The 56115-nt window shown below is 67.4% G+C and carries 52 protein-coding genes; 26 read left to right on the top strand and 26 right to left on the bottom strand.

Translation table 11 applies throughout. The annotated features are described in order from the left end of the window. Nucleotides 1-43: 43 nt before the first annotated feature. A complete protein-coding gene (locus B3E91_RS00405; RefSeq protein WP_287027881.1) occupies nt 44-1048 on the top strand; it encodes a phosphotransferase enzyme family protein in 1005 nt (334 codons plus the stop codon). Beyond that, nucleotides 1045-2379, top strand: a complete 1335-nt coding sequence (locus B3E91_RS00400; protein ID WP_287027880.1) for an aspartate aminotransferase family protein — start codon at nt 1045-1047, stop codon at nt 2377-2379. Before B3E91_RS00405 ends, B3E91_RS00400 begins: the two co-directional genes overlap by 4 nt. Nucleotides 2380-2847: 468 nt before the next feature. Here B3E91_RS00400 and fabG read toward each other — a convergent pair whose 3' ends face one another. After that, the gene (gene fabG, locus B3E91_RS00395) at nt 2848-3612 is read right to left on the bottom strand and encodes a 3-oxoacyl-ACP reductase FabG (protein WP_282338831.1); all 765 of its coding nucleotides are present in this window, start codon (nt 3610-3612) and stop codon (nt 2848-2850) included. A gap of 230 nt (nt 3613-3842) precedes the next feature. On the opposite strand from fabG, the gene B3E91_RS00390 reads away from it, so the two are divergent. From B3E91_RS00390 to B3E91_RS00355, 8 genes are all read left to right on the top strand, one after another. After that, nucleotides 3843-4997, top strand: coding sequence for an ABC transporter substrate-binding protein (locus tag B3E91_RS00390; protein WP_090231580.1), 1155 nt, complete (start codon nt 3843-3845; stop codon nt 4995-4997). Between the two features lie 139 nt (nt 4998-5136). Further along, nucleotides 5137-6231, top strand: coding sequence for an ABC transporter ATP-binding protein (locus B3E91_RS00385; RefSeq protein ID WP_287027879.1), 1095 nt, complete (start codon nt 5137-5139; stop codon nt 6229-6231). A 1-nt stretch (nt 6232) separates the two neighbouring features. Beyond that, entirely contained in the window at nt 6233-7102 is an 870-nt protein-coding gene (locus tag B3E91_RS00380; protein ID WP_273229667.1) for an ABC transporter permease, read from the top strand. A 2-nt stretch (nt 7103-7104) separates the two neighbouring features. Further along, a complete protein-coding gene (locus B3E91_RS00375) occupies nt 7105-7908 on the top strand; it encodes an ABC transporter permease (RefSeq protein ID WP_090231583.1) in 804 nt (267 codons plus the stop codon). Between the two features lie 127 nt (nt 7909-8035). Further along, a complete protein-coding gene (locus B3E91_RS00370; RefSeq protein ID WP_287027878.1) occupies nt 8036-9163 on the top strand; it encodes an ABC transporter permease in 1128 nt (375 codons plus the stop codon). Then, nucleotides 9157-9945 (top strand): ABC transporter ATP-binding protein, encoded by a 789-nt coding sequence (locus tag B3E91_RS00365; RefSeq protein ID WP_287027908.1) that lies wholly within the window; start codon nt 9157-9159, stop codon nt 9943-9945. Before B3E91_RS00370 ends, B3E91_RS00365 begins: the two co-directional genes overlap by 7 nt. Continuing rightward, nucleotides 9945-10880 (top strand): MlaD family protein, encoded by a 936-nt coding sequence (locus B3E91_RS00360; RefSeq protein WP_287027877.1) that lies wholly within the window; start codon nt 9945-9947, stop codon nt 10878-10880. The genes B3E91_RS00365 and B3E91_RS00360 overlap by 1 nt, the downstream gene beginning before the upstream one ends. Beyond that, nucleotides 10877-11488 carry an ABC-type transport auxiliary lipoprotein family protein gene (locus tag B3E91_RS00355; protein ID WP_287027876.1) on the top strand — a complete coding sequence of 204 codons (612 nt, stop codon included), beginning with the start codon at nt 10877-10879 and terminating at the stop codon, nt 11486-11488. Before B3E91_RS00360 ends, B3E91_RS00355 begins: the two co-directional genes overlap by 4 nt. Before the next feature lie 102 nt (nt 11489-11590). Here B3E91_RS00355 and B3E91_RS00350 read toward each other — a convergent pair whose 3' ends face one another. Further along, nucleotides 11591-12850, bottom strand: coding sequence for a 3-phosphoshikimate 1-carboxyvinyltransferase (locus B3E91_RS00350; RefSeq protein ID WP_287027875.1), 1260 nt, complete (start codon nt 12848-12850; stop codon nt 11591-11593). A 126-nt stretch (nt 12851-12976) separates the two neighbouring features. Beyond that, nucleotides 12977-13906 (bottom strand): AEC family transporter, encoded by a 930-nt coding sequence (locus B3E91_RS00345; protein WP_287027874.1) that lies wholly within the window; start codon nt 13904-13906, stop codon nt 12977-12979. 197 nt (nt 13907-14103) lie between these two features. On the opposite strand from B3E91_RS00345, the gene B3E91_RS00340 reads away from it, so the two are divergent. Next, nucleotides 14104-14919, top strand: a complete 816-nt coding sequence (locus tag B3E91_RS00340) for a nuclear transport factor 2 family protein (protein ID WP_287027873.1) — start codon at nt 14104-14106, stop codon at nt 14917-14919. A gap of 33 nt (nt 14920-14952) precedes the next feature. Then, nucleotides 14953-16362: an NAD(P)/FAD-dependent oxidoreductase gene (locus tag B3E91_RS00335; RefSeq protein ID WP_287027872.1), complete on the top strand. Its 1410-nt coding sequence runs from the start codon at nt 14953-14955 to the stop codon at nt 16360-16362. Nucleotides 16363-16770: 408 nt separating this feature from the next. Here B3E91_RS00335 and B3E91_RS00330 read toward each other — a convergent pair whose 3' ends face one another. The 8 genes from B3E91_RS00330 to B3E91_RS00295 form a co-directional block, all read right to left on the bottom strand. Then, nucleotides 16771-17844, bottom strand: a complete 1074-nt coding sequence (locus tag B3E91_RS00330; RefSeq protein ID WP_287027871.1) for an ABC transporter ATP-binding protein — start codon at nt 17842-17844, stop codon at nt 16771-16773. Beyond that, the gene (locus tag B3E91_RS00325; RefSeq protein ID WP_287027870.1) at nt 17841-18629 is read right to left on the bottom strand and encodes an ABC transporter permease; all 789 of its coding nucleotides are present in this window, start codon (nt 18627-18629) and stop codon (nt 17841-17843) included. Before B3E91_RS00325 ends, B3E91_RS00330 begins: the two co-directional genes overlap by 4 nt. Beyond that, a complete protein-coding gene (locus B3E91_RS00320) occupies nt 18626-19519 on the bottom strand; it encodes an ABC transporter permease (protein WP_287027869.1) in 894 nt (297 codons plus the stop codon). Before B3E91_RS00320 ends, B3E91_RS00325 begins: the two co-directional genes overlap by 4 nt. Before the next feature lie 64 nt (nt 19520-19583). Continuing rightward, the gene (locus B3E91_RS00315) at nt 19584-20702 is read right to left on the bottom strand and encodes an ABC transporter substrate-binding protein (RefSeq protein ID WP_287027868.1); all 1119 of its coding nucleotides are present in this window, start codon (nt 20700-20702) and stop codon (nt 19584-19586) included. An 81-nt stretch (nt 20703-20783) separates the two neighbouring features. Continuing rightward, nucleotides 20784-22580: a hydantoinase B/oxoprolinase family protein gene (locus B3E91_RS00310; protein ID WP_287027867.1), complete on the bottom strand. Its 1797-nt coding sequence runs from the start codon at nt 22578-22580 to the stop codon at nt 20784-20786. 11 nt (nt 22581-22591) lie between these two features. Next, on the bottom strand, nt 22592-24667 hold the full coding sequence (locus B3E91_RS00305) for a hydantoinase/oxoprolinase family protein (protein WP_287027866.1): 2076 nt from the start codon (nt 24665-24667) through the stop codon (nt 22592-22594). A gap of 138 nt (nt 24668-24805) precedes the next feature. Then, complete coding sequence (locus B3E91_RS00300) at nt 24806-25177, bottom strand: nuclear transport factor 2 family protein (RefSeq protein ID WP_175534407.1); 372 nt, start codon at nt 25175-25177, stop codon at nt 24806-24808. Beyond that, the gene (locus B3E91_RS00295) at nt 25174-26496 is read right to left on the bottom strand and encodes an aminotransferase class III-fold pyridoxal phosphate-dependent enzyme (RefSeq protein ID WP_287027865.1); all 1323 of its coding nucleotides are present in this window, start codon (nt 26494-26496) and stop codon (nt 25174-25176) included. The genes B3E91_RS00300 and B3E91_RS00295 overlap by 4 nt, the downstream gene beginning before the upstream one ends. 278 nt (nt 26497-26774) lie before the next feature. Between B3E91_RS00295 and B3E91_RS00290 the strand changes: the two genes are divergently transcribed. The 7 genes from B3E91_RS00290 (at nt 26775) to B3E91_RS00260 (ending at nt 31175) form a co-directional block, all read left to right on the top strand. Next, nucleotides 26775-27452, top strand: coding sequence for a GntR family transcriptional regulator (locus B3E91_RS00290; protein ID WP_287027864.1), 678 nt, complete (start codon nt 26775-26777; stop codon nt 27450-27452). 62 nt (nt 27453-27514) lie between these two features. After that, the gene (locus tag B3E91_RS00285; RefSeq protein ID WP_287027863.1) at nt 27515-28195 is read left to right on the top strand and encodes a spermidine synthase; all 681 of its coding nucleotides are present in this window, start codon (nt 27515-27517) and stop codon (nt 28193-28195) included. Between the two features lie 195 nt (nt 28196-28390). After that, the gene (locus B3E91_RS00280; protein ID WP_273229706.1) at nt 28391-29125 is read left to right on the top strand and encodes an FKBP-type peptidyl-prolyl cis-trans isomerase; all 735 of its coding nucleotides are present in this window, start codon (nt 28391-28393) and stop codon (nt 29123-29125) included. 358 nt (nt 29126-29483) lie between these two features. Then, the gene (locus B3E91_RS00275; RefSeq protein WP_286784809.1) at nt 29484-29924 is read left to right on the top strand and encodes a YkvA family protein; all 441 of its coding nucleotides are present in this window, start codon (nt 29484-29486) and stop codon (nt 29922-29924) included. 98 nt (nt 29925-30022) lie between these two features. Continuing rightward, the gene (locus tag B3E91_RS00270; RefSeq protein WP_287027862.1) at nt 30023-30346 is read left to right on the top strand and encodes a helix-turn-helix domain-containing protein; all 324 of its coding nucleotides are present in this window, start codon (nt 30023-30025) and stop codon (nt 30344-30346) included. Further along, a complete protein-coding gene (locus tag B3E91_RS00265; protein WP_287027861.1) occupies nt 30343-30708 on the top strand; it encodes a hypothetical protein in 366 nt (121 codons plus the stop codon). Before B3E91_RS00270 ends, B3E91_RS00265 begins: the two co-directional genes overlap by 4 nt. After that, nucleotides 30708-31175 (top strand): sel1 repeat family protein, encoded by a 468-nt coding sequence (locus B3E91_RS00260; RefSeq protein WP_273229714.1) that lies wholly within the window; start codon nt 30708-30710, stop codon nt 31173-31175. The genes B3E91_RS00265 and B3E91_RS00260 overlap by 1 nt, the downstream gene beginning before the upstream one ends. A 112-nt stretch (nt 31176-31287) precedes the next feature. Here the strand turns inward: B3E91_RS00260 and B3E91_RS00255 are convergent, their stop codons facing one another. Then, nucleotides 31288-33042 carry a bifunctional diguanylate cyclase/phosphodiesterase gene (locus B3E91_RS00255; protein WP_287027860.1) on the bottom strand — a complete coding sequence of 585 codons (1755 nt, stop codon included), beginning with the start codon at nt 33040-33042 and terminating at the stop codon, nt 31288-31290. A gap of 89 nt (nt 33043-33131) precedes the next feature. Then, nucleotides 33132-35216 (bottom strand): carboxy terminal-processing peptidase, encoded by a 2085-nt coding sequence (locus B3E91_RS00250; protein ID WP_287027859.1) that lies wholly within the window; start codon nt 35214-35216, stop codon nt 33132-33134. 124 nt (nt 35217-35340) lie between these two features. Between B3E91_RS00250 and B3E91_RS00245 the strand changes: the two genes are divergently transcribed. Then, nucleotides 35341-36303, top strand: a complete 963-nt coding sequence (locus tag B3E91_RS00245; protein WP_273229720.1) for an NAD(P)H-quinone oxidoreductase — start codon at nt 35341-35343, stop codon at nt 36301-36303. A 54-nt stretch (nt 36304-36357) separates the two neighbouring features. Here the strand turns inward: B3E91_RS00245 and lpcA are convergent, their stop codons facing one another. The 6 genes from lpcA to minC all read right to left on the bottom strand — a co-directional run bounded on the left by lpcA (nt 36358) and on the right by minC (nt 41003). Next, complete coding sequence (gene lpcA, locus B3E91_RS00240; RefSeq protein ID WP_287027858.1) at nt 36358-36942, bottom strand: D-sedoheptulose 7-phosphate isomerase; 585 nt, start codon at nt 36940-36942, stop codon at nt 36358-36360. Nucleotides 36943-36950: 8 nt separating this feature from the next. Beyond that, nucleotides 36951-38240: a M18 family aminopeptidase gene (locus tag B3E91_RS00235; RefSeq protein ID WP_287027857.1), complete on the bottom strand. Its 1290-nt coding sequence runs from the start codon at nt 38238-38240 to the stop codon at nt 36951-36953. Nucleotides 38241-38321: 81 nt separating this feature from the next. Beyond that, the gene (locus tag B3E91_RS00230) at nt 38322-38957 is read right to left on the bottom strand and encodes an RluA family pseudouridine synthase (protein ID WP_287027856.1); all 636 of its coding nucleotides are present in this window, start codon (nt 38955-38957) and stop codon (nt 38322-38324) included. A 70-nt stretch (nt 38958-39027) separates the two neighbouring features. Then, complete coding sequence (gene minE / locus B3E91_RS00225; protein WP_090231612.1) at nt 39028-39282, bottom strand: cell division topological specificity factor MinE; 255 nt, start codon at nt 39280-39282, stop codon at nt 39028-39030. Beyond that, a complete protein-coding gene (minD, locus tag B3E91_RS00220) occupies nt 39279-40094 on the bottom strand; it encodes a septum site-determining protein MinD (RefSeq protein ID WP_090231613.1) in 816 nt (271 codons plus the stop codon). Before minD ends, minE begins: the two co-directional genes overlap by 4 nt. Before the next feature lie 168 nt (nt 40095-40262). Beyond that, nucleotides 40263-41003: a septum site-determining protein MinC gene (minC, locus tag B3E91_RS00215; protein WP_090231614.1), complete on the bottom strand. Its 741-nt coding sequence runs from the start codon at nt 41001-41003 to the stop codon at nt 40263-40265. 161 nt (nt 41004-41164) lie between these two features. Here minC and B3E91_RS00210 point away from each other — a divergent pair, with 161 nt between their 5' ends. Both B3E91_RS00210 and B3E91_RS00205 read left to right on the top strand, forming a co-directional pair. Continuing rightward, complete coding sequence (locus B3E91_RS00210; RefSeq protein ID WP_273229730.1) at nt 41165-42088, top strand: lipid A biosynthesis lauroyl acyltransferase; 924 nt, start codon at nt 41165-41167, stop codon at nt 42086-42088. A 17-nt stretch (nt 42089-42105) separates the two neighbouring features. Beyond that, nucleotides 42106-43332, top strand: coding sequence for a patatin-like phospholipase family protein (locus B3E91_RS00205; protein WP_287027855.1), 1227 nt, complete (start codon nt 42106-42108; stop codon nt 43330-43332). Between the two features lie 7 nt (nt 43333-43339). Here the strand turns inward: B3E91_RS00205 and B3E91_RS00200 are convergent, their stop codons facing one another. The 3 genes from B3E91_RS00200 to B3E91_RS00190 form a co-directional block, all read right to left on the bottom strand. Continuing rightward, nucleotides 43340-44194: a pirin family protein gene (locus B3E91_RS00200; protein ID WP_287027854.1), complete on the bottom strand. Its 855-nt coding sequence runs from the start codon at nt 44192-44194 to the stop codon at nt 43340-43342. Nucleotides 44195-44328: 134 nt separating this feature from the next. Continuing rightward, on the bottom strand, nt 44329-45120 hold the full coding sequence (locus B3E91_RS00195; protein ID WP_414708174.1) for an MlaA family lipoprotein: 792 nt from the start codon (nt 45118-45120) through the stop codon (nt 44329-44331). 49 nt (nt 45121-45169) lie between these two features. Beyond that, entirely contained in the window at nt 45170-46465 is a 1296-nt protein-coding gene (locus B3E91_RS00190; protein WP_273229737.1) for an alpha/beta fold hydrolase, read from the bottom strand. A gap of 322 nt (nt 46466-46787) precedes the next feature. Here B3E91_RS00190 and B3E91_RS00185 point away from each other — a divergent pair, with 322 nt between their 5' ends. Further along, the gene (locus tag B3E91_RS00185) at nt 46788-47162 is read left to right on the top strand and encodes a hypothetical protein (protein ID WP_287027853.1); all 375 of its coding nucleotides are present in this window, start codon (nt 46788-46790) and stop codon (nt 47160-47162) included. Nucleotides 47163-47172: 10 nt separating this feature from the next. Here the strand turns inward: B3E91_RS00185 and B3E91_RS00180 are convergent, their stop codons facing one another. The 3 genes from B3E91_RS00180 to B3E91_RS00170 form a co-directional block, all read right to left on the bottom strand. Further along, on the bottom strand, nt 47173-48726 hold the full coding sequence (locus B3E91_RS00180; protein WP_287027852.1) for a glycosyl hydrolase family 17 protein: 1554 nt from the start codon (nt 48724-48726) through the stop codon (nt 47173-47175). A gap of 291 nt (nt 48727-49017) precedes the next feature. Next, nucleotides 49018-50055 carry an AraC family transcriptional regulator gene (locus tag B3E91_RS00175; protein ID WP_273229745.1) on the bottom strand — a complete coding sequence of 346 codons (1038 nt, stop codon included), beginning with the start codon at nt 50053-50055 and terminating at the stop codon, nt 49018-49020. Next, complete coding sequence (locus B3E91_RS00170; RefSeq protein ID WP_287027851.1) at nt 50052-50990, bottom strand: hydrolase; 939 nt, start codon at nt 50988-50990, stop codon at nt 50052-50054. The genes B3E91_RS00175 and B3E91_RS00170 overlap by 4 nt, the downstream gene beginning before the upstream one ends. A gap of 194 nt (nt 50991-51184) precedes the next feature. On the opposite strand from B3E91_RS00170, the gene B3E91_RS00165 reads away from it, so the two are divergent. The 3 genes from B3E91_RS00165 to B3E91_RS00155 all read left to right on the top strand — a co-directional run bounded on the left by B3E91_RS00165 (nt 51185) and on the right by B3E91_RS00155 (nt 55743). After that, nucleotides 51185-53218 carry an NADPH-dependent 2,4-dienoyl-CoA reductase gene (locus B3E91_RS00165; protein ID WP_287027850.1) on the top strand — a complete coding sequence of 678 codons (2034 nt, stop codon included), beginning with the start codon at nt 51185-51187 and terminating at the stop codon, nt 53216-53218. A 252-nt stretch (nt 53219-53470) separates the two neighbouring features. Continuing rightward, a complete protein-coding gene (locus B3E91_RS00160; RefSeq protein ID WP_287027849.1) occupies nt 53471-54820 on the top strand; it encodes a chromosome partitioning protein ParA in 1350 nt (449 codons plus the stop codon). Further along, nucleotides 54817-55743, top strand: a complete 927-nt coding sequence (locus B3E91_RS00155) for a 1-aminocyclopropane-1-carboxylate deaminase/D-cysteine desulfhydrase (protein ID WP_287027848.1) — start codon at nt 54817-54819, stop codon at nt 55741-55743. The genes B3E91_RS00160 and B3E91_RS00155 overlap by 4 nt, the downstream gene beginning before the upstream one ends. A gap of 3 nt (nt 55744-55746) precedes the next feature. Here the strand turns inward: B3E91_RS00155 and B3E91_RS00150 are convergent. Further along, nucleotides 55747-56115, bottom strand: a 369-nt coding sequence (locus B3E91_RS00150; protein WP_287027847.1) for a DUF1853 family protein, incomplete at its 5' end; no start/stop codon positions are given.

Genomic DNA, 56115 nt, shown 5'->3' with positions numbered 1-56115 from the left:
TCAAATGTTGTACTTCTAGCGCACCAAGGTTGTGGGGATTGTCATGTTGTACGAGAGCGAATTTCTTCAGCGGCTCGAAGCCGGGCTGCGCGGGGCGCTGCCGAACTGGGGTCTGCCGGAAGATGCGGCGGTCAGATTGCTGGCGATCTCGGAGAACGCCACCTATCTGGTTGAGGACACTGCCACAAAACGCCGGCAGGTGATTCGCGTGCAGCGCCCCGACTATCACAGCGTCGCCGAGATCGAGTCCGAGCTGAGCTGGATTCTCGCGTTGCGCGAGTCCGGCCTGGTCAGCGCTCCGGCGCCGATTCCCACCGTCGACGGGCGCTTGCTGTGCTCCTTCGCCGATGGCGACACGGTGCGCCACGTCGCCGCCTTCGAGTGGATGCCGGGCAGCGAACCGGACGCCGCCGGCGACCTCGCCGAGTGGTATCGCGTGCTCGGCCAGATCAACGCGCGCCTGCACCAGCACAGCCGCAGCTGGGTCAAGCCAGAGGGCTTCGTGCGCAAGGTGTGGGACTTCGACACCATCATCGGCCCGCGGGCGCACTGGGGCGACTGGCGCCAGGCGCTGGGCCTCGACGCGCACGGGCGCGACGTGCTGGAACGTACCCAGGCGCTGCTGCGCGCGCAGACCGCGGCCTACGGCACCGATGCGCAGCGTTTCGGTCTGGTGCACTGCGACATGCGCCCGGCCAACCTGCTGGTGCATGGCGACCGCCTCAGCGTGATCGACTTCGACGACTGCGGGTTGAGCTGGTACGCCTACGACTTCGCCGCCTGCGTCAGCTTCCTCGAGGAAGACCCGCGGATACCGGACTTCCTCGCCGCCTGGCTGGACGGCTATCGCAGCGTCGCCGAGTTGCCCCGGGAGGACGAGGACGCCATCCCCATGCTGCTGATGCTGCGCCGCATGCAACTTACCGCCTGGATCGCCAGCCACGCCGAAACGCCCACCGCGCAGTCGATGGGCGAGGACTACACCCGCGGCACCGTTGCCCTGGCCGAGCGCTACCTGAGCGCCTATGCAGAGAAGGACCCGAGATGACCGAGTCGAAGCAAATCCTCCAGTTGAACCGCTTCGACATGGCCAGCGCCGAGCGCCTCGACGCGCGCCTGGCGACGCTGGTCGAGCGGCGCCGCGCCTCGTTCGGCGCCTCCTCGGTGCTGTTCTACCAGAAGCCGCTGGAGATTGTTCGCGCCGAGGGCGTGACCATGTTCGATGCGGCCGGCAAGGCCTACCTGGACGTCTACAACAACGTGCCCACCGTCGGCCACTGCCACCCGCAAGTGGTCGAGGCGATCAGCCGCCAGGCCGCGCTGCTCGCCACCAACAGCCGCTACCTGTACGAGAACCTGCATACCTACGCGGAAACCCTGCTGGCGACCTTTCCGGCGTCGCTGTCGAACCTGGTGCTGACCTGTACCGGCAGCGAAAGCAACGACATCGCCCTGCGCATGGCGCAGACCCACACCGGCGGCAACGGCTTCGTGGTGACCGAGACGGCCTACCACGGCAACACCACGGCGGTGATGGAAATCTCGCCGTCGTCGTACCGCAAGGGCAGCCCGTTGCCGCCGCACATCCGCACCATCCCGGCGCCGGACAGCTATCACCTGGAGCCGGGGCAGAAGGTCGGCACGGTGTTCGCCGCGCACCTGCGCGCGGCCATCGCCGACCTGCAGAACAACGGCATCACCTTCGCCGGGCTGGTGGTGGACACGGTGTTCTCCAGCGACGGCGTGTTCGCCGATCCCGCCGGATTTCTTGCCGAGGCGCTGGCCGTGGTGCACGAGGCGGGCGGGCTGTTCATCGCCGACGAGGTGCAGCCGGGCTTCGGCCGCACCGGCAAGGGCCACTGGTGCTTCGCCCGGCACGGCATCGAGCCGGACATCGTCACCCTGGGCAAACCCATGGGCAACGGCTACCCCATGGCCGGTGTCGTCACCCGCCCGGAACTGCTCGAGGCGTTCTGCGCCGAAACCGGCTACTTCAACACCTTCGGCGCCAACCCGGTGGCCGCCGCGGCCGGTCTCGCGGTGTTGCAGGTGATCGAGCAGGAAGGGCTGATCGCCAACGCCGACCGGATCGGCACGCTGCTGCGCGACGGCCTGCGCGACCTCGGTCGTCGCGACGAACGGATCGGCGACGTGCGTGGCGCCGGCCTGTTCATCGGCCTGGAGTTCAGTCGTGGCCAGCGCGAGCCGGATGCCAACCTGGCGGCCTACGTGATCAACGCGATGAAGGAGGAGGGCATCCTGATCGGCGCGGCCGGCGCCTACGGCAACGTCCTGAAGATCCGTCCGGCGCTGTGCTTCGGCGAGGACAACGCCGGCTTCTTCGTCGACACGCTGGAGAAGGTGTTGCGCGGGGTTTGAGTGGCAGTGATATGAAGAAAGGCGGGCCTGAAGCCCGCCTTTTTTTTGGGGGGCGGATCGCGAGCGAGCTCGCTCCTACACAGGCGAGCCAGCTTGCGCTGCTGCTTGGCGGCGAACCGCCGTAGGGTGGGCTTCAGCCCACGCGATACGCCGATGCTTGGGGTGGCGGTGGGCTGAAGCCCACCCTACCGCTCTGTGGTGATTCCAAACATTATTTGCGGATGAACGCGAAAACGTAGGGTGGGCTTCAGCCCACGCGATACACCGATGCTTGGGGGCGGCGGTGGGCTGAAGCCCACCCTACCGCTCTGTGGTGAATCCAAACATTTTTTGCGGATGAACGCGAAGCCGTAGGGTGGGCTTCAGCCCACGCGATACGCCGATGCCTGGGGCGGCGGTGCGCCGGTGCCGCTTGGCGAGCAGCGGATCGTGAGCGAGCGGCTCCTGCATGGGCGCTCGGGGTGCGTCTCAACCCAGCGCGGCGCTGGATTCGGGGAGGACCTGGCCGCCGTCGATCACCAGCGTCTGGCCGGTGATGAAGCCGGCTTCGCGGGTGGAGAAGAACAGCACCGCGTTGGCGATGTCGTCCACCGAGCCGAGGCGGCGCAGCGGGATCGAGGCGGCCATTTCCGCCTGGTAGTCGGCGCCCATGCCGTCCAGGCCTTCGGTGAGGATGTTGCCGGGCATCACCGCGTTGATGGTGATCCCGGCGCTGGCCAGTTCGATGGCGGCGGTGCGCATGAAGCCCAGCTGCCCGGCCTTGCTCGCGGCGTAGTGCGACCAGCCCGGATAGCCGGTGATCGGGCCGGTGATGGAGGAGGTGAGGACGATGCGGCCGAAGCCGTTCTTCTTCATCACCGGCAGGACCGCCTTGGTGCTGAGGAAGCTGCTGCGCAGGTTGGTGGCGATCACGTGGTCGAAGTCCGCCGTGGTCATGTCCTCGATGCGCGCCGAGGGAAAGATCCCGGCGTTGGCGGCGAGCACGTCCACCGAGCCGTAGCGTTCCACGGCGGCGTTCACCATCGCCTGGCAGGCCGATTCCTCGCTCACGTCGGCGGCGAACGCCGAGGCGTTGGCGCCGATGCCCTCGGCCACCGCCTGCGCGTCGGCGAGCGAGCGCGACACCACCAGCACGTTCAGCCCGGCCTGGCCGAAGCGTTTGGCGATGCCCAGGCCGATCCCGCGGCTGGCGCCCGTCACGATGACGGTTTTGTTTTGTAGTGACTCAAACATTTGGTGGTCCTCTCTGAATAGTGACAGATCCCTGGCAAAATACAGACCACCAATGAAATCGATAAAAATCAATTAGTTATTAATTTTATGCTCGAATCGAACGGATTTCGTGCTGCTTTTTAGTGCGTGAAGGTCCACATCTGGTGCGAAAAAAAATGTTGAACCTGCCTCATTCGTGAGTTCTACTCGACGCATCGCTGAACCACGCCCCCGTCCGGGTAGGAGAGAAGATGAACGATCTGTCGAGAAGGAAATTGCTGAAGATGATGGGGGCTGGCGCCGGTGCGATGGCGCTGGGCGGTGGCACGCTGCTGGGCGGCTCGTCGGCCTTCGCGGCGGCGCGCAGCAAGGAGCTGAACATCCTCTGCTGGGAAGGCTACAACTCGGCGCAGGTGCTCGACCCGTTCCGCTCGATGACCGGGGCGACGGTGAAGGCCGAGAGCCTCACCAACGACCCCACCATGATCAACCGTCTGCGCGGTGGCGAGACCAACGTCTGGGACCTGATCAACGTGAACAACCCGTGGGCGCGCAAGGTCATGGCCCCCGCGGGACTGATCAAGTCGCTGCCACGCGCCGAGTTCGAGCCCTATTTCGACGCCATGCTGCCGGAGTTCAAGGCCCCCTATAAGTGGGCGATGAGCGAGGACGGCAAGGACCTGCTGGGCATGGCGCAGCGCTTCGGGCCGTTCAACTACGTGGTGAACACCAAGAAGATCAGCCGTGCCAGCGCCGAGGACACCGGCTGGGACCTGTTCAACGACAAGGCCCTGGCCGGCAAGTACGGCATCCAGGAGTCGGACGACTGGAACGTCTTCGATATCTTCCTGATCGCCGGCATCAACCCCTTCGTCAAGCACACGCCGGCGGAGATGGAGGCGTTCCAGCAGACCGCGGTGAAGGTCTTCAAGGGCGCGAAGATGGTCGGCGACGTCGCCAGCCTGAACCAGGCGATGATCTCCGGCGAGATCGACCTGTACCTCACCGGCGGCACCTACACCGCCTCGCCGGCGCGCGCCGACGGCTACCCGGAAATACGCGGCATCACGCCGCTGCGCGGGCCGATCGACGGCAAGGGCGGGGTTTCCTGGATCGAGATCACCTCGGTGGTGAACAACCCCAACGTCTCGCCGCTGGCCACCGAATTCCTCAAGTACGTGCAGAAGCCCGACGTCGCCCACCAGGTGGCGTTCGCCGAGGGCACCTTCAACCCGGTCAGCCAGATGGGCAACCCGGAGTGCTTCAAGCTGTTCACCCAGGAAGAGCTGGACATCATCCAGTGGGACAGCCTGGCCGAGGAAATGAGCCGCTGCGTCGAGTACGACATCGTTCCCGAGTACGCCGAGGCACTGGACATGATCACCGCCGCCAAGCGCATGCGCTGATCGCGACACCCGTGGGCCGGGCGCCATCGGATGACGCGCGCCCGCGCCGCCAACTGGCCCCATCGCCCGCTCACGCGCCTGCTGCTGGCCGGCGCGTGGGCGGGACCCTGCACGTCCCGTAATCGAACAAGGCACGACTATGAGCAGCGCATTGAATGACGTCGCCAAGGCACCGCTACCGATTCTGCAACTGGTGGATGTCTACAAGCGTTTCAACGAGTTCACCGCGGTCAGCGGCATTTCACTGAACATCCTCGACGGCGAGTTCCTCACCGTGGTCGGCCCGTCCGGCTCCGGCAAGACCACGCTGCTGCGCATGCTGGCCGGCATGGAGGCGCCGAGCGACGGCAACATCACCCTGCGCGGCGAGCTGATCAACAACGTCCCGGCTAAACAGCGGCCGACCTGCCTGGTGTTCCAGTCGCTGGCGCTGTTCCCGCACAAGACCGTCGGCGAGAACATCGAATTCCCGCTCAAGGTGAAGAACGTCCCGCCGGCGCAGCGCAAGGAGCGCGCGCTGGAGCTGCTGCGCATGCTGCGCCTGCCGGAGAGCTACTACGGCAAGAACGTGATGAAGTGTTCCGGCGGCGAGAAGCAGCGCGTCGCGCTGGCCCGCGCCTTCGCCTACGACCCCGATGTGCTGCTGTTTGACGAGCCGCTGTCGGCGCTCGACTACAAGCTGAAGAAGGTGCTGGAGAAGGAGCTCAAGGACCTGCACCGCGAGAGCGGCAAGACCTTCGTCTACATCACCCACTCGCTGGAGGAGGCGATGGTGATGTCCGACCGCATCGCGGTGATGAGTGCCGGCAAGATCGTCCAGATCGGTACGCCGGAGAGCATCTACGCGCGGCCGGAAACCGAATTCGTCGCCGAGTTCTTCGGCGAGGTGAACAAGTTTCCGCTGGTGCGCGAAGCCGACCGCTGGTTCAGCGCCGACACCGACAGCGCCGTGACCCTGACCCTGCCCGAATCGCTGCAGGGCGCCCAGGCGGCCACGCTGATCGTGCGCCCCGAGTACATGCGCTTCGCCAGCGCGCCGGACGAGTTCGACAACGTCATCCGCGGCAGCGTATTCAACGAGTATTCGCTGGGTTCGCGCATCCAGTACCAGGTGCGTTGCGGCGAAAAGAGCGTGCTCATCGAGATCCCGCGCACCCTGGCGCGCGATGCGGCCCTCGACCAGCAGGTGATGATCGGCTGGAACGCCGCCGATGCCTTCGTGGCGGAGGCCTGAGATGCACGATTCCGACGCGCCACCCGTGGTTTCCACCGGCCTGCGCTACGCCAGCCCGGTGCTGCTCTTCCTGCTGCTGGGCTTCCTCGCGCCGCTGGTCACCGTGGTCGCCTACGCCTTCGCCTCGCCGAAGAGCTTCGAGGTGTTCACCTCGTTCACCCTGGCCAACTTCTCCGCGGTGCTGGATTCCTCCAACACCGTGTGGACCTCGTTCGTCTGGTCGCTGGGGCTGGCCGCGGCCTGCACGATCATCCTGGCGCTGATCGCCTATCCGATCGCCTACGGCCTCAACCACGCGTTCGGGCGTTTCTCCTCGCTGGTCAGCGTGCTCTTCGTGTTCCCGCTGTTCATCTCGGAAAACGTCCGCCTCTATGGCTGGGTGCAGTTCTTCATCAAGAACGGCGTGGTCGACGGCCTGCTCAACGCCGTTGGCATGGGGCCGGGCCCCGAGGTGCTCTACACGCCGGGGATCACGCTGTTCGGCATGGTCTACGTGTACCTGCCGTTCATGCTGTTCCCGATGACCCTGGGCCTGTCGATGGTGCCGCGCGACCTGATCGACGCGGCCGCCGACCTCGGCGCCGGGCGCTTCATGGTCTGGCGCGAGGTCGAGCTGCCGCTGGCGATGCCCGGCATCCTCATCGGCATGCTGCTGACCTTCGTCCTCGCCGTCGGCGCGGTGGCCGAGGCGAAGATTCTCGGCGGGCAATCGGTGATCACCGTGGTGCACGACATCGAGATCGCCTTCACCTACGCCCAGGACTGGCCGCTCGGTGCCGCGCTGGCCGTGCTGCTGGTGCTGATCATCGGCGGGCTGACCCTGGCGGTGCTTTCCAGGCTGGACCTCGACCGCGTGCTGGGGAGACGCTGAGCATGAGAACCCAAGCGAAGATCCGTTCCGAATTCTTCATCCGCAGCTGGGCCGCCTTCGTGCTCATCGCGATCTACCTGCCGATCGTCTGCAGCGCGCTGGCCGGGCTGTCGAAGAGCCGCTACTTCCTGTTCCCGGTGCGCCAGTTCTCGCTGGACTGGTGGCAGCGCACGCTGGCCTCGCTGGAGGTGCAGACGCTGGTGCAGAACTCGATCACCGTCGCCCTGCTGGTGACGCTGATCTCGGTGCTGCTGGCGTTCTTCGGCGCGCTGGCGTTCGCCCGCTACGAGTGGAAGGGACGCAAGCTGTACCAGAAGCTGCTGCTGTTGCCGATCTTCTTCCCGCAGGCCGTGCTTGGCCTGGCGCTGCTGCTGTGGATGAACGCCCTGGGTATCACGCCGAGCTGGCGCACCGCGGTGGTCGCGCACCTGGTGTGGATCGTGCCGGTGGTGACGCTGGTGATCGCGATCCAGGTCTACAGCTACGACGCGACCCTGGAAGAGGCCGCCATCGACCTGGGCGCCGGCCGCCTGTTCATCTTCAAGGAGATCACCCTGCCGCTGCTGTGGCCGGGCATCTGGTCCGGCGCGCTGTTCGCCTTCCTGCTGTCCTGGGGCAACTTCCCGCTGTCGCTGTACACCGCCGGCGCCGACTCCACGGTGCCCAAGTGGCTGTACTCGAAGATGGTCGCCGGCTACACGCCGATGGTTCCGGCGCTGGGCACCATGAGCACGCTCAGCGCGGCGAGCCTGCTGCTGCTCGGCGGCGCGGTGATCGCGGTGATCCGCCGGCGCCGGCAGAAGTAACGCGTGCCTGGCGTGCGCCGGGCGCGTCGGCGGCGACGATTGCACCTGCAAAAAGCTAGAGCGAAGGCTCTGTTCTCGGCATCATGGCAGGCTCAGGGAGTTTCCCGCCGCCTGACCCGGACAGTCGATGAGCCTTACAACGCCTGGTAGCCTGACGCGCCTCGATGCCGGCGATGCCCCGACCCTGCGCATCGCCGGCGACTGGGTGCTGGCCGACTACATGCGGCTGGAGCGCGAAGTCGTCTCGGCCCAGGGCGCCGAACCCCCACGGCATTTCGATCTCAGCCACCTCGGCCAGCTCGATACCGCCGGCGCCGCGCTGCTGGTGCGGCTGCTGGGCGTCGAACGCGCGGCCACCCAGGAGTGCCTGCCGGCCAAGCAGCAGGCCTTGCTGACGCTGGTGGCGCGCTCGCAGGCGGACCAGGCGCCGCTGTCACCGCCCGCGCCGCGCGCCGCCTACCTGGAACTGCTCGAGCGCATCGGTGCGTCGATGGTCGAGCACTGGTGCAACCTGGTGGAGATGCTGGGCTTCATCGGGCTGATCCTGCAATCGCTGCTCGGCTACCTGCTGCGCCCGCAGCGCTGGCGGCTGACCTCGATGGTCGCGCACCTGGAACAGACCGGGCTGAACGCGGTGCCCATCGTCGCGCTGCTGACCTTCATGGTCGGCGCGGTGGTGTCGTTCCTCGGCGCCACCGTGCTGCAGAGCTTCGGCGCGACCCTGTTCACCGTGAACCTGGTGGCCTATTCGTTCCTCCGCGAATTCGGCGTGCTGCTCGCCGCGATCCTCATCGCCGGGCGCACCGCCAGCGCCTTCACCGCGCAGATCGGCTCGATGCGCGCCAACGAGGAGATCGACGCGATCCGCACCCTCGGCCTCGATCCGGTCGAGCTGCTGGTGCTGCCGCGCCTGCTGGCGCTGCTGGTCGCACTGCCGATCCTCACCTTCGTCGGCATGCTCAGCGGCATCCTCGGCGGGCTGGCGGTGTGCGCCATCGCGCTGGACATCTCGCCCGGCATGTTCCTCAACATCGTGCACAGCGACATCGGCGTCAGCCACCTGGTGGTCGGTCTGGCGAAGGCGCCGCTGTTCGCCTTCCTGATCGCCGTGATCGGCTGCCTGGAAGGCTTCAAGGTCAGCGGCAGTGCGCAGTCGGTGGGCGAGCACACCACCATCAGCGTGGTGAAATCGATCTTCGTGGTGATCCTGCTGGATGCGCTGGTGGCCCTGTTCTGCATGGAGATGGACTGGTGAGCGAGGCGATCGTCGAAGTCCGCGACCTGAGCAACCGTTTCGGCCCGCAGGTGGTGCACGAGCACCTCGACCTGGACATCCGCCGTGGCGAAATCCTCGCCGTGGTCGGCGGTTCGGGCAGCGGCAAGTCGGTGCTGCTGCGCACCCTGATCGGCCTCAACCGGCCCAGCGCCGGCAGCGTGCGGGTGTTCGGCGAGGACCTGCTGACCCTGCCCGAGCAGCGCCGTTCGCGTGTCGAACGGCGCTTCGGCGTGCTCTTCCAGCAGGGCGCGCTGTTTTCCTCGCTGACGGTGATCGAGAACATCGCCTTGCCGCTGATCGAGCACGCCGGCCTCTCGCGCGCCTCGGCCGAGCGCCTGGCCGCCGTCAAGCTGGCGCTGGCCGGGTTGCCGGCGAACGCCGGCGACAAGTACCCGGCCTCGCTGTCCGGCGGCATGATCAAGCGCGCCGCGCTGGCCCGCGCGCTGGCACTGGACCCGGACATCCTGTTCCTCGACGAGCCCACCGCCGGGCTCGACCCGATCGGCGCGGCGGCGTTCGACCAGCTCATCCTCACCCTGCGCGAGGCGCTGGGGTTGTCGGTGTTCCTCGTCACCCACGACCTCGACACCCTCTACGCGATCAGCGACCGCATCGCCGTGCTGTCGCAGAAGCGCGTGCTGGTGGCCGATCGCCTCGAGGTGGTGGCGGCGTACGACGACGCCTGGATTCGCGACTACTTTCACGGCCCGCGCGCGCGTGCCGCCGAACACACCCATGCATTCCTGCGGGAGACGGATTGATGGAAACCCGAGCCCATCACGTATTGATCGGACTGTTCACGGTGATCGCCATCGCCGCTGCCATGCTCTTCGCCTTCTGGCTGGGGCGCTCCGGGGAGGGCGAGTTCAACCGCTACCGGGTGGTCTTCAAGGAGGCGGTCAGCGGCCTTTCGCAGGGCAGCACCGTGCAGTACAGCGGCATTCGCGTCGGCGAGGTGGAGGAGCTTCACCTCGACCCGAACGACCCGCGTCGTGTGGTGGCGCAGATCCGCATCGTCGCGACCACGCCGATCAAGCTGGACACCCGCGCCAAGCTGTCGATGAACGGCATCACCGGCACCTCGCAGATCCAGCTCAGCGGCGGCACGCCGGAAAGCCAGCCGCTGGTGGCGCAGAACGGCGAGCCGCCGATCATCGTCGCCGATCCGTCACCGATCGCCCGCCTGCTGGCCAACGGCGAGGACCTGATGACCGGCGTCACCCAGGCGCTGACGGGGATCAACCGCATGCTCTCCGAGGGCAACGCCGAACGCATCAGCCGCACGCTGGACAACCTGCAGCAGGCCACCGCGATGATCGCCGACCAGCGCGACGACGTGCGCGAAATGGTCCACCAGCTGGCGCTGGCCAGCCAGCAGGCCAGCGCGACGCTGGAACAGACCACGCTGCTGATGCGCAATGCCAACGTTCTGGTCAACGACAAGGGCCGCGTTGTATTGGATCAGGCCGAGCAGACGCTGGCCTCGCTGGAGGGCAGCAGCACGCGGCTGGACGGCATCCTCGCCGCCAACAGCGATTCGCTGGCCATCGGCCTGCAGCGCCTTGGCGAACTCGGCCCGGCGATTCGCGAATTGCGCGAAACCCTGGCCTCGCTGCGCCAGGTCAGCCACGGCCTCAACGAAAACCCGGTGGGCTATCTGCTCGGGCGGGAACATGCACAGGAGTTCGAGCCATGATCCGCGTTTTTCCGGGGCGCTCCCTCGCCCTGCTGGCCGGCGCGCTGCTGCTGAGCGGCTGCTCGGCGCTGTCGCAGCCGGAGACGGTGGACACCTACCTGCTTCCCGGCGGCCACTTCGCCAGTGCGGCCGCGCCGGCCGGCGCCGACGGCTCGCTGCGCGTCACCCGGCCGAAAGCCGCCGGCGGGCTGGAAGGCACGCGCATCGCCGTGCTGCCGCAGCCGGATCGGTTGAGTTTCTACAAGGGCGCGCGCTGGAGCGACGCCGCGCCGGTGCTGCTGCGCGACCGCCTGATCGAGGCGCTGCGCGCCGGCGGTGGCATCGCCCGGCTGAGCAGCGACGACGACAACCTGCGCGCCGACCGCGAACTGGGCGGCAACCTTCGCGCGTTCCAGAGCGAATATCAGGCTGGCCAGCCGCAGGTGCTGATCCGCTTCGACGCGCAACTGATCGATACCCGCAGCCGCGCGATCCTCGCCAGCCGGCGTTTCGAGGTGAGCCAGCCGGTGCAGGGCCGCGCGGTGCCCGAAGTCGTCGACGCCTTCGGCCGGGCCAGCGACGAGCTCGCCCTGCAGGTCGGCGGCTGGGTGTTGCAGGCGGGCGAGTAACGGGCGCGAGCAGCACCCGATCAGCCGGGCGACGCGCGATATCCGTCCGGATCGAACGAAAAACGGCCCCTCAGGGCCGTTTTTTTGTCCGCGTCCGTTCGGCTAGCTGCGCTCGAAACTCACGCCCAGCGAGCCCAGGGCCTTCCAGTAGCCGGGATAGGTCTTGCCGACGCATTCCGGGTCGAGGATGCGCACGCCGTGGATCTTCAGCCCGGCGAGGGCGAAGCACATGGCGATACGGTGGTCGGCGTGGGTCTCGATCAGCGCGTCGCAGGTGCTGCCGGTCAGCGCCGGGTCGGCGGCCACCAGCAGGTCGTCGCCTTCCACCGTGGCGAGGCCGTGGCGAATCGCGTTGAGGCCATCATGCAGCGCGGCCACGCGGTCGCATTCCTTGACCCGCAGGTTGGCCAGCCCGACGAAGCGCACCGGGGTCTCGTTGAAGGCGGCGAGCACCGCCAGGGTCGGGATGGCGTCCTGCATCTGCGAGCCGTCGATCAGCGCCGGCATCCGCGGGAACTGGCGGATGAAGTCGTTGGCGCGGGCGTCCGGCTGGGTGAAGTCGGCATCCGCGACGCCGAGGTCGATGTCGCCCTGGCTGAGCACCTGCGCGGCCCACAGATAGGTGGCGGCGGAGGCGTCGGGTTCGATGAAGTAGTCGCGCGCGACATAACCGCCCGGCATCACGCGCCAGGTCATCTCGTCCTGCTGCTCGACCTGCGCGCCGAAGGCCCGCATCGCCGCCAGGGTCAGGTCGACGTAGCCGCGGGCGCCGATGTCCTTGCCGCGCAGGGCGATTTCCACCGGGCCTTCGGCGCAGGCGGCGGCCATCAGCAGGGCGGAGACGTACTGGCTGGAGAGGCCGGCGTCGACCTCGATGCGCCCGGCGGGAAAGCCTCCCTTGGCGTGCACCGTCAGCGGCGGGCAGCCGGTGGCGCAGTCGACGCCGACGCCGACGCTGCGCAGCGCGTCGAGCAGTGGGCCGATCGGGCGTTTGCGCATGTATTCGTCGCCGTCCAGGGTGACGGCGCCGTCGACACTGGTGACCGCGGCGGCGAGGAAGCGCACGGCGGTGCCGGCGTTACCGAGGAACAGCGGCCCGGTCGGCGTGCGCAACTGGCCGTCGCTGCTGACGACGAAGGTGGTGTCGTCCGGTTCGAGCACTTCGACGCCCATCTGCCGCAGCGCCTCGGACATGTGCCGGGTGTCGTCGCTCTTCAGCGCGCCGCTGAGGCGGCTGGTGCCCCTGGCCAGCGCCGCCAGCAGCAGCGCGCGGTTGGTGATCGACTTCGAGCCGGGCGGCGCGACCTGGCCACGCAGCGGCGAGGTGGGTGGAATCACGGTGAGGATGGGCCGGGCGGCCATGGGCGAACTCTCCTGGGAACCTGTGCAAAGTCTGCTGCGCGTCCTGGGGCGAGCAGGCGCGGCGGGCTGCAATGATGCCAGCGACGCCGCGCGGTGTCTGCGCCGCAGCTGCCTTTGTCACGCGGATTAAAGCCCGAGCAGGTAGAGCAGCAGCGAGGTGGTCAGCAGCGAGCCGAGGGTCGAGACCAGGATCACCCGCGATACCAGCGCGGCCTCGCGGTTGTAGAACTCGGCGAGCATGTACGGCCCCGTGCCGGTGGGCAGGGCGGCAAGCAGCAGCGCCGAGTTGGCCCACAGTGGCGGCAGGTGCAGCAGCGGGAAGGCGATCACCCAGGTGATCAGCGGCTGCACGATGAGCTTGATCAGCACGATCGGCATCGCGCCCTCGCTGGAGCCTTTCTGCGCCTGGGCGAGGAACAGCCCGAGCGACACCAGTGCGCAGGGCGTGGTGGCGTTCGCCAGCAGGGTGAGCAACTGGTGCAGCGGGCCGGGCAGGGGCTGCCCGCCCATCGCCCAGAACGCGCCGAGGATCGGCGAGACGATCAGCGGATTCTTCGCCAGCGCCTTGAGCACCTTGAGCACGGCGTGGTGCAGGCTCTTCTCGGCCTGCAGGCCGATCTCGATGCACACCACCGCCAGGGAAAACAGCACGCAGACCACCAGGATCGAGGCGATCATCGCCGGCTCCAGGCCATCCTGGCCGAACACCAGCGCGCACAGCGGAATGCCGATGAACCCGGTGTTGGCGTAGGAGGCGCTGAGGCTGTCGATGCTGGCGTCGACCAGGCGCCGCTCGCCGCGCAGGCGGTAGGCCAGGGTCAGCAGGTATACCGCCAGGCAGCCGACGGTGACGGCGACGACGAAGCCCGGCTGCCAGACCTTCTCCCAGCTCGAGCCGGCGGTGACCTGGAACAGCAGCGAGGGCAGGCCCAGCCAGACCACGAATTTGTTGATCTCGGCGGCGGCGGTCGGTCCCAGGCGGCCGGTGCGGCGGCAGACGTAGCCCACCAGGATCAGGGCGAAGATCGGAATGACGACGTTGATGACGGAGTACATGGGCGCCCGCGAGTACGAAGGGAAACGCAGCTTAGATTTGCCGGTCGATGCGGTCCAATGCTATCGCGGCGCCGTCGAATCCAGGTCGCCGCCGAGGGGCCGTTGCTGTTCCGTGCAGCCGAGGAATTCGCCGGCGGGGCGTTGCAAAGCGGTGGGCAATCCTTACTCTGCGCTGGCAGAGGATTCGGAGAAGCAGCGTGGACGAGGAAACCCGGCGAACCCGCGAGGTGGTCGAGCGCTATCACCAGTGCTGGATGGCACTCGACGTGGACGGCGTGATGGCGCTCTATCACCCCGATATCGAGTATTACGACTTCTTCAACAACCTGCGCATCCCCTTCGACGCGCTGCGCGACTACGTGCGCACCGCCATGCCGCACAGCCCGCAGCAACACATCGAACACACCGACCGCATCCGCGTCGACGGCGACACCGCGTTCATCCAGTACTGCTCGCGGCTGACCCTGCGGCGCAGCGGCCGGCTGGCCTCGTTCCGCGCCAGCGAGGCGATCACCGTGCGCGACGGGCTGATCTGGCGGGTCCATGAATACGCCACCGCGGTGCGCGAGGAAAACGTCGGCGCCGGAGCCGAGGCGCCGACGGCGAAGATCCAGCGGCTCGGCCTGTCGTCGGTGCAGGTCCGCCTGATGCTGCTCGACCTGGAACAGTACTTCGCCAGCGAAAAACCCTACCTGGCCAGCGACCTCGACCTGAGCAAGGTCGCCGCCGACACCGGCTACAGCCGCAACCAGGTGTCCTACCTGCTCAACCAGATGCTCGGGGTCAGCTTCTACCAGTACGTCAACCGCGCCCGCGTCGACCACCTGCTGGAGCGCCTCGGCGAGGAGGACGCCGGACGCATCGACGAGCTGGCCTTCGCCGTCGGCTTCAACTCGCTGTCGGTGTTCTACCGCTGTTTCCGCGAACGCACCGGCCTGCCGCCGCGCGGCTACCTCAGGCAGCTGAATTCCGCACGGACCCGCGCGAACGACCCGCACGCCGACGCGCCCTAGACTGCCGGCACACCTCGCCCTGGAGCCCTCGCAATGCAGAACTGGGAAAACATCAGCCTGTGGATGGATCAGCTCGACACGCCGCTGCGGGCGCGCCCGAGCCTGGAACAGGACCTGGACGTCGACGTCGCGATCGTCGGCGCCGGCTACAGCGGGCTGTGGGCCGCCTACTACCTGAAGCGCCAGGCGCCGCAGCTGCGCATCGTCATCCTCGAAGCGCAGACCGCCGGCTACGGGGCCTCCGCGCGCAACGGCGGCTGGCTGATGGGGCGCATGCTCGGCGAGGACCGCTACCTGGCGCCGCTGCCGAAGGAGGAGCGGATGCGCGCCTACGCGGTGCTCAAGTCGATTCCCGACGAGGTCGCCGGGGTCATCCAGGCGGAAGGCATCGACTGCGGTTATCTCAAGGGCGGCGTGCTGACCTGCGCGGCGCGCTACCCGGAGCAGCGCAGCCGCCTGCGCCACGAACTCGACGCGCTGTACCGCGAAGGCCACGACGAGAGCGACTACGTCTGGCTGGACCGTCACGCGCTCGACGCCCAGTTGCGCATCGCCGATGCCTACGGCGCGATCTATTCGCCGCATTGCGCCACCATCCAGCCGGCGCGCCTGGTACGCGGCCTGGCGCAAGCGGTGGAGCGCCTCGGCGTGACGATCTACGAACGCAGCCCGGTGAGCGACTGGCAACCGCGCGAACTGCGCACCGCGCGCGCTCGCGTGCGCGCCGACTGGATCGTCCCGGCGGTCGAGGGCTACGCCGGCGGCTTCGGCCTGCTGCAGCCCTATCAGGTCGCGGTGCAGAGCCTGATCGTCGCCACCGAACCGCTGCCCGCATCGACCTGGGACGAGATCGGCCTGCGTGACGGCCAGGCGTTCGCCGAGAACAGCCGGCAGATCACCTACGGCCACCGCACCCGCGACGACCGCCTGGTGTTCGGCGCGCGCGGTGGCTACCGCTTCGGCGGGCGCGTGCGCGAGGACTTCCAGCTCAGCGAGGCGGAGATCGGCTTGCGCCGCTACCTGTTCGAGTCGCTCTTCCCCCGCCTGCGCGGAGTGAAGCTGACCCACGCCTGGGGCGGCAACATGGGCATGGCGCGGCGTTTCCGCCCGCACATGCTGCGCGACGAGAAGAACGGCCTGGCGCTGGCCGGCGGTTTCGGCGGTGAGGGCGTCGGCGCGAGCAACCTCGGCGGGCGCACCGTCGCCGACCTGATCCTGCACAACGACAGCGCGTTGACCCGGCTGCCCTGGGTGACCCGCGACCAGCCGCTGGACAAGAGCCTGCGCCGCTGGGAACCCGAGCCATGCCGCTGGCTCGGCTATCAGCTGATCATGCGTTCCTTCGCCCACGAAGACCGCGTACTCGCCAATCCGGCGACACCGCCCTGGCGCCGGCGCCTGGCGAGAAGCGTCGCCGCCTACCTCGACACCTTCATGCATTGACCGCGTTGTGTCCGGCGAGGCGGCTACCGCCCCGGACCGGGTAGGGTGGGCTTCAACCCATCGGGCACGGCTGCCCTTGCGTCTGGCGAACCGCCGCTTGGTGGGTTACGCCGCTATGGGTTTTCGTGGAGCTGCGGGCGATCCGTGCGGCGCGGCTAACCCACCCTACGGCCTGACGAAGCTCCGCACGGTGGGTTACGCCGCGACGGGCTTTCTCGGAGGTACGGACGATCCGTGCAGCGCGGCTAACCCACCCTACGGTTCCGGATCAAGTAGGGTGGGCTTTAGCCCACCGGGCGAGACGGGCTTTCGTGGAGCTGCGGGCGATCCGTGCGGCGCGGCTAACCCACCCTACGATCCCCGGCCGGGTAGGGTGGGCTTCAGCCCACCAACCCAGCCCCGCTCACGTCAGCCGATCACCACCGGCCCGTCACGCTCCAGCGTGCAGTCCACCTGCTCGCCAGGGGCGAAGCGCGGCAGGCCGAGGGCGACGGATTCCAGCGGGGTGCCGGCGATGTCCAGCCGGTAACGGGTGACCTCGCCGCTGTTCAGCACCTCGGCAATGCGTGCGCCGCGCCATACCGGCGCCGTCAGCTCACCGGGGCGGGCAATCTGGAGCTGTTCCGGGCGGATCAGTACGCGCACCGGGCCGGGCGCGATGGAAAGGCGGCTGCGCGTGCGGAAGCGGCCGCCGAGCGCTTCGCACTCCAGCACGGCGGCATCGCTGGCCAGGCAGCGGGCATCGAGCAGGCTGCCGGCGCCGAGGAAGGTGGCGACGAATTCGGTGCGCGGCCAGCGGTACAGCTCGCCCGGCGCATCGATCTGTTCCAGCCTGCCGGCCTGCATGATCGCCACCCGGTCGGCCATGGCGAAGGCTTCTTCCTGGTCGTGGGTGACCAGCAGCGCAGTCATCTTCAGCTCGCGCAGCAGCCCGGCGAGTTCGCGCTGCAGACGCTGGCGAATCTGCCTATCGAGCGCGCCGAGAGGTTCATCGAGCAGCAGCACGGCGGGTTGCACGGCCAGCGCGCGGGCGGTGGCGACGCGCTGCTTCTGGCCGCCGGAAAGCTGCGTCACCGCGCGCTCGGCGAAGTCGGCAAGGCCCACCAGTTCGAGCATCCGCAGCGCCGCGGCGCGGGTCTCGGCCTTGCCCAGGCCCTTCATGCGCAGGCCGAAGCCGATGTTTTCCAGCACGTTCAGGTGCGGGAACAGCGCGTAGTCCTGAAACACCGTGGCGGCGTCAATGCGGTCCGGTGGCAACCCGGCGATGGAGCGCCCGGCGATGCGTATGTCGCCGCCGTCGAGGCCGAGCCGGCCGCTGACCATGCCCAGCAGGGTGGTCTTGCCGGAACCGGACGGGCCAAGGATGGCGACGATTTCGCCGTGGCCGACGTTCAGACTGACGCGGTCCACCGCCAGGGTGGCGCCGTAGGTCTTGCTCACCGCATCGATGACCAGGTCGCGGGGGGAGTCGGGCGGGGTCATGCGCGTCCTCGGATGAGTTTGAGAGCGAAGGGCAGGATCATCCCGGCGACCAGCAGCACGCAGCCGACGGCCAGCGCGGAGTAAGCCAGCACGCTGGGCGGCAGGCCGTTGCGCGCCATCGAGTAGATCAGCATCGGCAGGGTGTTGAAGCCGCGCCCGGTGAAGAAGGCGATCGCCCATTCGTTGAACGACAGCAGGAAGGCCAGCAGCAGCCCGGAGCGGATGCTCGGCCAGAGGATCGGCAGGGTCACGTGGCGCAGCATCTGCCGCTGGCTGGCACCGAGGTCGCGGGCGGCTTCGTCGAGACGCTCGTCGTAGCGCAGCAGCTGCGCCATCACCATCAGCGCGACGAAGGGCGAGGTGTAGAGCGTGTGGCCGATGATCACCGTGGGGTAGCCGAGCGGCAGGCCGAGTTCGACGAAGGCCACCTGCAGGCCGGCGGCGAGCACCAGCACCGGCACCACCAGCGGCAGGAAACCGAAGGCCAACCAGAGGCGCTTGAAGCGCGCCTGGGCGCGCACCACGAAGAACGCGAACAGCGTGCCGAGCAGCGTCGCCAGCAGCGCCACCAGCGTGGCGATGCCCAGCGAGGCGAGCAGCGAGGCGCCGATGCGGGGGTCGGCGACCAGCGCGGCGTACCATTTGCCGGTGAAGCCGGTGATCGGGAAGGCGTAGAACGGCAGCGGATTGAAGCTGAAGGCGATCACCGTGACGATCGGCACCAGCGCGTAGATCAGCATCGCCAGGGTGCACAGCAGCAGGAACGGGTGGCGCGGGCGCTTCATCGTCCGCCACCCGCGCCTAGGCTCAGGCCGATGCGTCCGCAGGCGCGGGCGAAGAGTGCCAGCAGCGCCGCCAGCAGGCCGACGGCAAGCCCGCCGGCGACGATCAGCAGCACCGTGAGCGCGCTGCCCAGCGGCCAGTTCAACGCGTGGAAGAACTGGTCGCGGATTTCCGTGGTGGTCAGCCGGCCGGAGGTGCCGCCGAGCATTTCCGGTTCCAGCACGGTGCTCAGGGTCGGTACGAACACCAGCACCGCGCCGACGCACAGGCCGGGCGCCGCCAGCGGCATGACGATGCGCCAGAAGGTGGCGCTGGCCGAGGCGCCGAGGTCGCGCGCCGCCACCAGGTAGCGGTCGTCGATGGTCCTCATCGCCAGGAACAGGGTGAACAGCATGAACGGGAAGCTGTTGTAGGTCATCGCGGCGATCACCGCCGGCCGCCCGTAGAGCAGCGCCATGATCGGCGCGTCGAGCAGGCCGCTGCTGGTCAGCGCCGTGTTGATCAGGCCCTTCACGCCGAGGATGCCGCGCCAGGACACGGTGCGGATCAGCGGCCCGACCAGGAAGGTTACGGTCACCAGCATCAGCACCAGCGCCTGCAACCGCGTCGAGCGCACGCCCTTGGCGAGGTAGTAGGCCACCGGCAGCGCGATCAGCGTGGCCAGCAGCACCACACCGAGTGCCACGCCGAGGGTGCGCGCCAGCACCTGCGGGCGGCCGGACGCCAGGTCGAGAATCCCGCGGTAGTTGTCCAGGGTCGGGAACGCCGCCGCCGAACCGTTGCCCGGCGACAGCGAAAGCAGCAGCAGGCCGGCGATGGGCAGCACGAAGAACGTCAGCAGCAGGAGCAGCCAGGGGCCGCCGGTGATCAGCGGATAACGGGAAAAGCGCACGCGGCCTCCGAAGGTACGTCCACCCACGCCCCGCCGTCCGGGAGAACGGCGGGGCGTATCGGTGTCAGGCGTTGAGTACCTTGTCCCACACCGCCTGATAGCCGGCGGGGTTGGTCGGCGAGGTCCACCAGACGGCGTTCTTCAGGAAGGCGTCCGGCTTGGCCAGGTCGAGGGAGTCGACCAGTTTGCTATCCATCGTGGCGATCGCTGCGGTGGAGGTGGTGCGGTAGCCGATGTCCTTGCCGATCATCGCGCCGTACTGCTCGCCGAGCAGGTAGTCGATGAAGGCCAGGCAGGCGGCCTCGCTCTCGGCGTTGGCGTCCCTGGTCAGGAAGGCCGCGTCGTACCAGGCCAGCTCGCCCTGCTTCGGGTGAGTCCAGCGCACGTCGACGTCGTACTTGCGGATTTCCAGCAGCGGTTGCCAGCCCCAGCACACCGCGACTTCGCCGGTGGCCATGAGGTTCTTCAGGTCGCCGATGTCGTTCCAGTAGGAGCGCACCAGCGGTTTCTGCTTGATCAGCACCTCGGCGACGGCGTCGAGCTGGTCCTTGTCCATGGCGAACGGGGTCTTGATGCCAAGGTAGAGGGCGGCCACCACCACGCTCTCGAACAGGCCGTTGGGCATGGCGATGCGCCCGGCGAATTCCTTGTCGAAGAGGATTGCCAGGTCGTCGACGTCCTGGCCGACGATGCCGTGGTTGTAGACCATCGAGTCGGTGCCCCAGGCGTAGGGCACGCCGTAGGTCTTGCCGTCGTAGATCATCCCCGCGGCCTTGTCGAAGCCGGGAATCAGCTTCGACCAGTTCTTCAGCCTGGCGGTGTCGATCGGCTTGAGCACGCCGGCGTCATAGGTGATCTGCGCGTGGTAGGAACCGTCGGTGAGCAGTTCGACGCCGGCGCCGCCGGATTGCAGCTTGGTGATGATTTCCGAAGGGTCGGCGAACAGGCTGGTCTGCACCTCGATGCCGCTGGCCTTGAGGAAGGGCGCGAGGAACTCGGGCCGCGCGTAATCGGCGTTGGTGCCCCAGGTGAAGTGTTTTGCGGCCGCCTCTGCGCGGCCGGAGAGCAACGGGCCGCCGAGCAGGCCGGCGGCGCCGGCGATGCCCAGCAGTTTGAGCATGTCGCGCCGCGAACGGGCGCCGTTGAAGAGGTCGTGGGTCAAGCGATCTGATGCATCCGTCATCTTCTTTCCTCTGCGTTGCTCGATTTACCCGCCTGTCCGCGCGGGATGCCTGCTGATGACACCACGGACACGGCCTGGTGCTCAACCGTTGCCGCGTTGCGCGCGCAGGGCTTGCCGCCGGACGGTGGTGGCCGCCGCGTCGACGGCGAGGTCGAGGCCCTCCAGCGAGCCGCTGAACACCACGCCGTAGAGCTCGAAGGCGCGCGACGGGGTTTCCCAGCGTTCCAGCACGTCGTGCAGCACGCGGCGCGGTTCGCGCTCCAGCGGGTCGCCATAGCCGCCGCCGGAGCAGTCGATGCCGCGGATCAGTTCGCCCTTTTGCAGCGTCAGTGCGACTACGTTGGGCAGCTTGCTCTGGCTGCCGTCGGCGCGGATGTGCCAGGCCGCGGCGGCGATCGCATCGCCGCCGCCGCGCACGCCCCGCGGCGGGCTGAGCTGGCCGTCGCAGGGGAACATCACCGTCAGCGGCGCCTCGGTGGGTCCGTAGGCCATGTCGCCGCCCGGCGCGCCGCGGAACTTGCCGGCGCCGCCGGAGCCGGGGATCAGGCGGATGTGGCTGAATTCGATGGGGTGCTTGAGCTCGTCGATCTCCACCGAGTCGCGGTACATCAGCCCGCAGTCCACCGGCAGGCCCCAGGTCAGCCAGCCGTCGGCGTGGGCGCTGGCGGGGCCGCCGTTGATGGCGATGATCAACTGGTTGACGTAGGCCTCGTTGCCCTGGCGCGGATCGTCGCCGGAGACCACCGCCAGGCCCACGCCCATGCCCAGGCCGCCCTCGGCGACGCCGTAGCCGTCGCCGAGCTGGGCGAAGGCCGCGCCGGCGCAGTTCACCAGCCGGTCGGCGACGTTGGTGGTGGCCACCGAACAGCTGTGCGGGAACGCCGGGCGGCCGATCACCTTGCCTTCGCCGAGCAGCATGCGCACGCGGCGGAAGGCCCCGGAGTTCTTCGGGATGTCCGCCGGCAGCGAGTTGAACAGGCCGGTGAGCGAGGCGGAAATGGTGCAGGCCTCGCTGACGTTGAAGCCGCAGGGCAGGTTGTCGATGTTGTCGCGCATGTCCAGGGTGACCATCGCCGCCTCGGGGTCGACCTCGATTTCCAGCTTGATCGGAATCCCCTCGGGCACGATGCCTTCCACCGGATCGTGGCCACCGGTGTTCACCAGTCGCGCCCTGGGCAGCCGGCGGATGGCCTGGGCCATGCGCTGCTCGGAGTAGTCCAGCCAGTCGCGGACGAAGGTCTTGATGCGTTTCTTGCCGTACTTCTCGCAAAGCTCCTTGAGTCGCCGCTCGCCGATCCGCGCGGCGCCGAGGCTGGCGAGGAAGTCGCCGTACCACTGGCCGGGCACGCGGATGCGGCTCTGGCACATGCGCACGATGTCCTGGTTCATCTGGTAGTCGCGCTGCACGCGCACCGCCGGGAAGATCAGCGCGCCTTCCTCGTACACGTCCTTCGCCGAGGCATGGTAGGTGGTCGGTTGCGAGTTGCCGATGTCCGCCTGGTGCGCCTTGGCGACCACGGTGAAGAGGTGTTCGCCCTCGACGAACACCGGCACCAGGATGGTGTGGTCGGCCGGGTGGGTGTTGCCGGTGTACGGGTCGTTGTGCAGGAAGGCGTCGCCCTCGGCGAGGTCCGGGTGGAACTCGCACATGGTGCGGGTTTGCAGGTGCGCGCCGAAGCTGTGGATCGGCAGGCCGTCGGCGCAGGCCAGCAGCTGGTTGTCGGCGGTGCACAGGCCGCAGCTGAAGTCGCGCGCGCTGTTGATCACCGCCGAGCGCGCGGCGCGCAGCAGAGTGTTGGTCATCTCGCGGACGATGCCGTCGATGCGATTGGCGATCACCGCGGTGAGTACTGGGTTGATGGCTTGCTTCTGGTCCATTCCGGGCGCCCTCACTGGTAGCTCAGGATGTAGTTGCCGGCGTCGCTGACGCGCGCCGACATCCCCGGATAGACCACCAGCGTGGTGGTCGGCTCCTCGATGATCGCCGGGCCCTGCACACGGTGACCGGGAAGCAGGTCGGCACCAGCGTGGATCGGCGTTTCGATGCTTACCCCGGCGTCGAAGTGGCAGGTCCGGTAGGCGGCCACCGGCGCGTCCTCGCCCCGCGCCGCGCGGGCGAGGGTCTGCACCAGCGGCGAGGAGAGGGCGACGGTCAGGCGCGCCTTCCAGTTGATGCATTCCACGGCGCTGGCGCGGTCGTCGATGGCGAATACCCGCTGGTGGACCTGGTGGAAGGCTTCGACCAACCGTTCGACGTCCGTCGCGTTCTCGATACGGCTGAACGGCAGCGGCGTATCCAGCTCCCAGATCTGCCCGAAGTAACGCGCCTCGACGAAGAACTCGAGGCGCGCCTTGTCGCGTGCCTGTGCGCCGAGGCCTTCGAGAAAGCCCAGCAGGCGCCGTTCGAGTTCACCCAGGGTGCGGTTTACCGCGGCGTGGTCGAAGCGGTTCGAGGTAGTCACCAGGCTCGCGGTTTCCTCCTTGAGGATGTCGGCGAACTGCATGCCGGCGGCGGACAGCGCCGAGGCCGCCTTGGGCAGCACCACGCGTTCGCATTCCAGCTCGCGGGCAATCGGCAGGATGTTGATGCCGGCCGCGCCGCCGCCGGCGACCAGGGTGCTTTCGTTCGGATTGACGCCCTCGGCGATGGTGATTTCGCGGATCGCCTTGATCATCAGCTCGCTGGCCAGGCTGATGATGTCGTAGGCGGTCTGCTCGATGCTGGCGCCGAAACGCTCGGCCAGCGGCGCGAGGGCGCGGCGCGCGGCCGCCACGTCGAGGCGCATGCGCCCGCCGAGGAAGGCCCCGGCATTGAAGTAGCCGAGCACGCAGGCGGCGTCCGACACCGTCGGCAACTCGCCGCCGCGACCGTAGCAGGCCGGGCCGGGATCGGAGCCGGCGCTCTGCGGGCCGACGCGCATCAGGCCGCCTTCGTCGCACCAGGCGATGGAGCCGCCGCCGGCGCCGACCGAGCGGATGTCCACCGAGGAAATGCCCAGCAGGTGACCGCTCCACAGGCCGCCGAGCCAGGTGTCGCGGCTGTAGGTGAGGTTGCCATCGCGGACCAGGCCGACGTCGAAGGTGGTGCCGCCGGTGTCGCAGACGATGGCGTTGCTGCCGAGGTCTTCCAGGCGCGTGTAGGCGGCCGCGGCGACCGGCGCCATGGCCGGGCCGGATTTCACCGTGTGGATCGGCGCCTCGATCAGCTCGGCGACGTTCATGCAGCCGCCCAGCGTGGTCGAGACGAGGATGTCGTTGGCGTATCCGGCCGCGCGCAGGTCGCGCTCCAGCCCGCTCAGGTGCTGCTGCATCAGCGGCTTGAGCGAGGCGTCGATGCTGGTGGCCGAAGCCCGGCGGTACTCGCGGATCACCGGCAGGATGCGGTGCGAAAGGGTGTAGGGCACGCCGGGCAGCAGTTCGTCGAGGAGCGCGGCGAGGCGCTGTTCATGCGCCGGATTGGCGATCGACCAGAGCAGGCACACGGCGATCGCCTCGAAGTCGTGCCGCGCCAGTTGGCCGATCACCTCGCGCGCCTGCGCCTCGTCGAAGTCGCGCGACACGCTGCCGTCGGCGCGGATGCGCTCGCGCACCTCGAAGGTGTAGCGGCGCGGGACGTAGGGCTCGGGGTAGTCGCGGCTGAAGTCGTGGGGATTGAGCTTGCCGCCTTCGCGCAGCACGAGGATGTCGGGGAAACCTTCGGTGACCAGCAGCGCGGTCTTCGCAACGCGCTGGGTGACGATGGCGTTGGTCGCCCGCGTGGTTCCGTAGATGAACAGATCGGTCGCGCCGAGCAGCGCCTCGACGCCCAGCCCCAGTTGTTCGGCGGCGACGCCGAGGGCCTCGCGCATGCCGTCGAAGATGCGCGCATGGGTGGTGAGGGCCTTGCCGATGGTGTAGCCCCCGCTGCTGTCGGTCACCACCACGTCGGTGAAGGTGCCGCCGGTATCCACGGAAATCCTGTACATGCTCCTGATCTCTCTCGTTAGTCGCGGCCACGACGAGAAATGCAGTATCGCGCAAAACAGAGCCGTCTCCGCGCCCGGGTGAAGCAGGCGCTGAACGGTATCGCCGTTTCCGGTGGGAAGGCATGGGTGGGGGAGCGGTCAGGCCGCTTCGTAGTGCCAGACCTTGGAGACGATCTTCCAGGTGTCGCCAAGGAAGATCAGGGTCATGTCGTCGACGAAGCTCTGCGGCAGGTAGAGGTCGCGTACGCGCACGTGGGCGGTGGTCGGCGTCGGCATTTCCAGGCTGATGATCTCGTCGACGCGTGGGTCGTTGCGCTGCGCGGGCGCTTCCCGGCGGGTGATCCGCTCGAGGTACAGCGGCAGGTCGAGCATGATGAATTCATCGTCCGTGGACGAGAACAGCCGCGCCTCGGCGTGGAAGATCTCGTTGAACCAGTCCGAACGGCCGAAATACAGCGCGTCGAAATAGCGCTGGATGACCTTTAGCAGTTCGCTCTTGGGTGTGCTCATGCGATCGCTCCATTGATGCATTGCTCGACGGCCGCTTCATGCGGCAGTTCCAGGCCGTAATCCAGTGCGGCCAGCAGGGTTTCCAGTTCGCTGTCGGAAATGATCAGCGCGGGCGCGAGGAACAGCGAGGTCTGTTCCCCGCTGGTGCCGATCAGGGCACCGGCTTCCAGCGCGCGCTCGGCGACGCGCGAGGCGAGGGTGGGTTCCAGGGTGTCGGCGCGCCAGTCGCGCCAGTCCGGGCCGTGCAGCTCGATGGTCCAGTGCAGGCCACGACCGTCGACACGGGCGACGATGGGATGGCGGGCAGCGATTTCGCCGAGGCGGCGCTTCATCACCTGTTCCAGATGCGCGGTTCTCTCGAGCAGCTTTTCGCGCACCACTACGCGCAAATAGGCGCGTACCGCGGCGACCATGCTCGGGTGACCGCGGAAGGTGCTGTAGCTCTGCCAGGATTTGTCTTTCAGCCGCTCCATCACGTCCTTGGAGAGCACCACCGCGCCGGCCGGCGCCGCGCCACCGGCCAATGGCTTGCCGAGGGTGACGATGTCCGGACGGCTGTCGCCGCCCTGGAAGGCGAACCAGCGCCCGCTGCGGCCCAGGCCGGTCACCACTTCGTCGGCGATCCACAGGCAGCCTGCCGCCCGGGCCATCGCCGCCATGCGGTCCTGATAGTCGGCGTCGTGATAGATGCCGCCCTGGGTGTAGTCGATGATCATCGCCGCACTGTCGGCCAGTTGCGCCGGAACGCCGGCGAGGCGCGTCTCCAGCGGCGGCACGCAGACATCGCCGCCGTAGCTGGCGCCGATCGGCGCGGGCAGCTGGTGAACCGCTACGCGCCAGGGCGTCGGCCGGGTGCCGCCATGATGCGAGGCGAGGCCGCCATGCCAGTGCGGCTGCAGGGTGGCGTCGCGGGACAGACCGGTGAGGCCGTGATAGGCGCGCTCGCGGGTGGCGAACGGCGCCCGCCCGCTGAGCACCTGGGCCAGCGACAGCGCCTGATCGTTGGCTTCGCTGCCGCTGAGGAAGAAGCGCACGCCACCGACCCAGTCGTGTTCGCCGGCGAAGGCGATATCGATCAGCTCATCCGCCGCGGCTTCACGCTCGCCCCAGGCCCAGCCTTCGCTGACCACGGGGGCACTGGCGGCCCTGCGCAGGGCGTCCTGCATGTCCGGGTAGGCATGGCCGAGTGGACCGCCGGTGCTGCTGCCATCGATGACCCGACGGCCGTCCGCGAGGAAGAAGTACACCCCTTCGCCGCCAACGATGCGGAAGCTCGGCTCTTCGCCGGCGTTCAGCCCTGTCTGGATCAACCTGCCCATGCCCGTGCCTTCCTCGGGATCGGTATATGGACATAGCATTTCATGTCGACTGTATATTGTCGACAATCTTTTTGTATCCTTCTATCATTGCCCTCCACCAGCCTCGCCTTGTCTTTTCGTAAGCCGCGTCCTAGAGCCTTCCATGCGGCGTCCGGGCGTTTCCGACGGAGGTCGGAGTGAGCTATCTCCTCCCTTGTGTTAGGGTCTTTTAATCGTTACCTCGCCGGCCGGAGACTCCGATGGCTTCCTTTGAATCACCCGAAAGATCCGAGAGCGCCATGCCGCTGCATCGAACGCGCATGGCCGACCTGGCTTACGAGCGTATCCGGGAGCTGATAATCGTCGGGGACCTGCCCATCGGCTCGCGCTTGATCGAGACCCAGCTGGCGCAGGAGTTCGGCACCAGCCGGGCGCCGGTTCGCGAGGCCATCCGCCGCCTGGTGGAAGACGGCCTGATCGAGGAGCGGCCGCACCACGGCGCCACGGTCAAGGTGCTCGACGCCGCGGCGATCATCGACCTCTATAACGTGCGCCTCGCGCTGGAGACCATGACCATTCGCCTGGCGACGCTGCGCGGCATGTCCACCGGCCGCCTGCGTGAACTGGTCGCGCTGATGGACGAGGCGGCGCAGAAGGGCGACACCATGCTGGTGGCGCGGCACGAGCTGGATTTCCATGCGGAGATTTGCCAGCACAGCGGCAATCAGCTGGCCATCGAGCTGTTCCGCAGCCTCGGCGGCCGCCTGCTGATGGCCGTCGCCCTGGACAACACCTCGCACCAGGACCTGCTGGGCGTAGCCGCCGAGCACGAACCCCTGCTGGCCGCCATCGAGTCCGGCGACGACCGTCGCGCCGCCGAGGAGATGCGTCTGCACATTCTTTCCACGGTCGGCGACCTGCTGGCACGGCTCAACGGCAATCCGCTGGATCTGCTCGACTACCCGCAAAACGCCTGATCGATCTCGACTTTGCCCGCGGCGCGCCGGATCATGCCGGCCCCGCATCGCCCGAGTCCGCCATGAAACGCTTCGTCCTCCTCGATACCACGCCCATCCCCGACAACGGCGGCGCCCTCTGCCTGTTCGAGTACGGCGAAGACTTCGTGATCAAGTTCGAGGGGGGCCGCGGCAACCAGTTGATGAACACGCGCATGCACGGTTCGGAGGATGCGCTGGCGGAAATCCCCTGCAAGCGCGTGGCCGGTCGGCCCCAGGTGCGCGTGCTGATTGGCGGCCTGGGCATGGGCTTCACCCTGGCCGCGGCGCTCAAGCACCTGGGCAAGGACGCGGAAGTGCAGGTGGCCGAGCTGGTGCCGGGCGTCATCGAATGGAACCACGGTCCGCTGGGCGAAAAGTCCGGCTATCCGTTGCGCGATCCGCGCGCCAGGGTGCTCAACGACGACGTCGCGGCGATCCTCAAGGCCGGACCCGGCGCCTTCGACGCCGTCATGCTGGACGTCGACAACGGTCCCGAGGGGCTCACGCAGAAATCCAATAGTTGGCTGTACTCGATGGAAGGCCTGCGCACCTGCGCGAAGGCGCTGCGCAAAGGCGGCGTGCTCGCCGTATGGTCGGCCAGCGCCGACCGGCAATTCTCCGAGCGGCTCTCCAGGGCGGGATTCAAGGCCGAAGAGGTGCAGGTTTTCGCCCACGGCAACCGTGGCCCGCGCCACACGATCTGGATCGCCGGCAAGCTCTGATCACTCGTCCCGTTCGCCCTGCGGCAACCCGCCATGTGGCGGTTTTACTGGGCTGGCGGCGCTGAAAATTCCTTCTTGCGAACGCGAACTTATCGCCTTTTTCGGCCTCCTATCGCGGTAGCCAGTGATCGCGACGGCCTGCTAAGCTCGCGCCTTCACTCGATTGCCCACTACGGCGCAGGTTAAGGAAATAGCATGAGACAACATCGGTTGGCGGCAGCGATGGCCCTGGTTGGTCTGGTTCTGGCCGGCTGCGACTCGCAGACCAGCGTGAAACTGGAAACGCCGGCTCAGAAGGCCTCCTACGGCATCGGCCTGAACATGGGCAAAAGCCTGGCTCAGGAAGGCATGGATGATCTGGACTCCAAAGCCGTCGCCCAGGGCATCGAAGATGCCATCGGCAAGAAAGAGCCGCGCCTGAAGGACGAAGAGCTGATCGAAGCCTTCGCTTCCCTGCAGAAACGCGCCGAGGAGCGCATGAAGACGGTTGGCGAAGAAAACGCCAAGGCCGGCAAGAAATTCCTCGAAGACAACGGCAAGCGCGAAGGTGTGACCACCACCGCGTCGGGCCTGCAGTACGAAGTGCTGAAGAAGGCGGACGGCGCCCAGCCCAAGCCGACCGACGTCGTCACCGTTCATTACGAAGGCAAGCTGATCGACGGCAAGGTCTTCGACAGCTCCATCGAACGCGGCACCCCGATCGATCTGCCGGTCAACGGCGTGATTCCGGGGTGGGTCGAAGGTCTGCAACTGATGCATGTTGGCGAGAAGTTCAAGCTCTACATTCCCAGCGAGCTCGCTTACGGCGCACAGAGCCCGAGCCCGATGATTCCGGCCAACTCGGTGCTGGTGTTCGAGCTGGAACTGCTGGCGATCAAGGACCCTAACCAGGCTCCGAGCGACGCCGAGCAGCCCGCCGAATCCAAGTAACCCCCGCGTTACCGACCAACGCCCCGTTCTGCGGGGCGTTGTCGTTTCCGGGGTAACGAACCGTCACTCGACCGGGCAGTCTGAACAGGTACGGAACGAGGCGGCTGTTACGGTTATGCACACTGCCTTGAGGATTACAAGCGGAGCGTCGAGAACGCCTTCGCACTTTTCCAGTGCGATCACAACTTACTGATTTTATTGATTTTTTGTTGCTGTTTAAAAATTGTTCGATCTGAGCGCAAGCCGCATGAGGCGGGCTTTTGGCCCAGCCATCCATAATCTGTTCACATAGTTATCCACAGCTTTTGTGGGTAACCCCAGCCAGCCCAGCGGGCACGCGGTCTGCCGAGGAGTCAGGATGAAAATGCCGTTGAATCTTGCACGCTACCTGCCCATCGCCGAGCGCATTCTGGTGCGTGGTCGCCTCCCTGCGTTGCTGCTGGCGGTGGCTCGCAAAGGCGCGCGGAAGGACAGGCGAAAGGGTGGCCTGACGGACGACCTGCGCGTGCTTCAGTCGCTTGCGCTGGCCTACTGGCGTGGCGAGTACCGCGCGGTCAGCCGGCAGGCGCTGCTCGCCTCGGTGGCGGCGCTGGCTTACTTTCTGTCGCCGCTGGATCTGATTCCGGATTTTCTCATCGGGGTCGGCCTGCTGGACGACTTCGCCGTGCTCGCCTGGGTCACCCGCACCTGGAGCAAGGAGCTCGACGCGTTCCGCCTGTGGCGCGATACCCAGTCTCCCGCCCGGCGGGCAGAACTGGAACGACTGCCTTCGCCTGAGGAAATCCGCCGGGAACGGTGATCCATTGCCGATCGCCTGGTTGTCCCTCAGTCAGTGTCGAAACCGCTTCCGCCCGCCGCCTGTTAAGATCGTCGCTGATCTTCAGAGGGAGAGCGCCCATGAGCGTGCAAGTGATCAGCCGTGACGGCGAGGCGGAATACGCCGTCGTGCCGTGGGCCGAATACCAGGCGTTGCTCGCCGCTGCCGGACGGCCCAGCGAGCAAGCCGCGGTCTCGGAATCCGGGGACGGCCTCGCGCAGCTTTCCAGCCGACGTGAGGCGCTCGGGTTGAGCCGTGAGCAACTGGCGCGTCAGGTCGGCATCAGCCCGTCCTACCTCGAGTTGATCGAGCGCGGCGAGCGCGAGCCGGACGCCGCGATCCGCCGTTCCCTGGCGTTCGTGCTGGGCAAGGCCGCGCAGGAGCAAGAGGCCCCCGCGCCGTGAGCGTGCGCATCTCCCAGCAGCATTGGCAGGCGTTGCTCGCCGAGCTGGCGGATGCGCGTCGACAGAGCCACCTGGTGACCTACCGCGCGTTGGTCGAGCGTCTGCAACTGCCGACTCCGGCGATGCAGACCCTGACCGCCGCGCTGGAACACTTGGCGGCCCTCGACGCCAAGGCGGAGCGCCCGCTGCGCAGCGCGCTGGTGATCAGTCAGGGCGCCAGCCGTCTTCCGCGCCCGGGGTTCTTCGACTGTGCGGTGCGCCTGGGGCGTTTCAGCGGTCCGTGCGACGGTGTCGCCGCGGCCTCCTGGCATGCGGCGGAAGTCGCCCGTGTTTTCGAGTTCGACTACCCGGAGGGCCACTGATGTTGTGGAAACTGCGCGCCAGGGCGGGCTACTGGATCGCCCGGCAACTGCTGGGCTGGCGCTGGTGGGTGGCGCAGCCGCGCGCCTGGCACTGGATGGAAGGGCAGTACGCACGGATGGCCAATCTGGGCGATCGCCAGGCGCAGAGCTTCTACGGGCACCTGTTGCTGTTCCGTGGCCAGGGCCTGGGGGCGCGCGAGGAGGGCCTGAGGCTGCTCGGTCTGGCCGCCCGCGCCGGTGACGCGAAGGCCGCCTATCAGCTCGGCGTGAGCAGCCTGGCCGGTTCCACGCGACAGCCGCCCGACGGCCGCGAGGCCGCGCGCTGGTGGACCCTGGCCGCCGAGAACGGTCACCCGCTGGCGGCGCACCGGCTTGCCGAACTCTATCGGCAGGGTGGAGAAGGGCAGCCCGCCGACCCCGATCTGGCCGGGCGCTATGCGACCCGCGCGGGCGAACTCGGGCTCTGAGTCTTTCTCGGCCTTGCGTGGGATGCGTAAGGCGCGTTCGCCCTGTAGGCCTTCCGTTCCGTTCTGCCCACACGCCTCTTTGCTGCGACTCCTTCGAGACGGGTCCCTCGCGTTACCCGGCCAGCGGCAGGGTATCGATGATTTCCAGGCTGTAGCCCGGCACCGCCTTGGCCATGCGCTTGGCTTCGGAGGCGAGGTCGGCGAGCTGGGTGGCGTCCAGGCGTGGGCAGGCTTCCGGGCGCAGGTGAACGATGCCGATGGAAAGCGACAGCAGTGGAAACTCCTGGCGCTTGCCCTGGCGGTCGTGGGCGACGAAGCAGCCGGCCTGTAGATGTTCCTCCCGGTAGAAACGCCGGCACTGGCTCTGGAAGTCCTCGAGCAACTGCTGCAGGCGCAGACGCCAGTCCGCCGAACCCAGCACCAGCAGGAAATCGTCGCCGCCGATATGGCCGACGAAGTCGCGCATCGGGTCGACCCGTTCGCACAGGCACTGCGCCAGGCAAAGCAGCACCTCGTCGCCACGGGCGTAGCCGTAGAGATCGTTGAAGGGCTTGAAGCTGTCGATGTCGACATAGCAGATCACGGCCTCGCGTTCCTGCTGCAGCAGGCGCGTGAGGCATTGCTGGATCGGCACGTTGCCGGGCAGCAGGGTCAGCGGGTTGGCGTGACGGGCCTGCTGGATCTTCTGCTCGGTGATCAGTTTGAGCACGTCGATCACCCGGCCAAGACCGCGGTACTCGCCGTCCTCGGTGATGATGAAATCCTCCTCGATGCGTTGCCGCGCGCGACTGGTGAGCAGCCGGCTCACCTGCTGCAACGACTGGCGCAGGTCGACGCTGAGGAAGTCGTCACCCATCAGCCGGCTGATCGGCTTGCGCGCGAACAGGTCGGTGGCGAAGGGCTTGAGCAGGGCGTCCGAGAGGGAATGGCGATGCACGATGCCGACCGGATGGCGCGCTCCATCGAGTACTGCCAGCGAGTTCAGGTTGGCCTGCAGGCGAAACGCCTCGAGCACCTCACCGATGGTGGTTTCCTGGTCGACCGCCTGTTGTTCGATCAGCAGGCTGGCGAGCGCCTCTTCCTCCTCAGCGCTCAGCGCGGCCCCGAGTCGCGGCAACAGCGCACGGGCGTCGCGCGACGGGTTTTCCTGCGGCCGGGCGAGCAGGTAGCCCTGCACCAGATCGACCCCCATCTCGGCCAGCACGCTCAGTTCTTCGATCAGCTCGATGCCTTCGGCGATCACCTGGGCGCGGGAGACTTTCGCCATCTTCAGGATGGATTCGACGAACTCGCGCTTCACCGCATCCTGGTGAATCCCGTCGATGAAGTGACGGTCGATCTTCACGTAGTCCGGGCGCAGTTCCGACCACAGGCGCAGGCTCGAGTAACCGGCGCCCAGGTCGTCCAGGGCGATCGAGAAGCCCATCGCGCGGTAGTGGTGCAGGGCGGTCTGGAGCAGCGCGTAGTCGTCGATCGGCGCCTGCTCGGTGAGTTCGATCACCACCTGGCTCGGCGGTATTCCCAGGCTTTGCAGCAGCTTCAGCGTGCGTCCGGGTTGATGCGCCGGCTCGAGCAGTGATTCGGGGGAAACGTTGAGGAACAGCTTGCCTTCGAGCTTCAGGTCGCGGAAGGCCTGGCAGGCGGTCCTGCGCGCCAGCTGTTCCAGCTCGCTCAGGCGGCCGGCATGGCGGGCCGCGGCGAACAGCGTGAGGGGCGAATGCAGCGGGCTGTTGGAGGGGCCCCGGCTAAGTGCTTCGTAGCCGAGGATACGCCGTTCGGACAGGCAGACAATCGGCTGAAAGAGGCTGTGCAGATCGCCCTGAGCGAGGATCAGGCCCAGTGCGCTGGCTTGCTCGGTGACGGGCATCGTAGGTCTCGAATACGGAAATGAAAAAGGGCCGCCTTCACGCCGGCCCCTCTATTTCACGACACTCGTGTTACTGCCGTATTACAGGCTCAGTCCTTCTTCGCCACGGCAGTGTTCAGGCCGAGGTAGTCGAGGAGAATCTGCCCGGTTTCCTGCAGGTAGGCGTCGTCTTCCGGCTTGGTCTTGTCCTCCGGGCTGGGAACGGCGTCCTCGTCTTCCTGCTTGAGCTCCTTCAGCGGCTCCTCACCCTTGGCCTTGCGGCGGGTGTTCTCCAGCGCCAGCTGCTCGCCCTCGACCTTGGTCTGCTCGGCGCGACGCTTGGCCTCGTTGAGGCTGACGGTCTTTTCGTCCATCAGTTGCTGGGCCAGCTTGAAGCGCTCCTGGGTGAAGACGAAGTCGGGGTTCTTCGCGGCGCGGGCTTCATGGCGCGCGCGCAGTTCGGCGAGGAACGGCGCGAACGGATCGCGCTCGGCGCTGATCGCCGGGCGGATGCTGTCCCACGGCATGGCTTCGGGCAGCGAGCTCTCGCCGATCTCGTGGGTGTTCACCACCGGCGGGAAGTCGACATCCGGCAACACGCCCTGATGCTGCGTGCTCTGGCCGGAAACCCGGTAGAACTTCGCCAGCGTCAGCTTCAGCTCGCCATGGTTGAGCGGCTGGATGGTCTGCACGGTGCCTTTGCCGAAGGTCTGCCCGCCTATGATCAGCGCACGGTGGTAGTCCTGCATGGCGCCGGCGAAGATTTCCGAGGCCGAGGCGGACAGCCGGTTGACCAGCACGGCCATCGGTCCGGTGTAGTAGGCGCCGGGGTTCTCGTCGGCGAGCACGTCGACGCGCCCGTCGGCGTTGCGCACCAGCACGGTCGGACCCTTCTCGATGAACAGGCCGGTGAGGTCGGTGGCTTCCTGCAGCGAGCCGCCGCCGTTGTTGCGCAGGTCGATGACCACGCCGTCGACTTTCTCCTGCTGCAGTTCGCCGAGCAGCTTCTTCACATCGCGTGTGGTGCTCTTGTAGTCCGGATCGCCGGCGCGATAGGCCTTGAAGTCGAGGTAGAAGGCCGGCAGTTCGATGACGCCGAGCTTGTACTCGCGCCCGGCGTGCTCGAGTTTCAGGACGCTTTTCTTCGCCGCCTGTTCTTCCAGCTTGACCGCCTCGCGGGTGATCGACACCACCTTGCTGGTCTGGTCGTTCGGTCCGTTGCTCGCCGGAATCACTTCCAGGCGAACCTTGGAGCCCTTCGGTCCGCGGATCAGCTTGACCACTTCGTCGAGGCGCCAGCCGATGACGTCGACCATCTCGTCGTCACCCTGGGCGACACCGATGATCTTGTCCGCCGGGGAAATCTGCTTGCTCTTCTCCGCCGGGCCGGCCGGCACCAGGCGCACGACCTTGACGTTGTCGTTGTCGTTCTGCAGCACGGCGCCGATCCCTTCGAGGGAAAGGCTCATGTTGATGTCGAAGTTTTCCGCGTTGTCCGGCGAGAGGTAGTTGGTGTGCGGGTCGTAGGTCTGCGCGAAGGCGTTGATGTAGGCCGAGAACACGTCTTCGCCACGGGTCTGGTCCAGGCGCGCGAGCTGGTTGCGATAGCGCTTGGTGAGTAGTTCCTGGATCGCCTTGGGCTCCTTGTGGGCCAGCTTCAGGCGCAGGACTTCGTCCTTGACGCGCTTGCGCCAGAGGTCGTCCAGTTCCGCGGTGTTCTTCGCCCACGGGGCCTTTTCGCGGTCGATGAGCAGGTCTTCGTCGACGCTGAAGTCGATGTTCTCTACACCCTTGTCGAGCATCGCCAGGGCGAAATTGAGGCGTTCCTCGAGGCGATCGAGGTAGCGGCGGTAGATGGCGAAGCCCGGGTCCAGGTTGCCACTCTTGAGGAAATCGTCGAACTGCGTGCGCCACTTGTCGAACTCGGCGATATCGCCGGCGGTGAAGTAGCTGCGCGCCGGATCGAGGGCTTTCAGGTAGCCCTCGTAGATCTTCACCGAGCGCTCGTCGTTGAGCGGAGGCTTGTTGTAGTGATGACGCTTGAGCAGTTCCACCACGTTCAGGCTGGCGATCACCTGTTCGCGATCCGGCTGCAGTGCATCCCAGCTGTGGGGGGCGGTGGTCTTGGCCCACAGCGGCAGCGCGCTGAAACCTATCAATAACGCAAGGGTGGTGCGGGTAAGGGTTCGCTTCATGCTGATTCGACGTGTGGGCAAGTGATGACGCATATTAGGTCGTCAATACGGGCGCCGGTTCAATCGAACCGGGCATAACGCCGGAGCCGGTTGCCGGCTCGGTTGAAGCCACTATGGAGGCAGCGTGAAGGCATTGCAAGGCATCGACGGGAACCTGGAGTGGGCCGAACGCGCCGCTCTGGAATGTGACGTGGGGCAGATCCGCATACGTGTGGCGGCTGCCGGACTCAACCGCGCGGACCTGCTTCAACAGGCCGGGCACTATCCACCGCCACCGGGGGCCAGCGACGTCATCGGCCTGGAATGCGCCGGAGTGATCAGCGAAGTGGGCGCCGGCAGTCCATGGAAAGTCGGCGATCGCGTCTGTGCGTTGCTGGCCGGCGGCGGCATGGCCGAGGAGGTGGTGATCGACGGTCGCCACGCGCTGCCGGTTCCGGAGGGCATGAGCCTGCTCGAGGCGGCGGTGCTGCCGGAAGTGTACGCCACCGCCTGGCTCAACCTGTTCAAGCTGGCCGCGGTGCAGCCCGGCGAGAAGGTGTTGATCCATGCGGGCGCCAGCGGCGTCGGTTCGGCGGCGATCCAGCTGTGCAAGGCGTTCGGCAATCCGTGCTGGGTGAGCGTCGGCTCGCCCGAGCGTCTGGAGCACTGCGAGGCGCTGGGTGCGCAGGGTGGCGCGCTGCGCCATGACGGGTTGGACAACCTGCGCGATTTCGGGCCCTACGACGCCATCCTCGATCCGGTGGGCGGGGGTTACGCCGCCCTGAACCTCGACCTCATCGCACTCGACGGGCGCTGGGTGACGATCGGCATGATGGGCGGGCGCAAGGCCGAGATGGATTTCGCCAAGCTGCTGGCCAAGCGCGTCCAACTGATCGGTTCGACCCTGCGCAACCGCGACGACGACCACAAGGCCGAGCTGTTGCTCGACCTGCAGCAGCACGTCTGGCCGCTGTTCGCCGAAGGTCGCCTGAGTCCCGAGCTGGCGCGCAGCTACCCGATTGCCGACGCCACTGCCGCCTACGCGGAGCTGGCGGGCAATACGGTCAACGGCAAGCTGGCGCTGGTGATCGACGCCAGCCTGAACTGACCGGTACAGGCCCGGATTCTCCGGGCCGTTCGGCCACGTCCGGCCCGCGGGAACTCAGTAGTTCTGCGGGCACAGCTTGCGTTCTATCAGCTCGATGAGGATGTGCAGGACCTTGATGTGCAGCTCCTGCACGCGGTCGGCATAGTCGCCGCCCGGGGCGCAGATGCACACGTCGGCGATGTCTTCGAGCGCCGAGCCCGGCTTGCCGGTCAATGCCACCACTTTCACCCCGAGCTTCCGCGCGGCTTCGGCCGCCTTGAGTACGTTCGGGCTCTTGCCGCTGGTGCTGATGGCGATCAGCACGTCGCCGGCGCGGCCGTGGGATTCGATATAGCGCGAGAAGATGTAGTCGTAGCCGAAGTCGTTGGCCACGCAGCTGATATGGCTGGCGTCGCTGATCGACACCGCGGCGATACCCGGACGGTTGTTGCGATAGCGCCCGGTGAGTTCTTCCGCGAAATGCATGGCGTCGCACATCGAGCCGCCGTTGCCGCAGGAAAACGCCTTGCCCTTGTTCTCGAAGCTTTCCACCAGCAACTGCGCGGCGCGCTCGATGCCTTGCAGCGCCTGGTCGTTGGCGATGAAGCGATCCAGCGCGGTACGGGCTTCTTCGAGGCTGTAGCGGATATGTTCGATCATCAGGGTTCTCAGGGGAGATCGTGGCTGGAATAGAAGGCGCCGAGCACCTTCACCAGATGGGCGAGGTCGTGGCTGCCGGCCAGCTCGCGGATCGAGTGCATGGCGAAGGTCGGCAGGCCGATGTCCACGGTGCGCACGCCGAGGTGGCCGGCGACGATCGGGCCGATGGTCGAGCCGCAGCCCATGTCGCTGCGTACCACGAAGCTCTGCACCGGCACTTCGTTTTCCAGGCACAGGTGACGGAAATAGCCGGCGGTTTCGCTGTTGGTGGCGTAGCGCTGGTTGCTGTTGATCTTGATCACCGGGCCGGCGTTGAGCTTCGGCCCATGGTTGGCGTCGTGGCGATCGGCGTAGTTCGGGTGCACGCCGTGGGCGTTGTCGGCGGATACCAGCAGGGATTTCTGGATGCTGCGCACGAAGCGCTCGCCGTCCGGCAACAGCCGACGCAGGGTCTGCTCCAGCATCGGGCCATCGGCGCCGCAGGCCGAGCAGGAGCCGACTTCCTCGTGATCGGTGCACACCAGTACGCAACTTTCCTCGCCCTCTGCCGCCAGCAGCGCCTGCAGGCCGGCGTAGCAGGAGAGCAGGTTGTCCAGCCGCGCCCCGGCGATGAAATCGCCGTTGAGGCCGACGACGGCGGCGCCCTGGGTGTCGTAGAAGCTCAGTTCGTAGTCGAGCACCGCGTCGGCGCTGATGCCGTGCTCCTCGCTCAGCTGGTCGGCGAGCAGGGCGCGGAAATCCACGGATTCGTCGCCGGCGACCTGGGCGAGGATCGGCGGCAGTTCGTTCTGCGCATTGATCGCCCAGCCTTCGTTGGCGGTGCGGTTGAGGTGGATCGCCAGGTTCGGGATCACCGCCAGCGGCACCTTGAAATCGATCAGCTGGCTCTCCACCCTGCCGGCCAGGCGGAAGGTGACGCGCCCGGCCAGCGACAGGTCGCGGTCGAACCAGGGCGCCAGCAGGGCGCCGCCGTAGACTTCGACGCCGAGCTGGAGAAAGCCCTGGCGTTGCAGCTCCGGATTCGGCTTGACCCGCAGGCAGGGGCTGTCGGTGTGGGCGCCGACCAGGCGCAGGCCGCCGTCTTCCGGGGATTGCTTGCCGAGGCGGATGGCGATGATCGAGGAGTCGTTACGGGTCACGTAGTAGCGACCGCCGGCTTCGGTGTGCCAGGTCTCGCGCTCGTCGAGGCGGCGGAAACCGGCGGCTTCCAGGTGCTTGATCAGGCTGGCGGTAGCGTGGAAAGGCGTGGGCGAGGCCTTGAGAAAATCGAGCAGACCCTGGTTCAGCTGTTCGCGCATAACGGACTCCGGACGGCAATGTCGCCGAGTCTATCGTATTTGCGCGGCCCGCTCGGCATCGGCGCCGCGGGCCCATGGCCTCTAGAACGGAGCCGGACACTCGAAGCGCAGGCGCTCGCCGGTGAGCGGGTGGCTGAGGCTGAGCATGCTGGCGTGCAGGCACAGGCGTTCGTGCGCGGCCAGCGCCTCGGGGTTGGCGTAGAGGCGGTCGCCCAGCAGCGGGTGGCCGATCGACAGCATGTGCACGCGCAACTGGTGCGAGCGCCCGGTGATCGGCGTCAGCTCGACGCGGCAGTGCCGTTCGAAGCGTTCCAGCACGCGCCAGTAGGTGAGGGCGTGCTTGCCCTGCTCGAAGTCGACCACATGGCGCGGCTTGGTCGGCGGGTCGTAGCGTAGCGGCAGCTCGATGCGCCCGCTGTCGAGCTCCGGCTGGCCCCAGCAGAGCGCGGTGTAGGCTTTTTCCGTTTCGCGGTCGTGGAACTGGCGGGACAGCTCGCGGTGGCTGTCGGCGTCGCGGGCGAGCACGATCAGGCCCGAGGTTTCCCAATCCAGGCGATGCACGATCAGTGCCTCGCGGTAGCCGTTTTCCTGCAGCCTGGTGACCAGGCAATCCTTGTTGTCATCGGCGCGGCCGGGGACGGAGAGCAGCAGGGTCGGCTTGTTGATGACCAGCAGGGCGGCGTCCTGGTGGACGATTTGTATGTTCGACAGCGGCATTGTCTGGCCTGAAATGAAAAAGCGGCCCTCGGGCCGCCCTCTCGATGTGGTGAAACGAACGCGGGCGCTATCAGCGATCCGGCAGGGTGATGTTCAGCTCCAGGATCGAGCAGCTGCCCTGGCTTTCCAGCGCGACCTGAACCTGATCCTGTTCGATGTTCACGTACTTGCGAATCACCTCGACCAGTTCCTTCTGCAGGGCAGGCAGGTAGTCCGGCTGGGTCCGCTGGCCCCGTTCGTGGGCAACGATGATCGACAGACGCTCCTTCGCGATCGATGCAGTGGATTCCTTCTTGCGATCGCGGAAGAAGTCAAAAATGTTCATTCGCGACCTCCGAACAGTCGTTGCAGGAAGCCGGGTTTCTTGACGTCCAGGAAGCGGTGCGCAAGGTCCTTGCCGAGCAGGCGGTCGACAGCGTCGCTGTACGCCTGGCCGGCGTCGCTCTGCTCGTCGAGGATCACCGGGACGCCCTGGTTGGACGCCTTGAGCACGGCCTGCGATTCGGGAATCACGCCGAGCAGGTTGATCGCGAGGATTTCCTCGACGTCTTCAACGCCGAGCATCTCGCCCTTGGTGACGCGCTCCGGGTTGTAGCGGGTCAGCAGCAGGCGTTCCTTGATCGGGTCGAGACCCTGTTCGGCACGGCGCGATTTGCTCGCCAGCAGGCCGAGCATGCGGTCGGAGTCGCGTACCGAGGAGACTTCGGGGTTCGTCACGACGATGGCTTCGTCGGCGAAATACATCGCCAGGTGCGCGCCTTTCTCGATGCCGGCAGGCGAGTCGCAGATCACGTACTCGAAGGTTTTCGACAGTTCGTCGATGACCTTGCCGACGCCTTCTTGGGTCAGTGCGTCCTTGTCGCGCGTCTGGCTGGCGGCCAGCACGTAGAGGTTCTCCAGACGCTTGTCCTTGATCAGGGCCTGGGTCAGGGTTGCCTCGCCGTTGATGACGTTTACGAAGTCATACACCACGCGGCGTTCGCAGCCCATGATCAGGTCGAGGTTACGCAGACCGACGTCGAAGTCGACGATGACGGTCTTGTGCCCGCGCAAGGCGAGGCCGGTACCGATGGCGGCGCTGGTGGTGGTTTTGCCCACGCCACCCTTGCCGGAAGTGACTACGAGGATCTTGGCCAAGGTGATTAACCCCAAAGTGTAAGGAAGAGTGGGCATCCGCGGCCGGCGCAGGCCTGCGAATCGCCCTTGTATGGTCCTGACTGCCGGTGGGATCGACTGCGTCCGATGGCGTCGTGAGCGGCTGCCGAAACCCGCTGCAGGTACCTGAAAAAGTGGCGGCAGTATCCGTTAAAGGCGGGTGATGTTCAACACGTCGCCCGCCAGGCCGACCTGCACAGGCTGGCCCCACAAGGGCTCGCGGCGGAGGTCTTCGGCGACCTTGTAGTGGCCGGCCACGGAGACCATTTCGGCGGCCAGCTGCTGGCAGAAAATGCGTGCCTTGGGGTCGCCCTTGACCCCGGCCAGGGCGCGTCCGCGCAACGGGCCGTAGACATGGATATTGCCATCGGCGAGAAGTTCCGCCCCCGGGCTGACCGCCGCAATGACCACCAGATCGCCGCCCTGGGCATAGATCTGCTGGCCGCCGCGAATCGGCGTGGTGATCACCCGCGTCGGCTTGGCGACCGGTTCCGCGGGTTTCTCCGGCTTCTTCACCAGCGCCGCACCGGCGGTCGGATCGAGCGGCCGTTCGCGCGCGCCCGACGGTGGCAGCACCGGCAGATCCATGGAGTCGGCGGCGGCCACGTGCTCGAAGGTGTTGGAGCGGATCGCCAGGGTGCGCAGGCCGTGACGACGGCAGACGCTCATCAGCGCGGCGAGATCGAGACGTCCCTCGCTGGGCGACAGCTTGTCCAGCGCGAGGACCAGCGGCGTATTGCTGAAGAAGGCCGGTGCCTGTGCGACTTTGGCCGCCAGCTGGCGGTCGAGCCGCTGCAGGTCGTTGTGCGCCAGCTCCATCACGGTGATGGCGAGCATGCTGCCCTTGAGCTGGAACACGGGTTCTTGGTCGAGTAGGTCGGTTTGGCTCATGGTTTGCCCGAAACGTTGAATCGCGAGGACTTATAACGGGAAACGCGCTGCCCCGCCATAGCGCGGGGCGGCCCTCGGCCCTGCGTATCCGTCGGCGCGGCTTTCGGCGCGGGCCTCATTTGTCGCTAGAATGCCGGCTTTCTTCGCTGCCCGAGACCCGCATGGATCGTCCGCAATTCAGCCCCGCTTTTCTCCATCCGCGCTTCTGGTTGCTCTGGCTCGGGCTGGGGCTGCTCTGGCTTGTAGTGCAATTGCCGTACGCTGCGCTGCTCGCCCTCGGGCGCCTCGGCGGAGCGGCGATGTTGCGCCTGGCGGGGTCGCGTCGGCGCATCGCGGCGCGCAACCTGGAACTGTGTTTTCCCCATTTGTCGGAGAGTGAGCGAAAGGCGCTGCTCGAGGCCAATTTCGCCTCCATGGGCATCGCCTTCTTCGAAATGGCGATGAGCTGGTGGTGGTCGCGCGAGCGGCTCGCCCGGCTCGCTCATATAGAAGGGATCGAGCACCTGCAGCAGGCCCAGGCGCAGGGACAGGGCGTGATCCTGATGGCGCTGCACTTCACCACGCTGGAGATCGGCGCCGCGCTGCTCGGCCAGCGCCACACCATCGACGGCATGTACCGCCAGCACAAGAACCCGGTGTTCGACTACGTGCAGCGCCGCGGTCGCGAGCGGCACAACCGCGACGCCACCGCCATCGAGCGCGAGGACGTGCGGGCGATGCTCAAGGTCCTGCGCGCCGGGCGGGCGATCTGGTACGCGCCGGACCAGGACTATGGCGCCAAGCAGAGCCTGTTCGTGCCGCTGTTCGGCATTCCCGCCGCCACCGTCACCGCCACCAGCAAGTTCGCCCGGCTCGGCCGCGCCCGCGTGGTCCCCTTCACCCAGGAACGCCTGGCCGATGGCAGCGGTTATCGGCTGACGCTGCACCCGCCGCTGGCGGATTTTCCCGGCGAGAGCGAGGAGGCCGACTGCGCGCGCATCAACGCCTGGGTCGAGCAGGCGGTCAGCCAGTTGCCGCAGCAGTACCTGTGGGCGCACCGGCGCTTCAAGACGCGTCCGCCGGGGGCGCCTAAGCTCTACTCCTAAAGTCCTCGGGATGAGCCATGAGTGAAAGCAAAGCCGCGCCGGTCACCGGTTTGATCCTTTCCGGCGGGGGCGCCCGGGCGGCCTACCAGGTCGGCGTGCTGGCGGCGATCGCCGACCTGTTGCCGGATACCGCGCGCAATCCGTTTCCGGTGATCGTCGGCACGTCCGCCGGTGCGATCAACGCGGTCGGCCTGGCCTGCGGCGCGCTGCATTTTCCCGAGGCGATCCGCAATCTCACCCAGGTCTGGCAGAGCTTCCATAGCGCCCAGGTCTGGCAGAGCTTCCATAGCGCCCAGGTGTACCGCAGCGACTGGCCGGGCGTGCTGCGCCAGGCCGGGCGCTTCGTCTCCAATGCGTTGTTCGGGCTCGGCGGTACGGCGCCGGTGGCGTTGCTGGACAGCGCGCCGCTGCGTGAGCTGCTGGCCGAGCGCCTGGATTTTTCCGGGATCGCCGCGGCGGTGGCGCGCCGTCAGCTGCGCGCGGTGGCGGTTTCCGCGTTCGCCTACGAGTCGGCGCAGGCGGTGACCTTCTACCAGGGCCGGGCGGCCATCGATCCATGGTTTCGTCATCGTCGCGTCGGCGTGCCGACGCGCCTGGCCGTCGAGCACCTGATGGCCAGCGCGGCGATTCCGCTGATCTTTCCGCCGGTGAAGATCAACCGCGAGTACTACGGCGACGGAGCGGTGCGCCAGTCGGCACCGATCAGCCCGGCGCTGCACCTGGGCGCGACGCGAGTGCTGGTGGTCGGCGTCAGCGGCAAGTCGCGTGGCAGCCTGGACGACGTGCAGATCGACAGGCCGCCCGTCGCGCGCAGCCAGCGCCCGCCAAGCCTCGCGCAGATCGGCGGGCACATGCTCAACAGCACCTTCATCGACAACCTGGAAAGCGACATCGAGCTACTCGAGCGGCTCAACTACATGGGCGCGCTGGTTCCGGACGACGTCCGCCGGCGCGGCCTCGGGCTGAAACCGGTGGAGGTTCTGGTGGTGGCGCCGAGCAAGCCGCTGGACCAGATCGCCGCGCGCCACCGGCGCGAGCTGCCGGCGGCGTTGCGGCTGTTCCTGCGTGGTCCCGGCGCGACCCGGGCGAGCGGCGCGGGGGTGCTCAGCTACCTGTTGTTCGAGGCCGGTTACTGCAACGAACTGATCGAGCTGGGCTACCAGGACGCCATGGCGCAGAAGGCGGAACTGCTGCGCTTTCTCGCCCTGGAGCCGAGCGTCGAGGCTCAGGCGTCCACGAGCTGAGCGTGCTTCAGGCCAGTACGCCGTTATGGAAGTCGCGTAGCGCCTGCTCGATTTCCTCGCGGCTGTTCATCACGAAGGGTCCGTACTGCACGATCGGTTCGCCCAGCGGTCGGCCGGCGAGCAGCAGCACGCGCGCACCCTGGTCACTCGAGAGGCGCAGTTCGCCCTGTTCGGAGAGCCGAGCCAGGCGTCCCTGGACCACTTCCGCCGGCGCGTCGCCGGCGACCCGCAGCGTGCCTTCGTAGACGTAGAGCATCGGCCGCAGGCCGTCGGCGAGGCGCAGGTTCAGCTCGGCGCCGGCCGGTATCACCAGGTCGAACAGATGCGGCTCGCTGTGCGGACGCTGCACGATGCCGTCGAGTTGCTGCTCGCCGTCGTCGAAGCGACCGGCGATGACCTTCACCTCGACGCCGCTTGCAGTGCGCAGGCGGGGGATTTCCGCGGCATCGAAGTCGCGGTAGCCGGGCTCGCCGAGCTTGTCCTTGCCCGGCAGGTTCAGCCAGATCTGGAAGCCGCGCATGGTGCCCTGTTCCTGCTCGGGCATCTCGCTGTGGATCACGCCGCGCGCGGCGGTCATCCACTGCACGCCGCCGCTCTGCAGCAGGCCGACGTTGCCCATGTGGTCTTCATGGCGCATGCGTCCTTCGAGCATGTAGGTGATGGTCTCGAAACCACGGTGCGGGTGCGGCGGGAAGCCGGCGATGTAGTCGTCCGGGTCGTTGGAGCCGAACTCGTCGAGCATCAGGAAGGGATCGAAGCGCTCGATACCGGCGCCGCCGATCACACGGTTCAGGCGCACGCCGGCGCCGTCGGAGGCCGGTTGGCCGATGTGCTGGGCGATCACGCTGCGAAACGACGTCATGGGAATCTCCACGAAAGACAGGCGCCCATCTTAAGCGAAGGATTCGATTCGATGGTTGCGATTATCGCGGGATAACTATCGAAGAAATGGATGTTTCAGAGGCCCTCCCGCGCCGTGGCGCGAGAGGGGGCGGATCACTCGGCGATCTGCAGGTCGCGCGCCTTGGTGTAGACGTAGCGGACCTTCTCGTACTCGAACGGCGAGTTCAGCTGGCCGTAACGGAAGTTGGTGGTGTAGCGCGCGTTGATCGAGCGCAGCAGGAAGATCTCCGGGTGATCCTCGGTGGCTTCGGCGACGTTGAGGAAGTTGACCTCGCTGTCGACCGCGAAGTCGAACACCCGACCGCCGGCGTCGCGCAGGTTGGACGGGCCGAAGAACGGCAGCACCAGGTAGGGGCCGTCGCCGACGCCGTAGAAGCCGAGCGTCTGGCCGAAGTCCTCGCTCTGCTTGGGCAGGCCGATGTGCGATGCCGGGTCCCACAGGCCGAACACGCCTACCGTGGTGTTGACCAGCAGCCGCCCGGTGGTTTGCAGCGAGCGCTTGCCCTTGAGCTGCAGCGCGCTGTTCAACAGGTTGGGTATGTCGCCCAGGTTGCCGAAGAAATTGCTCACGCCGCTGCGCACGAAGCGCGGCGTGACGTACATGTAGCCGCGCACGACGGGCAGCAGCACCCATTCGTCGAGGCGGTAGTTGAAGTGGTACATGTGCCGGTTGAAGCGCTCCCACGGATCGTAGATTTCCAGCGCTTCGAGGGTCGCGCGCTCGAATTCGGTCTGATCCAGGCCGGGGTTGAACTTCAGGCTGTCCAGCGGGCGGGTGAAGCCGTCGGGGTCGGTGTCCGCCTGGGCGGCCATCGGCAGCAGCAGGCTGAGGGCGAGCAGCAGCGGTTTGGCGAGGCGAGCGAGTTGCACGTATGGGGTCGTCATAATGCGATCGTTCCCTGAATGGGCCGGCGCCTGGGCGCGAAGGTGAGCGTCAGCCACGGAAGAAGTCCAGCATGGCTTGGGTGTTGACCTTGTAGTTGAGGTTGCCGAGGTGGCCGCCGTACGGGTAGACGGTCAGCCGCTCGCCGAAGGTGCGGCGCAGGAAGCCAAGGTCGCCGGGACCGAGAATCACGTCGTCGGCGTTATGCAGTACGGCGATCTTCGGGCTGTTGCGCAGGTAGTCCTCGAGCCCGTAGAGGCTCACCGCATCGACCAGTTGGGTGAAGCTGCCGCCGTTGTGCCGGGCGCGCCACATCGGGATGAGCTGGTTCGTCATGTAGCAGTCGAAATCGCACTGCAGCGCGCGCTTGAAGAACGGCGTCAGGCTGGTGCCCTCGGTGATCGGGTAGTTCGGCGGAATGATCAGCCCGCGCCGGTTGATCAGGTCCGAGGTGAAGGCGATGTCGGCCGAGGCGAAGCGGAACACCGTGCCGATCAGCATCGCCATCTGCTCGTTGGTCAGGCGCTGCCTGGACTGCTGGAAGTCGTAGAGCATCGCCTCGCTGAGGTCGATGTAGCCCTTCTGCTGGAAGTACAGCGAGAGCTTGCGCAGCATCAGTTCGTAGAAGGTGGTGCTGTCGGTGACGCCTTTCACCTCGGTCTGCACCAGGCGGTCGAGGTTGCTTACCGAGGTGTTCAGGTTGACCGGCGGGTTGATCAGCAGCACGCGCTTGAAGTTGAAGCTGCGCCGGGTTTCATCGAGATGGCTGACGAACGCCGCCTGCAGGCCGCCGAGGCTGTAGCCGGTGAGGTAGAACTCGGTCACCGGCAGGTCGGGATGCTGGGCGCGCACGGCCTGCATGACCCGGTAGAGGTCGTCGGCATCGTCGGCGGAAATGCCCGGCGTGGCGTAGCGCGAGGCGGAGGCCATGAAGTCGTAGCTGGTGGGCGAGGACAGCTGCACGACGTGGTAGCCGGCCTGGTAATAGAGCTTCTTCAGGAAGTCCATGGTGCTGTTGGCGTAGTTCGAGCCCGTGCCGGCGATGATGAACATCAGTGGCGCCGGCTTGCTCTGCTGGGCGAGCCGGTAGTGCATCTTGGTCACCGGCCAGAAGTTCTCCGGCAGCTCGAACTCGCGCTCCGGCCGCAGCAGCAGGGCGTAGTCGGCCTGGTCGATGTCGGTGTCAAAGGGCAGGGCGGGACGCAGCGCCGTGGGCGTGGTGGCGATGGTCGCCTCGAACGGGTTGTGCAGCGGGAAGCCGTAGGTGGCCGGATCGACATCCGCGGCCCACAGCGGCGCACTCAGTAAGCTGCCAAACAATGCGGCTAAGCGAAGAATACGTGGCATGGAAGTTCCCTTTCGGAAAGAAGGCGTTCTGAGTAATCCGCAGGCTATGACAACCGCGGGACCAGCAAAGTGCCAGCAGTTCGGATGTGTCGTTCACGAACGCTACAGGGCGCGAAAAATGCCCGGCTGCGCGGCAGGGACCTGAGCATCGTCCGCGTCCGGCACCTGACCGGATCGGTTTCCCATCGCTATGCGGCTCACGAGGAAAGCGGAACCCCATTCTACGCGTGACGCCGCCGGTAATAATTGCACCGGTGTGTGCGGTTTGCAGGGGCATGGCTGGCGGCTATTCTGTGCGCCTTTCTCGCCGGAGTCGCCCTTCATGCGCCGCAAGCCCGTGATTCTGCTATTGATCTGCCTGTCGTTGTGGCTGGCCGCCTGTCTCGCCCTGCGCTACGGCTTCATGCAGGACAGCCGCTGGGTCGGCGCCTGCGCCGACGATCCGTTGCGCTGGGAATGCGAGGTCCGTTCGGTGCTCGGGCTGACCATTCATTTCCGCATTCTGGCCTGGGCGGCGCTGGTTACCGCCGTGCTCGGCTTTCTCCTGCCGGGCGTCGCCGGTCGCCGGATCGCCCTGCTCGGCATGCTTTTCGCGCTGCCGGCGCTGATCCTCTATACCGCCAGCCTGGCGGTTTTCGCCGTGGTGCTGTCGGCGCTGCGTCTGGTGCGCGCGCCACGGCAGATCGCGGCGCCCTGAAACCTGCTTCTCAGCCCGCGATCGCCGTCGGCTCCCGGCGCAGGCAGCGGTACAGGGCGAGGGTCAGCAGCAGGCTGACGACGGCCCAGCCGATCGCCTGCTGGTTGCCCAGGGTTTCCTCGACCAGTTGCGGAACAATGCCCAGCCCGACGAACAGCGCCAGCAGCGTCAGCTCGCGGCGCGGGCCGGCGACCGGGCGGCACAGGTAGACCGCCGCCGGCAGCAACAGCGCGGCGCTGGGAAAGCTGCGGTAGCGCGCATCGAAGACCAGCGCCAGCATCATCACCGCACCGGCGAAGCCCGCCGCCGCGATCCACCAGCCACCGCGCGCTTCCAGCCAGGCGAACGCTCGCCCGCGGCGCCCCAGGGCGAGCGCGGCGTGCGCCAGCACCAGCAGGTTGAGCACCACCAGCGCCGCGGCCCAGAGCCATTCGCCGACGAAACGGCTGGTGACCCAGGCCAGTTCGCACCACAGCGCGATGCTAGCGGCGCCGAGCCCGGCCAGCAGCGGCAGCAGCAACGCCGAACGGGTGGATGACGGACGCCCGCCGAGGATCAGGCCGGCGGCGAAGATCGCCAGCGAGAAGCCCAGCCAGATCGGCCAGTTCGGCAGGTTGGAGACCGGCCCGGCGAGCACCGCCTTCTCCTGGCGGTCGGCGTCGAACAGGCCCCAGTAACCGCCCACCGCGCCTTCGCTGGCGCGCTTCCAGGGCTGGTCGAAGGCCTCGATCAGGTTGTAGCGCCAGCCGTTCTGCTCGGCCATGGCGACGAACCCGCGGATGAACTTGGCCTGGTTGACCAGGCTCGGCACGGCGGTTTCGCGCTGGCGGCCCTCGCTGGGCCAGCCGGTTTCACCGATGAGGATGTCCTTGGGGGCGAACTTCCTGCCGAATTCCTCGCGAATCTGCGCGACGTGGCCGAGCGCATCGTCGATGCCCGCCGGCTCGTCTTCCCAGTACGGCAGCAGGTGGATGGTGAGGAAGTCCACGGCCGGCGCGACTTCCGGGTGCTGCAGCCAGAATTCCCAGACGTCGGCGTAGGTCACCGGCTGGCTGACCTGGGCCTTGACCTGGCCGATCAGCTGCGCCAGACGCGCGCCGGTGACTTCCTTGCGCAGCAGCGTCTCGTTGCCGACGATCACCGCCGTGACCACGTCGGGGTTGGCCTTCGCCGCGGCGATCAGTGCGTCGACTTCCTTCTGCGTGTCCACCGGGTTGCCGTTGACCCAGGCGCCGAGCATCAGCTTGAGCCCGTGTTTGCGCGCCAGGGCCGGGATTTCCTCGAGGCCGGTCATCGAATAGGTGCGCACGCACTCGAAGCGCTTGGCGAGCAGCGCCAGGTCCGCGTCCATGCGCTCGGGGCGCAGGATGAAGGGCTGGTCGAAGGGCGACTGGTCCTTGTCGAACGGGCTGTAGGAGGCGCATTGCAGCTTGTGCGAGGGCGTGGCCGCGTCAGGCAGCAGCACCGGCTGGCCGATGGCATACCAGAGGCCGAAAAGGGCAAAGACGGCGAGCAGGCTGGCGAACAGGTAGGGAAGAGCGGGGAAGGAGATTTTTTCCGGCATGATCGGCTGCGCCTGGGAACAAGTCGCGCATCTTACCTGCAATCCGGTGACCGATCAGCCTGGGCGGAGCGTTGCAAAATGCTTCACGCCAGGCGGCTCGATGGGCTTTCCATCGGTGCGGGCCGATGGGCGGTGCGCGGGCGTCATCCGGCTGTCATCTGCCTTTCGTAGCGTCGCGCAAAACCACAGAAGAAGAGAATCCGCATGGACGATTACCAGGAAGAACTGCTCGAACGTCGCGCCGCCGAAGACGCCACGCTGGACACCAGCGAAGACGCCAGCGAGATGTGATCAGCCGACCTGGCGCTGGGCGCGGCGGAATTCGCCGGGTGTCTGCCCGCTCCAGCGCTTGAACGCACGCTGGAAGGCTTCCGCCGAGGCGAAGCCGAGCAGGTAGGCGATCTCGCCGAAGGCCAGTTCGGTGTCGCGGATGTAGGCCATCGCCAGATCGCGGCGGGTGTCGTTGAGGATGGCGCGGAACTGCGTGCCTTCCTCGGCGAGCTTGCGCCGCAGGGTCCAGGTCGGCAGTTGCAGGCGTGCCGCGACTTCCTCCAGATCGGGCTCGCGGCCATTGAGCAACGGGCCGATCAGCCGGCCGATGCGCTCGCTGAGGCTGCGCGTGCGGGTCTGCTGTTCCAGTTCCGCTTCGCAGATTTCCAGCAGATGACGCCAGGTGCTCGGGCAGTGCTCGGGATTGCGCAGCGCGAGGGTGTCGCGGCCGAGGCGCAACTGGTTGAATTCGCTGGAGAACTGCGCCGGGCTGCCGAACAGGCCGGCGTAGCGTTCCAGATACTCCGGCGGCGGGAATTCGATCTCGACGCGCTCGGCCACCAGGTGGTGGCCGACCAGCGCGCCCAGCTGGCTCAGCCAGCCGGCCAGCACCGAGTCGACGACGAAGCGGTTGTAGGCGTTGTACGGGCTGATCGAATAGAAGCGCAGCCAGGCCCCGCGGGTGTCCTCGTGGAAACTCGACTGGCCGCGGTAGTTGCTGGCGTAGAGCGGTTCGTAGCGGATCAGCGCACGCGCCGCTTCGCGCACCGTCGGCGCCTGCGCGGCGCTGACGCCGGCCAGGCCGAGCTGCGGCAGCCGGCTCAGGCGACCCATGTCCAGGCCCAGGCCGGCCTCTGCGCTGAGGCCGATGGCGGCATGGCCCAGGCGCATGAACCGCGGAATGGACAGGCGCGCACGCGGTTCGGCGAGGCGCGCGGCATCCAGGCCGTAGCTTTCCAGCAGTGCGCCGGCATCCTGGCCGCGCTCCTCCAGTGCGGCTGCCAGCCCGTGGACGAAACCGACCGAAAGGTCGCCCAGGCGCACGCGGCGGGCTTTCACTGCGGCGCGATCCACAGGTTGAGCAACTGGCTGCCCGGCGCCTGGCCGCGCTGCATTTCCAAGGGCGTCAGCTCCACGCGGCGTGGCGCGCCGCCGACCGGCCAGCTCAGTTTGCCGCGCAGGTACAGCGGCTCGCTGACCTGTTCGCCATTGGCCGTGAGCACCCGGCTTTGTGGGTAGCCGGGCTGCCAGTCGCGCTCGATCACCAGCTCGCGCTCGCCGATGCGCAGGCGCTGCGGCTCACGCCTGTCGTGCGGCTGCGGCCAGCCTTCGCTGTAGAGTTCGCCGAGCACCTGGCCATCCGGGCCGAAGGCCAGGCTGACGGTGCGCAGCGGGCCGTCGCCGACCGTCAGCTGGCCGTTTTCCAGATGCGGCAGCGGCAGGAGGGTCGAGCCGGCGAGCAGGTTGACCCGGTACTCGCGCGCCAGCCCGGAGAACAGGTGCTGATAGTCCGCCGCCATGCGCCGGGCCTTCATCCGCAGCAGCGCCTCGTCGAGGCGTTCGGCATCCAGGTTCTGCATCAGCACCTGCACCGCCAGCAGCGGGTTGCCGAGCAGCATCCAGTCGCGCACCTCCTGGCGGTCGCGCGCCTGGTACAGCTCGGTTTTCTCGCCGGCGGCGATCAGCCAGGTGCCGATGTGCTCGGGCAGCACCACCAGGGTCTGCGGGGTGAGCAGCCCGGCGGCGCGGGCGCGATCCAGCGCCGCGGCGAGTTTCAGGCGCAGGTGCGCCGGGCTCTGGTAGTCCACCGGGAACAGCTGCGGGCGGATCAGCAGCAGGTTGCCGGACGCGCCGGGCGTGCCCGCGTCGGTGCTCAGCTCGCTGCGCAGATCGGACAGGTAGTGGCTGGCCGGGCGGCGCTCGGCCCAGCCGACGAAGGTCGCCAGGCCGGCGATCAGCGCAGCGAGGATCGACAGCAATAGCAGCTTGCGCATGGACGCTCCATGAAGACGGTCGCGCACAGGGTAGGGAGGTAGGCTGGGCTTGCGCAACCCTGGGCTGCGCGCTGCGATCAATAAGTTGTCACTTTCGATCATTGAGTGGGCCCGGCGCCCTGACTATCGTCTGCCCATCGATTCCCTCCGTAGACGAGGGGACATCCGTGCCACAGCCGATTTCCGGAGAAGCCATGACTACGTCTTACCCGCACCTGCTCGCGCCCCTCGACCTGGGTTTTACCACGCTGCGCAACCGCACCCTGATGGGGTCGATGCACACCGGCCTGGAGGAGAAACCGGACGGTTTCGAGCGGATGGCGGCGTACTTCGCCGAGCGCGCCCGCGGCGGCGTCGGCCTGATGGTCACCGGCGGCATCGGCCCGAACCTCGAAGGTGGCGTGTATTCCGGCGCGGCGAAGCTGACCAGCGCAGAGGAAGCGGCCAAGCACCGCATCGTCACCCAGGCGGTGCACGAGGCGGGTGGCAAAATCTGCATGCAGATCCTGCATGCCGGGCGCTATGCCTATAGCCCGAAATCGGTGGCGCCGAGCGCGATCCAGGCGCCGATCAACCCGTTCAAGCCGCACGAGCTGGACGAGGAAGGCATCGAGAAACAGATCCAGGACTTCGTCACCTGCTCCGTGCTGGCCCAGCAGGCCGAGTACGACGGCGTCGAGGTCATGGGTTCCGAGGGCTACTTCATCAACCAGTTTCTCGCCGCCCACACCAACCACCGCACCGACCGCTGGGGCGGCAGCTACGAGAACCGCATGCGCCTGCCGGTGGAAATCGTCCGCCGCGTGCGCGAGGCCGTGGGCCCGAACTTCATCATCATCTATCGCCTGTCGATGCTCGATCTGGTGGAGGGCGGCAGCACCTGGGACGAGATCGTCCTGCTGGCCAAGGCCATCGAAAAGGCCGGCGCCACCATCATCAACACCGGTATCGGCTGGCACGAAGCGCGTATCCCCACCATCGCCACCAAGGTGCCGCGCGCCGCGTTCACCAAGGTCACCGCGAAGCTCAAGGGCGAGGTGAAGATTCCGCTGATCACCACCAACCGCATCAACACCCCGGAAGTCGCCGAGCAGGTGCTGGCCGAGGGCGACGCCGACATGGTGTCCATGGCCCGCCCGTTCCTCGCCGACCCGGAATTCGTCAACAAGGCGGCCGCCGGGCGCAGTGACGAGATCAACACCTGCATCGGCTGCAACCAGGCGTGCCTGGACCACACCTTCGGCGGCAAGCTGACCACCTGCCTGGTCAACCCGCGCGCCTGCCACGAAACCGAACTGAACTACATCCCCACCGCGCAGGTGAAGAAGATCGCCGTGGTCGGCGCCGGCCCGGCCGGGTTGTCCGCCGCCAGCGTCGCCGCCGAGCGCGGTCACCAGGTGACGCTGTTCGACTCGGCCAGCGAGATCGGCGGGCAGTTCAATGTCGCCAAGCGCGTGCCGGGCAAGGAAGAGTTCTTCGAGACCCTGCGCTACTTCAAGCGCAAGCTGGAAACCAGCGGCGTCGACCTGCGCCTGAACACCCGTGTCGGCGTCGAGGAACTGGTCGCCGGCGGCTATGACGAGATCATCCTCGCCACCGGCATCGCGCCGCGTACCCCGGCGATTCCGGGCATCGAGCATCCCAAGGTGATCAGCTACCTGGATGCCATCCTCGGGCGCAAGCCGGTCGGCCAGCGCGTCGCCGTGATCGGCGCCGGCGGCATCGGCTTCGACGTCTCCGAGTTCGTCACCCACCAGGGGCCCTCCACCAGCCTCGATCGCGATGCGTTCTGGCACGAGTGGGGCATCGACACCGCGCTGGAGGCGCGTGGCGGTATCGCCGGGATCAAGGCCGAGGTGCCGGCGCCGGCGCGCCAGGTGTTCCTCCTGCAGCGCAAGAAGACCAAGGTCGGCGACGGCCTCGGCAAGACCACCGGCTGGATCCACCGCACCGGGCTGAAGAACAAGCAGGTGCAGATGCTCAATTCGGTCGAGTACCTCAAGGTCGACGACGCCGGCCTGCATATCCGCGTCGGCGACGGCGAGCCGCAGGTGCTGGAGGTCGACACCGTCATCGTCTGCGCCGGCCAGGACCCGCTGCGCGATCTGCACGACGGTCTGCTCGACGCCGGCCAGCAGGTGCACCTGATCGGCGGCGCCGACGTGGCCGCCGAACTCGACGCCAAGCGCGCGATCAACCAGGGGTCGCGACTCGCCGCCGCCCTCTGACGCGCTCACTCGCCGCGTTCACCCGCTGCCCGGCCGCCTCGTGCGTCCGGGCAGTTCTGTTATCTGTGTCATGGAACGGGGATTATCCGCGACAATCGGTCTTGGCCGGTCGCTGGCTGCTAAGCCGGTCACAGCCTCCAGGCGGCTGCATGCCCTAGACTCGCCCAACCGCTGGGCCGGTTCTTGCAGGCAGGCTTCCTGCCCAAGGCGTGCCGCGTCGAGCGGGCGATTGCGGAACGAGGAACCGAAACGATGCAGAACAAGCCGCAGATGGTCGAGGCCGTACTGTTTTTCGATGAGCAGGGCGTCTGCAAGCAGATGCTGTTCGCCGAATTCGAGGCGGTGCTCGACGGCGTGGTCGACCTTCCCGGCTTCGCCGACCGGCAGATGCGCGCCGTCTACGTGCTGATCAATCCGCGCCTGCAGGTGCGCTCGGCGGTGTTCTTCTTCCTCGATTTCGACCCGAAAGGCGCCGCCGACCCTGGCTGGAACATTCCCCTGCGCCACCTCGCGGACCGCGCCGGACGTGGCCCGGACCTCGGTGGTGGGCCGATTCGCCTGGCCTGCCGCAGCCAGACGCCGGTGGCCTGGCTGCAACTGCACCTGTGGGAGCCGAGCGTCGAGCGCGGCGACTTCCAGGCGATCCGCGACGCGGTGCAGCGCAATAGCCTGGGCCTGCTGGCCGAGGAGGAAACGGCATTGCCGGCGATGGCGCCGGAGCGTCTGCAGGTCGCTGCCGAAGACGCTTGGTACGCCGACCCTTCGCAGGAACTGGTGGAAAAGCTCACCGAGCAGATGGGTCTCGAGCACCGCCAGAAAATCGCCGTGCTGGTGAAGCAGCAGCGGCTGCGTCTGGCCAGCCTCGGGCAGAATCATGAAGAAGAGCTGGCGCGGGTCAAGCAGACCGCCGAGCGCCAGCACGCGCGGCTGCTCGACGAGGTCGCGGCTCTCCAGCAGGCGCTGGCCGAGCAGGAAATGGTGGTGTCGCAGTGGCAGGCGCGTTTTGCCGAGCAGGCCGAGAGTTTCCAGAAAAGCCGCGAGGAAATGACCCGCCAACTGCGCGCCATCGAGCGTAACGGGCGCATCGAGGCCGATGTGCTGCGCGCGCAGTTCGAGGCCCAGCTGGAAGAAAGGATCGCCCTCGCAGTGGCCGACTACCGCGAGCAGATCGCGGTGCGCGACGTGGAGCTGGCGTACCGTGACGAGCTGGATACCCAGTTGCAGGAGGATATCGAGCGGCTCAAGCGCGAACAGACCCGAGCGATGGTCGCCGACCGGCGCCTCGAACAACTGGCCGAGCTGGGCGTGGTGCTGGTGGTCTACCACCCCGGCGCCGGGCACCTGACCATTCCCCAGGCGGACGTGCCGCGCTACCTGGAAAACCCGCAGGCCTACGCCGCCGGAAAGTGCTTCGTCAGCGAGGCGCAGTACCGCGAATGGCTGACGCACTACCAGCAGCCGACCTGCGACGCCGTGCTGCCTGGCGGCGAGCGCTGCGGCGCGGCACTGGAGCGGGTCGACATTCCGGGGCGCTATGTGGTCGGGGAATCCTGCCGCTGCGATCGCCACAAGGCCAGTCAGCAACTGCGCACCGCCGGTTGAGTTCGCCGCTTCCGCCCGCCTGGGCGCCACAGGCCGATCTCCATCCGCTGGCGTTCGACTGGCTGCAGCGCGCCGGGGTCGAACTCGCGGTGCTGCGCCTGGACCGGATCGACGCCTGGGTGTCCGGCAACAAGTGGTTCAAGCTCAAACCCCATCTGGCGCTGGCCGCCGCTGCCGGCAAGCGCGGGGTGATCAGCCTCGGAGGCGCGCATTCCAATCACCTGCATGCGCTGGCCGCCGCCGGCCGGCGCTTCGGCTTTCCCTGCGTCGGCCTGCTGCGCGGCGAGGCGCAGGACACGCCGACCGCGCGCGACCTCATCGATCTCGGCATGCAACTGCACTGGCTCGGCTACGGCGGCTATCGCGCGCGCCATCGGGCGGATTTCTGGGAGCCCTGGCAGGCGCGCTACCCCGATCTGCAACCGGTGCCCGAGGGCGGCGGCGGGTTGCCCGGCGCGCAGGGCTGCATCGAACTGGTGGACATGGCGCGGCGGCAGCTCGCCGCGCTCGGCTGGAGCGACTACGACGGCTGGTGGCTGGCGGCCGGCACGGGGACCACGCTGGCCGGGCTGGTGCTCGGCGAGGCGGGTGAGCGCCCGGTGCACGGCGCGCTGGCGGTGCCGGACGATCACGGGGTGGCGCGGCGCCTCGGCGAAGTGCTCGCCGACGCTGGTCTGGACGATGGCGGCTATCGGCTGCATTCGGCCAGCCGCGGCGGCTTCGCCCGCGTCGATGCGCCGCTGCGCAGTTTCATCGCCGACAGCGAGCGCCACAGCGGCATGCCGCTGGAGCCGCTGTACACCGGCAAGGCGTTGCTGGCGCTGCGCGACGCCGTCGAGGCCGGGCAGTTCGCCGCCGGCACCCGGCTGATCTTCGTTCATACCGGCGGATTGCAGGGGCGCCGCGGCCTGTCGGGCGCCTGAGGCTCACTCGCCCAGCTGCGGCCATCGATCGGCGATCAGGAACACCCGCTCGACTTCCTGCCAGGCGTCGTGGCCATCCGCTTCCAGCCGCACCAGCAGCTGTGCGCGACTGTCAGCCGGCAACGCCGCCAGCCAGTCGCCGAACTGCGGCGGCTGCCAGCGTTCGTCGGCGGTCACCCGCGCGGGCGCCAGCCAGGCCTGGCGCGGCAGTGGTTGCCAGCTGCCGGTGCCCTGCGCGGCGGCGAATGCCGGCCAGTCGCGCCGGCGGACCCAGCGCCCACGGTCGTGCGCCGGATGGGCGCCGAGCGGCGACGCGCAGCCGTCGGGCCAGGGGTAGAACAGGCAGCCGCCGAGCCACAGGCGGGGGGCGGC

The sequence above is a fragment of the Pseudomonas sp. UBA6310 genome, assembly GCF_002438225.1.
Taxonomy (GTDB): Bacteria; Pseudomonadota; Gammaproteobacteria; order Pseudomonadales; family Pseudomonadaceae; genus Pseudomonas_O; species Pseudomonas_O kuykendallii.
The sequence above is the reverse complement of the archived record's forward strand: the minus strand, read 5'-3'. Positions and strand labels throughout refer to the sequence as shown.

Bases quoted from the DNA above. Each gene is read 5' to 3' on its own strand.
- B3E91_RS00375 (WP_090231583.1), top strand. From the start codon at position 7,105: ATGAGAACCCAAGCGAAGATCCGTTCCGAATTCTTCATCCGCAGCTGG.
- B3E91_RS00180 (WP_287027852.1), bottom strand. From the start codon at position 48,726: ATGCCGGAAAAAATCTCCTTCCCCGCTCTTCCCTACCTGTTCGCCAGC.
- B3E91_RS00300 (WP_175534407.1), bottom strand. From the start codon at position 25,177: ATGAGCACACCCAAGAGCGAACTGCTAAAGGTCATCCAGCGCTATTTC.
- B3E91_RS00165 (WP_287027850.1), top strand. From the start codon at position 51,185: ATGACTACGTCTTACCCGCACCTGCTCGCGCCCCTCGACCTGGGTTTT.
- B3E91_RS00325 (WP_287027870.1), bottom strand. From the start codon at position 18,629: ATGAAGCGCCCGCGCCACCCGTTCCTGCTGCTGTGCACCCTGGCGATG.
- B3E91_RS00280 (WP_273229706.1), top strand. From the start codon at position 28,391: ATGAGACAACATCGGTTGGCGGCAGCGATGGCCCTGGTTGGTCTGGTT.
- B3E91_RS00270 (WP_287027862.1), top strand. From the start codon at position 30,023: ATGAGCGTGCAAGTGATCAGCCGTGACGGCGAGGCGGAATACGCCGTC.
- B3E91_RS00195 (WP_414708174.1), bottom strand. From the start codon at position 45,120: ATGACGACCCCATACGTGCAACTCGCTCGCCTCGCCAAACCGCTGCTG.
- B3E91_RS00190 (WP_273229737.1), bottom strand. From the start codon at position 46,465: ATGCCACGTATTCTTCGCTTAGCCGCATTGTTTGGCAGCTTACTGAGT.
- B3E91_RS00285 (WP_287027863.1), top strand. From the start codon at position 27,515: ATGAAACGCTTCGTCCTCCTCGATACCACGCCCATCCCCGACAACGGC.
- B3E91_RS00260 (WP_273229714.1), top strand. From the start codon at position 30,708: ATGTTGTGGAAACTGCGCGCCAGGGCGGGCTACTGGATCGCCCGGCAA.
- B3E91_RS00210 (WP_273229730.1), top strand. From the start codon at position 41,165: ATGGATCGTCCGCAATTCAGCCCCGCTTTTCTCCATCCGCGCTTCTGG.
- B3E91_RS00310 (WP_287027867.1), bottom strand. From the start codon at position 22,580: ATGGACCAGAAGCAAGCCATCAACCCAGTACTCACCGCGGTGATCGCC.
- B3E91_RS00350 (WP_287027875.1), bottom strand. From the start codon at position 12,850: ATGGCCGCCCGGCCCATCCTCACCGTGATTCCACCCACCTCGCCGCTG.
- B3E91_RS00170 (WP_287027851.1), bottom strand. From the start codon at position 50,990: ATGCGCAAGCTGCTATTGCTGTCGATCCTCGCTGCGCTGATCGCCGGC.
- B3E91_RS00290 (WP_287027864.1), top strand. From the start codon at position 26,775: ATGCCGCTGCATCGAACGCGCATGGCCGACCTGGCTTACGAGCGTATC.
- B3E91_RS00405 (WP_287027881.1), top strand. From the start codon at position 44: ATGTTGTACGAGAGCGAATTTCTTCAGCGGCTCGAAGCCGGGCTGCGC.
- B3E91_RS00235 (WP_287027857.1), bottom strand. From the start codon at position 38,240: ATGCGCGAACAGCTGAACCAGGGTCTGCTCGATTTTCTCAAGGCCTCG.
- B3E91_RS00255 (WP_287027860.1), bottom strand. From the start codon at position 33,042: ATGCCCGTCACCGAGCAAGCCAGCGCACTGGGCCTGATCCTCGCTCAG.
- B3E91_RS00385 (WP_287027879.1), top strand. From the start codon at position 5,137: ATGAGCAGCGCATTGAATGACGTCGCCAAGGCACCGCTACCGATTCTG.
- B3E91_RS00250 (WP_287027859.1), bottom strand. From the start codon at position 35,216: ATGAAGCGAACCCTTACCCGCACCACCCTTGCGTTATTGATAGGTTTC.
- B3E91_RS00330 (WP_287027871.1), bottom strand. From the start codon at position 17,844: ATGACCCCGCCCGACTCCCCCCGCGACCTGGTCATCGATGCGGTGAGC.
- minE (WP_090231612.1), bottom strand. From the start codon at position 39,282: ATGAACATTTTTGACTTCTTCCGCGATCGCAAGAAGGAATCCACTGCA.
- B3E91_RS00275 (WP_286784809.1), top strand. From the start codon at position 29,484: ATGAAAATGCCGTTGAATCTTGCACGCTACCTGCCCATCGCCGAGCGC.
- B3E91_RS00345 (WP_287027874.1), bottom strand. From the start codon at position 13,906: ATGTACTCCGTCATCAACGTCGTCATTCCGATCTTCGCCCTGATCCTG.
- lpcA (WP_287027858.1), bottom strand. From the start codon at position 36,942: ATGATCGAACATATCCGCTACAGCCTCGAAGAAGCCCGTACCGCGCTG.
- B3E91_RS00315 (WP_287027868.1), bottom strand. From the start codon at position 20,702: ATGACGGATGCATCAGATCGCTTGACCCACGACCTCTTCAACGGCGCC.
- minC (WP_090231614.1), bottom strand. From the start codon at position 41,003: ATGAGCCAAACCGACCTACTCGACCAAGAACCCGTGTTCCAGCTCAAG.
- B3E91_RS00160 (WP_287027849.1), top strand. From the start codon at position 53,471: ATGCAGAACAAGCCGCAGATGGTCGAGGCCGTACTGTTTTTCGATGAG.
- B3E91_RS00305 (WP_287027866.1), bottom strand. From the start codon at position 24,667: ATGTACAGGATTTCCGTGGATACCGGCGGCACCTTCACCGACGTGGTG.
- fabG (WP_282338831.1), bottom strand. From the start codon at position 3,612: ATGTTTGAGTCACTACAAAACAAAACCGTCATCGTGACGGGCGCCAGC.
- B3E91_RS00335 (WP_287027872.1), top strand. From the start codon at position 14,953: ATGCAGAACTGGGAAAACATCAGCCTGTGGATGGATCAGCTCGACACG.
- B3E91_RS00200 (WP_287027854.1), bottom strand. From the start codon at position 44,194: ATGACGTCGTTTCGCAGCGTGATCGCCCAGCACATCGGCCAACCGGCC.
- B3E91_RS00355 (WP_287027876.1), top strand. From the start codon at position 10,877: ATGATCCGCGTTTTTCCGGGGCGCTCCCTCGCCCTGCTGGCCGGCGCG.
- B3E91_RS00400 (WP_287027880.1), top strand. From the start codon at position 1,045: ATGACCGAGTCGAAGCAAATCCTCCAGTTGAACCGCTTCGACATGGCC.
- B3E91_RS00380 (WP_273229667.1), top strand. From the start codon at position 6,233: ATGCACGATTCCGACGCGCCACCCGTGGTTTCCACCGGCCTGCGCTAC.
- B3E91_RS00370 (WP_287027878.1), top strand. From the start codon at position 8,036: ATGAGCCTTACAACGCCTGGTAGCCTGACGCGCCTCGATGCCGGCGAT.
- B3E91_RS00295 (WP_287027865.1), bottom strand. From the start codon at position 26,496: ATGGGCAGGTTGATCCAGACAGGGCTGAACGCCGGCGAAGAGCCGAGC.
- B3E91_RS00360 (WP_287027877.1), top strand. From the start codon at position 9,945: ATGGAAACCCGAGCCCATCACGTATTGATCGGACTGTTCACGGTGATC.
- B3E91_RS00205 (WP_287027855.1), top strand. From the start codon at position 42,106: ATGAGTGAAAGCAAAGCCGCGCCGGTCACCGGTTTGATCCTTTCCGGC.
- B3E91_RS00185 (WP_287027853.1), top strand. From the start codon at position 46,788: ATGCGCCGCAAGCCCGTGATTCTGCTATTGATCTGCCTGTCGTTGTGG.
- B3E91_RS00230 (WP_287027856.1), bottom strand. From the start codon at position 38,957: ATGCCGCTGTCGAACATACAAATCGTCCACCAGGACGCCGCCCTGCTG.
- B3E91_RS00390 (WP_090231580.1), top strand. From the start codon at position 3,843: ATGAACGATCTGTCGAGAAGGAAATTGCTGAAGATGATGGGGGCTGGC.